54 protein-coding genes (1 of these 54 running past the window's edge) are annotated in these 57,671 nt (G+C 55.6%); 31 read left to right on the top strand and 23 right to left on the bottom strand.

Annotated features, from left to right (window positions below):
- Positions 1-142, bottom strand: partial view of an arsinothricin resistance N-acetyltransferase ArsN1 family A gene (locus J1N02_RS13405; RefSeq protein WP_019334872.1) — the 5' end (the start) only. 416 nt of this gene lie to the left of the window's left edge; the window shows 142 of its 558 coding nt (coding positions 1-142); its start codon is at positions 140-142; the stop codon falls past the left edge of the window.
- A gap of 53 nt (positions 143-195) precedes the next feature.
- Positions 196-693: a MarR family winged helix-turn-helix transcriptional regulator gene (locus tag J1N02_RS13400; RefSeq protein ID WP_032901576.1), complete on the bottom strand. Its 498-nt coding sequence runs from the start codon at positions 691-693 to the stop codon at positions 196-198.
- 379 nt (positions 694-1,072) lie between these two features.
- On the opposite strand from J1N02_RS13400, the gene J1N02_RS13395 reads away from it, so the two are divergent.
- From J1N02_RS13395 to J1N02_RS13330, 14 genes are all read left to right on the top strand, one after another.
- Entirely contained in the window at positions 1,073-1,495 is a 423-nt protein-coding gene (locus tag J1N02_RS13395; protein ID WP_080761505.1) for an arsenate reductase ArsC, read from the top strand.
- A complete protein-coding gene (locus J1N02_RS13390) occupies positions 1,492-1,848 on the top strand; it encodes a metalloregulator ArsR/SmtB family transcription factor (RefSeq protein ID WP_032901556.1) in 357 nt (118 codons plus the stop codon). Before J1N02_RS13395 ends, J1N02_RS13390 begins: the two co-directional genes overlap by 4 nt.
- A gap of 25 nt (positions 1,849-1,873) precedes the next feature.
- Positions 1,874-3,157: an arsenic transporter gene (locus J1N02_RS13385; RefSeq protein ID WP_032901557.1), complete on the top strand. Its 1,284-nt coding sequence runs from the start codon at positions 1,874-1,876 to the stop codon at positions 3,155-3,157.
- A gap of 16 nt (positions 3,158-3,173) precedes the next feature.
- Complete coding sequence (locus J1N02_RS13380; protein ID WP_032901558.1) at positions 3,174-3,644, top strand: arsenate reductase ArsC; 471 nt, start codon at positions 3,174-3,176, stop codon at positions 3,642-3,644.
- 46 nt (positions 3,645-3,690) lie between these two features.
- Positions 3,691-4,404, top strand: a complete 714-nt coding sequence (gene arsH, locus J1N02_RS13375) for an arsenical resistance protein ArsH (RefSeq protein ID WP_032901559.1) — start codon at positions 3,691-3,693, stop codon at positions 4,402-4,404.
- A gap of 25 nt (positions 4,405-4,429) precedes the next feature.
- Positions 4,430-4,852, top strand: coding sequence for an arsenate reductase (glutaredoxin) (gene arsC / locus J1N02_RS13370; protein WP_032901560.1), 423 nt, complete (start codon positions 4,430-4,432; stop codon positions 4,850-4,852).
- Positions 4,853-5,154: 302 nt separating this feature from the next.
- Positions 5,155-6,288 carry a nucleoid-associated protein gene (locus J1N02_RS13365; RefSeq protein ID WP_032901562.1) on the top strand — a complete coding sequence of 378 codons (1,134 nt, stop codon included), beginning with the start codon at positions 5,155-5,157 and terminating at the stop codon, positions 6,286-6,288.
- Between the two features lie 2 nt (positions 6,289-6,290).
- Positions 6,291-7,553, top strand: a complete 1,263-nt coding sequence (locus tag J1N02_RS13360) for a hypothetical protein (RefSeq protein ID WP_017341663.1) — start codon at positions 6,291-6,293, stop codon at positions 7,551-7,553.
- A gap of 317 nt (positions 7,554-7,870) precedes the next feature.
- A complete protein-coding gene (locus tag J1N02_RS13355; protein ID WP_033902856.1) occupies positions 7,871-8,203 on the top strand; it encodes a DUF2790 domain-containing protein in 333 nt (110 codons plus the stop codon).
- Positions 8,204-8,419: 216 nt separating this feature from the next.
- Positions 8,420-9,745 carry an OprD family porin gene (locus tag J1N02_RS13350; RefSeq protein WP_054898299.1) on the top strand — a complete coding sequence of 442 codons (1,326 nt, stop codon included), beginning with the start codon at positions 8,420-8,422 and terminating at the stop codon, positions 9,743-9,745.
- Positions 9,746-10,304: 559 nt separating this feature from the next.
- Entirely contained in the window at positions 10,305-11,597 is a 1,293-nt protein-coding gene (ltrA, locus tag J1N02_RS13345; protein ID WP_017341082.1) for a group II intron reverse transcriptase/maturase, read from the top strand.
- A gap of 272 nt (positions 11,598-11,869) precedes the next feature.
- Positions 11,870-12,145 (top strand): metal/formaldehyde-sensitive transcriptional repressor, encoded by a 276-nt coding sequence (locus J1N02_RS13340; RefSeq protein ID WP_034139899.1) that lies wholly within the window; start codon positions 11,870-11,872, stop codon positions 12,143-12,145.
- 11 nt (positions 12,146-12,156) lie between these two features.
- The gene (gene dmeF, locus J1N02_RS13335; protein ID WP_034139898.1) at positions 12,157-13,122 is read left to right on the top strand and encodes a CDF family Co(II)/Ni(II) efflux transporter DmeF; all 966 of its coding nucleotides are present in this window, start codon (positions 12,157-12,159) and stop codon (positions 13,120-13,122) included.
- Positions 13,123-13,165: 43 nt separating this feature from the next.
- Complete coding sequence (locus J1N02_RS13330) at positions 13,166-13,348, top strand: DUF1289 domain-containing protein (protein WP_017341650.1); 183 nt, start codon at positions 13,166-13,168, stop codon at positions 13,346-13,348.
- 325 nt (positions 13,349-13,673) lie between these two features.
- Here J1N02_RS13330 and J1N02_RS13325 read toward each other — a convergent pair whose 3' ends face one another.
- The 5 genes from J1N02_RS13325 to J1N02_RS13305 form a co-directional block, all read right to left on the bottom strand.
- Complete coding sequence (locus J1N02_RS13325) at positions 13,674-14,141, bottom strand: DUF411 domain-containing protein (RefSeq protein WP_019334904.1); 468 nt, start codon at positions 14,139-14,141, stop codon at positions 13,674-13,676.
- A gap of 162 nt (positions 14,142-14,303) precedes the next feature.
- Complete coding sequence (locus J1N02_RS13320) at positions 14,304-15,368, bottom strand: copper resistance protein B (RefSeq protein ID WP_019334905.1); 1,065 nt, start codon at positions 15,366-15,368, stop codon at positions 14,304-14,306.
- On the bottom strand, positions 15,340-15,585 hold the full coding sequence (locus J1N02_RS13315; RefSeq protein ID WP_140915309.1) for a hypothetical protein: 246 nt from the start codon (positions 15,583-15,585) through the stop codon (positions 15,340-15,342). The genes J1N02_RS13320 and J1N02_RS13315 overlap by 29 nt, the downstream gene beginning before the upstream one ends.
- A 12-nt stretch (positions 15,586-15,597) precedes the next feature.
- A complete protein-coding gene (locus tag J1N02_RS13310; RefSeq protein WP_034139897.1) occupies positions 15,598-17,526 on the bottom strand; it encodes a copper resistance system multicopper oxidase in 1,929 nt (642 codons plus the stop codon).
- A 178-nt stretch (positions 17,527-17,704) separates the two neighbouring features.
- Positions 17,705-17,911, bottom strand: coding sequence for a co-regulatory protein PtrA N-terminal domain-containing protein (locus J1N02_RS13305; protein ID WP_010565102.1), 207 nt, complete (start codon positions 17,909-17,911; stop codon positions 17,705-17,707).
- Positions 17,912-18,296: 385 nt separating this feature from the next.
- Here J1N02_RS13305 and flgB point away from each other — a divergent pair, with 385 nt between their 5' ends.
- Positions 18,297-18,710: a flagellar basal body rod protein FlgB gene (gene flgB, locus J1N02_RS13300; protein WP_080761504.1), complete on the top strand. Its 414-nt coding sequence runs from the start codon at positions 18,297-18,299 to the stop codon at positions 18,708-18,710.
- Positions 18,711-18,740: 30 nt separating this feature from the next.
- Here flgB and J1N02_RS13295 read toward each other — a convergent pair whose 3' ends face one another.
- From J1N02_RS13295 to J1N02_RS13275, 5 genes are all read right to left on the bottom strand, one after another.
- Complete coding sequence (locus J1N02_RS13295) at positions 18,741-18,941, bottom strand: heavy-metal-associated domain-containing protein (RefSeq protein WP_034139896.1); 201 nt, start codon at positions 18,939-18,941, stop codon at positions 18,741-18,743.
- Positions 18,942-19,052: 111 nt separating this feature from the next.
- The gene (locus J1N02_RS13290) at positions 19,053-21,410 is read right to left on the bottom strand and encodes a heavy metal translocating P-type ATPase (RefSeq protein WP_082423353.1); all 2,358 of its coding nucleotides are present in this window, start codon (positions 21,408-21,410) and stop codon (positions 19,053-19,055) included.
- A 2-nt stretch (positions 21,411-21,412) separates the two neighbouring features.
- Positions 21,413-21,658, bottom strand: a complete 246-nt coding sequence (locus tag J1N02_RS13285) for a DUF2933 domain-containing protein (RefSeq protein WP_082423352.1) — start codon at positions 21,656-21,658, stop codon at positions 21,413-21,415.
- 94 nt (positions 21,659-21,752) lie between these two features.
- The gene (locus tag J1N02_RS13280) at positions 21,753-22,289 is read right to left on the bottom strand and encodes a cupredoxin domain-containing protein (protein ID WP_054896109.1); all 537 of its coding nucleotides are present in this window, start codon (positions 22,287-22,289) and stop codon (positions 21,753-21,755) included.
- 166 nt (positions 22,290-22,455) lie between these two features.
- Positions 22,456-22,809, bottom strand: a complete 354-nt coding sequence (locus J1N02_RS13275) for a co-regulatory protein PtrA N-terminal domain-containing protein (RefSeq protein ID WP_054896108.1) — start codon at positions 22,807-22,809, stop codon at positions 22,456-22,458.
- 204 nt (positions 22,810-23,013) lie between these two features.
- On the opposite strand from J1N02_RS13275, the gene J1N02_RS13270 reads away from it, so the two are divergent.
- The 12 genes from J1N02_RS13270 to J1N02_RS13215 all read left to right on the top strand — a co-directional run bounded on the left by J1N02_RS13270 (position 23,014) and on the right by J1N02_RS13215 (position 38,192).
- A complete protein-coding gene (locus J1N02_RS13270; protein WP_008437429.1) occupies positions 23,014-23,709 on the top strand; it encodes a heavy metal response regulator transcription factor in 696 nt (231 codons plus the stop codon).
- Positions 23,706-25,094 carry a copper resistance membrane spanning protein CopS gene (copS, locus tag J1N02_RS13265; RefSeq protein WP_054896107.1) on the top strand — a complete coding sequence of 463 codons (1,389 nt, stop codon included), beginning with the start codon at positions 23,706-23,708 and terminating at the stop codon, positions 25,092-25,094. The genes J1N02_RS13270 and copS overlap by 4 nt, the downstream gene beginning before the upstream one ends.
- 359 nt (positions 25,095-25,453) lie before the next feature.
- The gene (gene copC, locus J1N02_RS13260) at positions 25,454-25,837 is read left to right on the top strand and encodes a copper homeostasis periplasmic binding protein CopC (RefSeq protein WP_008437424.1); all 384 of its coding nucleotides are present in this window, start codon (positions 25,454-25,456) and stop codon (positions 25,835-25,837) included.
- Positions 25,838-25,840: 3 nt separating this feature from the next.
- On the top strand, positions 25,841-26,779 hold the full coding sequence (gene copD / locus J1N02_RS13255; protein ID WP_054896106.1) for a copper homeostasis membrane protein CopD: 939 nt from the start codon (positions 25,841-25,843) through the stop codon (positions 26,777-26,779).
- 74 nt (positions 26,780-26,853) lie between these two features.
- Positions 26,854-27,195, top strand: a complete 342-nt coding sequence (locus J1N02_RS13250) for a hypothetical protein (RefSeq protein ID WP_080761501.1) — start codon at positions 26,854-26,856, stop codon at positions 27,193-27,195.
- Between the two features lie 99 nt (positions 27,196-27,294).
- Entirely contained in the window at positions 27,295-28,551 is a 1,257-nt protein-coding gene (locus J1N02_RS13245; RefSeq protein ID WP_187810071.1) for a TolC family protein, read from the top strand.
- Positions 28,548-30,032 carry an efflux RND transporter periplasmic adaptor subunit gene (locus J1N02_RS13240; protein ID WP_020302972.1) on the top strand — a complete coding sequence of 495 codons (1,485 nt, stop codon included), beginning with the start codon at positions 28,548-28,550 and terminating at the stop codon, positions 30,030-30,032. Before J1N02_RS13245 ends, J1N02_RS13240 begins: the two co-directional genes overlap by 4 nt.
- Positions 30,029-33,172 (top strand): efflux RND transporter permease subunit, encoded by a 3,144-nt coding sequence (locus tag J1N02_RS13235; protein WP_054896104.1) that lies wholly within the window; start codon positions 30,029-30,031, stop codon positions 33,170-33,172. Before J1N02_RS13240 ends, J1N02_RS13235 begins: the two co-directional genes overlap by 4 nt.
- Positions 33,173-33,527: 355 nt before the next feature.
- A complete protein-coding gene (locus tag J1N02_RS13230) occupies positions 33,528-34,694 on the top strand; it encodes an SAVED domain-containing protein (RefSeq protein WP_054896103.1) in 1,167 nt (388 codons plus the stop codon).
- The gene (locus J1N02_RS13225) at positions 34,695-35,945 is read left to right on the top strand and encodes a nucleotidyltransferase domain-containing protein (protein WP_019334920.1); all 1,251 of its coding nucleotides are present in this window, start codon (positions 34,695-34,697) and stop codon (positions 35,943-35,945) included.
- The gene (locus J1N02_RS13220) at positions 35,929-37,713 is read left to right on the top strand and encodes a HesA/MoeB/ThiF family protein (protein WP_054896102.1); all 1,785 of its coding nucleotides are present in this window, start codon (positions 35,929-35,931) and stop codon (positions 37,711-37,713) included. The genes J1N02_RS13225 and J1N02_RS13220 overlap by 17 nt, the downstream gene beginning before the upstream one ends.
- A complete protein-coding gene (locus tag J1N02_RS13215) occupies positions 37,710-38,192 on the top strand; it encodes a Mov34/MPN/PAD-1 family protein (RefSeq protein WP_054896101.1) in 483 nt (160 codons plus the stop codon). The genes J1N02_RS13220 and J1N02_RS13215 overlap by 4 nt, the downstream gene beginning before the upstream one ends.
- 28 nt (positions 38,193-38,220) lie before the next feature.
- Here the strand turns inward: J1N02_RS13215 and J1N02_RS13210 are convergent, their stop codons facing one another.
- Positions 38,221-38,769 (bottom strand): 3'-5' exonuclease, encoded by a 549-nt coding sequence (locus J1N02_RS13210; RefSeq protein ID WP_032901853.1) that lies wholly within the window; start codon positions 38,767-38,769, stop codon positions 38,221-38,223.
- Positions 38,770-38,997: 228 nt separating this feature from the next.
- On the opposite strand from J1N02_RS13210, the gene J1N02_RS13205 reads away from it, so the two are divergent.
- The 4 genes from J1N02_RS13205 (at position 38,998) to J1N02_RS13190 (ending at position 42,327) form a co-directional block, all read left to right on the top strand.
- Positions 38,998-39,636: an antitoxin Xre/MbcA/ParS toxin-binding domain-containing protein gene (locus J1N02_RS13205; RefSeq protein WP_229999393.1), complete on the top strand. Its 639-nt coding sequence runs from the start codon at positions 38,998-39,000 to the stop codon at positions 39,634-39,636.
- Positions 39,637-39,957: 321 nt separating this feature from the next.
- Positions 39,958-40,398: a DUF6957 family protein gene (locus tag J1N02_RS13200; protein ID WP_130205488.1), complete on the top strand. Its 441-nt coding sequence runs from the start codon at positions 39,958-39,960 to the stop codon at positions 40,396-40,398.
- A gap of 232 nt (positions 40,399-40,630) precedes the next feature.
- Entirely contained in the window at positions 40,631-40,993 is a 363-nt protein-coding gene (locus tag J1N02_RS13195) for a hypothetical protein (protein WP_092355982.1), read from the top strand.
- 131 nt (positions 40,994-41,124) lie between these two features.
- Positions 41,125-42,327, top strand: a complete 1,203-nt coding sequence (locus J1N02_RS13190; protein WP_256221397.1) for a Fic family protein — start codon at positions 41,125-41,127, stop codon at positions 42,325-42,327.
- 22 nt (positions 42,328-42,349) lie between these two features.
- Here J1N02_RS13190 and pbpC read toward each other — a convergent pair whose 3' ends face one another.
- The 10 genes from pbpC to J1N02_RS13140 form a co-directional block, all read right to left on the bottom strand.
- Positions 42,350-44,647, bottom strand: a complete 2,298-nt coding sequence (pbpC, locus tag J1N02_RS13185; RefSeq protein WP_421147404.1) for a penicillin-binding protein 1C — start codon at positions 44,645-44,647, stop codon at positions 42,350-42,352.
- Positions 44,628-50,432, bottom strand: a complete 5,805-nt coding sequence (locus tag J1N02_RS13180; RefSeq protein ID WP_421147403.1) for an alpha-2-macroglobulin — start codon at positions 50,430-50,432, stop codon at positions 44,628-44,630. Before J1N02_RS13180 ends, pbpC begins: the two co-directional genes overlap by 20 nt.
- Positions 50,433-50,525: 93 nt before the next feature.
- Entirely contained in the window at positions 50,526-51,113 is a 588-nt protein-coding gene (locus J1N02_RS13175) for a mobile mystery protein B (RefSeq protein WP_421147402.1), read from the bottom strand.
- On the bottom strand, positions 51,104-51,568 hold the full coding sequence (locus tag J1N02_RS13170; RefSeq protein WP_027608185.1) for a helix-turn-helix domain-containing protein: 465 nt from the start codon (positions 51,566-51,568) through the stop codon (positions 51,104-51,106). The genes J1N02_RS13175 and J1N02_RS13170 overlap by 10 nt, the downstream gene beginning before the upstream one ends.
- A gap of 162 nt (positions 51,569-51,730) precedes the next feature.
- Complete coding sequence (locus tag J1N02_RS13165; protein ID WP_017528659.1) at positions 51,731-52,663, bottom strand: phosphatidate cytidylyltransferase; 933 nt, start codon at positions 52,661-52,663, stop codon at positions 51,731-51,733.
- 1 nt (position 52,664) lies between these two features.
- On the bottom strand, positions 52,665-53,285 hold the full coding sequence (locus J1N02_RS13160; protein WP_027608186.1) for a lysophospholipid acyltransferase family protein: 621 nt from the start codon (positions 53,283-53,285) through the stop codon (positions 52,665-52,667).
- Between the two features lie 9 nt (positions 53,286-53,294).
- Positions 53,295-53,738 carry a hypothetical protein gene (locus tag J1N02_RS13155; RefSeq protein WP_027608187.1) on the bottom strand — a complete coding sequence of 148 codons (444 nt, stop codon included), beginning with the start codon at positions 53,736-53,738 and terminating at the stop codon, positions 53,295-53,297.
- Entirely contained in the window at positions 53,728-55,026 is a 1,299-nt protein-coding gene (locus tag J1N02_RS13150) for a phosphatase PAP2/dual specificity phosphatase family protein (RefSeq protein WP_027608188.1), read from the bottom strand. The genes J1N02_RS13155 and J1N02_RS13150 overlap by 11 nt, the downstream gene beginning before the upstream one ends.
- Before the next feature lie 2 nt (positions 55,027-55,028).
- On the bottom strand, positions 55,029-56,783 hold the full coding sequence (locus J1N02_RS13145) for a bifunctional alpha/beta hydrolase/class I SAM-dependent methyltransferase (RefSeq protein WP_421147401.1): 1,755 nt from the start codon (positions 56,781-56,783) through the stop codon (positions 55,029-55,031).
- Positions 56,784-56,793: 10 nt separating this feature from the next.
- Positions 56,794-57,417, bottom strand: a complete 624-nt coding sequence (locus J1N02_RS13140) for a CDP-alcohol phosphatidyltransferase family protein (protein ID WP_027608190.1) — start codon at positions 57,415-57,417, stop codon at positions 56,794-56,796.
- Positions 57,418-57,671 lie beyond the last annotated feature (254 nt).

Genomic DNA, 57,671 nt, shown 5'->3' with positions numbered 1-57,671 from the left:
GATCATGAGCCTCAAGTCGCTCTAGCATGTCATCAGGGTTACGCGGAGTGGTCTCGAACGTGGAACTTCGTTCCGCAATCCCTTGGTTATAAATAGTGGCTATCGAGGTTGCATCAACTGGCTCAGCAGGACGGATACGCATGATCGGGTTCCATTATGTTGGTAGTAACAACATTTGAATCAAAAAATGGAGATTCAATAGGCTTGCGTTGGATCTGAGCCACGCTCATTTGTGAGGCCGCAGCGTTTTTCGGTAGCTCGTGTAATCTGCCTGAGCAAGGTTAATGCTCCTTGCCTGGCTTCGGCTGAAAGGTTCTCGATCATTGTTATCTCTTCGGCAATGAGATCGCCCCTGATTTTTTCGTAGAGTTCCCTGCCCGCGTCCGTGGCCTGGATCTTCACGGCACGGCGGTCTTCGTTATCCTCAGCGCGTGACACATACCCCTTGCGTTCGAGCGCATCGATTACGCGGCTTGCCGTGCTTTTGTCTAAAAACATCTCTTCAGCCAAGACCTGAAGCCGCATGGCTCCTTTCTTGACCAGCGTTTCGACCGCGTAGCACTGGGTGACTGAAACGTCGTAGCAGCAAATCCGATCTCTATCTCGAAACTGGTAGACACGGACGAGCTGATTCAACGCCTCGTACAGATCCTCGGCATCCTGGGACAACTGGTCTTTTTTCCGCTTCGGCATAATCGTCACAAATTCGTTGTTAGCTGCAACAATAATCTTGGGGATGCTGACCGTCAACAAGCCTGCGCTGGTTGACGACAGGAAATCTGTCGCACTAGCATGTTGTGCCCAACAGCCAAAAAAGAATTCAGCAAGTGAGCTTTGTGGCCCAATCCTGGTACCTCTTAGTGTTGGAAAATTCGGCCCAATGCTGCTGTTGAACTTGCTGTACTGGTTACAGCTGATTTGCGTTGTGATCAGCTCGTCTTCCGACGAAAAGTCGTCCGACGATCTGACGAGCGCTGCCCTTACCCGCTGGTGACCGGCGACGCAAAAATATACGCTTTACCGAATATGCGATAAATCATATATTCGATTCAACGTATGTGTCGAGGTTGCCATGTCTGCCCCAATCAAAGTGCTTTTCATCTGCGTTGCCAACTCTGCCCGCTCCCATTTAGCAGAAGCATTGCTTCGGCACACAGATCCGCGTTTTGCCGCTTACAGTGCGGGCTTGGAGCCAACCAGCGTCGACCCGCGTACTGTAGCTGCTCTGGCCAATGTCGACGTAGATGCATCCGGACTGCATAGCAAATCCATTGATGAGCTTCGCGACGAAAAATTCGATTACGTCATCACGCTGTGTGACAAGTCCGCACGGGAATGTGCATGGATGCCCGTCGCTGGCGAAGTCATCACTTGGGATTTCGCAGATCCGGTCACCAGCGATCATCCCGACGCGTTTCGCCACACACTTCATGACATCCATGAGCGCATTAAGCTCTTCGTCTTGGTCAAGACAAAACACTTGGAGGATCTATGACAGAGCCCATGAATCCCACGGCACTATTCAAGTGCTTGGCAGATGACACTCGAACCAAAATCACACTGCTCATCGTGAGCGAAGGAGAGCTGTGCGTATGCGAGCTTACCGCTGCGCTCGACCAGAGCCAGCCCAAGATTTCTCGCCACTTGGCGCTGCTTCGTTCAGCGGGACTGCTGATGGATCGTCGTCAAGGCCAGTGGGTTTACTACCGCCTGAATCCCGGCCTTCCTAGTTGGGTGAGTGCAATTCTGAAGGACGTCGTGGATGCGAATCAGGATTGGCTAGATACCGAAGCCAAACGGCTAAGCGACATGAATGCTCGTCCTATCAACCAGCTCGTATGTGGCTGATCTGCTTCCAAATCGAGTGATTGAAATGTTGATTGCCGTACTGATCTTTATTGCCACCATCGTCCTGGTGATCTGGCAGCCCAAAGGGCTGGGTGTTGGCTGGAGTGCAACCTTTGGCGCTGTACTCGCGCTCTTGACTGGAGTGGTCACTCTTGGGGATATCCCCGAGGTGTGGCACATCGTTTGGAATGCCACCGCAACGTTCATCGCGGTGATTATCATCAGTCTTCTGCTCGATGAAGCCGGCTTTTTCGAATGGGCAGCATTGCATGTCGCACGCTGGGGCGGAGGCAGCACTCGTAAGCTATTTGCTTTCATCATCCTACTGGGTGCTGCGGTATCAGCATTATTTGCTAATGATGGTGCGGCATTGATTCTCACGCCCATCGTGATCGCAATGCTATTTGCATTGCGCTTTTCGCCCGCTGCCACCCTCGCATTCGTCATGGCGGCCGGTTTTATCGCTGATACCGCGAGTTTGCCTCTGGTAGTTTCGAATCTGGTCAACATTGTCTCTGCGGATTACTTCAAGATTGGGTTCAGCGAATACGCATCCGTCATGGTGCCGGTGAATCTGGTCAGCGTTGCGGCTACGCTGGTGATGCTGATGTGGTTCTTCCGCAAGGAATTGCCCAAGACTTACGAACTTGCTCAGTTGCATCATCCTAAAGAGGCGATACGTGATCGCCCGACGTTCATAGCAGGCTGGTGGGTTCTAGCTCTGCTGCTGGTCGGTTTCTTTGTCGTCGAGCCTCTGGGCGTGCCGATCAGTGCCATTGCGGCTGCCTGCGCATTCATTCTTTACGTCATCGCGGCCCGTGGACACGCCATCGACACCGGCAAGGTGCTCAAGGGCGCGCCATGGCAGGTGGTGATCTTTTCCCTGGGCATGTATCTGGTCGTCTACGGCCTCAAGAACGCCGGTTTGACCAACCATATCGCCCAGATCCTGAATGTATTTGCCGACTACGGTGTCTGGGGCGCGTCCTTGGGTACGGGGCTGCTCACAGCCTTTCTGTCTTCAATCATGAACAACATGCCCACCGTCCTGATCGGTGCCTTGTCCATTCATGCTGCCGAAGTCGATGGCGTCATCCATCAAGCAATGGTGTACGCCAACATCATTGGCTGCGACCTGGGGCCGAAAATCACCCCCATCGGTAGCCTGGCCACGCTCTTGTGGCTTCACGTGCTGGCCAAAAAGGACATCACGATCAGTTGGGGTTACTACTTCAAGACCGGGATCGTGCTGACCTTGCCCATCCTTATCGCCACCCTCTGTGCCTTGGCATTGCGCCTCAGCTTCTGAATCAAGGAATCTACTGATGAAAGTCTTGTTCATGTGTACCCACAACAGCTGCCGCAGCATCCTCTCCGAGGCACTGTTCAACGACCTAGCGCCAGAGGGTGTGGAAGCGATCAGCTCAGGAAGCTTTCCCAGCGGCCGCGTGAACCAACGGGCATTGCAAACGCTGGAGGCTGCGGGCATTTCCACGGCGGGCTTGAGCAGCAAAGCTTCGGATGCTTTCGAACGCTCTCCACCAGACATCGTGATAACCGTATGTGACCGGGCCGCGGGTGAGGCATGCCCCATCTTTTTCGGGCCAGCCTTGAAGGCCCATTGGGGTTTAGCCGATCCGTCGGAAGCCATCGGGTCGGAGATCGAGATCACAACAGCGTTTGAAGCCACTCTCGCCAAAATTCGCGAACGGGTGAGCGCGTTTCTTGCGCTGCCGCTGAAAACCATGAGCCCTGACCAACTCAAAGCAGAACTGAACCGTATCGGTTCGCTTTGAAGCGCAATGGAAGTTGTGCCTGCTTGGCGCATCCCTAGGAGTTTGTATGCAAGATACGCTGCCGAATGTCCAAGCCGAACTGCTTGACATTCCCACCCTGGAGCAACTGACGCCTCGCACGTCTTCACTCCATAAACCTCGAATCCTTCTTTTGTATGGATCGACACGAGAGCGATCCTTCAGCCGGTTGGTGACCCAGGAGGCCGCCCGTCTTCTGGAACGGTTTGGCGCTGAAACAAAGATATTCGACCCATCAGGCCTTCCGCTGCCGGATGATGCACCCGAGACGCACCCCAAAGTCGCGGAGCTTCGCAAGCTGATGCAATGGTCGGAAGGCCAGGTGTGGTGCTCTCCTGAGCGACACGGCTCCATGAGTGCGGTTTTCAAGGCTCAAATTGATTGGGTTCCACTGGCGATAGGTGCTGTACGACCTACACAAGGAAAGACCCTTGCGGTGATGCAAGTCTGCGGCGGCTCGCAGTCCTTCAACGTAGTTAATCAGTTGCGGGTACTGGGGCGTTGGATGCGGATGTTCACCATCCCAAATCAATCCTCAGTAGCTAAGGCATTCACCGAATTCGATGAGGCGGGCCGGATGAAGCCGTCCTCGTACTACGACCGCCTGGTCGACGTGATGGAAGAACTAATGAAGTTCACGCTGCTGTTGCGTGATCGCCAGGATTACCTGGTTGGTCGTTACTCCGAGCGTAAAGAGTCCGCTGAGGAGCTATCCACACGCGTCAACCAGCGATCCATTTGAGCCTCTCGACAGCGAGACATCCGATATGAGTCAGATCACGATTTATCACAACCCGGAATGTGGCACTTCCCGTAATACCTTGGCATTGATCCGCAACAGCGGTGAAGAGCCAACGGTAATTGAGTATCTGAAAACCCCACCTGATCGTACAACGCTAATCAGACTGATCAAGGATATGGGTATAGAGGTGCGGGCACTGCTCCGTATCAAAGGCACGCCGTACGAAGTGCTTGGGTTAGGTGATCTGTCACTTGCAGATGACCAGCTCATTGACGCCATGATGACTCATCCCATCCTGATCAATCGTCCCATCGTCGTTACACCCTTAGGGGCGCGCCTTTGTCGCCCGTCAGAGGCTGTCCTCGACCTGCTTTCACAAGAGCAGCGCGGCAGTTTCGTCAAAGAGGACGGACAGGTCGTAATTGATGATCTGGGCCGTAAAGTCTGAACCCACGCAAGCGATGCGCAGCAAACGTAGGGGGGATGGTGGTGAGTCAAAATCCGAAATTTGATGTCGTGGTTATTGGCGGCGGCCAATCCGCGCTTCAACCCTCCGCTCCTCGTGCTGATGAATGGCATAGATTATGATGCTGTATACATATACAGTTGTTGGGTTCGTGCAGCCTTACTGATCGGTAGGTATTGGAGCCCTTCGGTGATATCTGATATCGAGATAAGCCCTGAAGTTTGCTGGGTAAGGTGCTATTTTCAGTGATTCCATATTGATACTATCGGAACGGAATTCGACCTATGATTACGCTGAAAACTGCCATTATTCACAGCTTCAAGAAGCTGGCCAAGACCAGCTTTATCTCCGAGGTGGTCAAGAAGGATGTGGCGCTCGATACTGAAAATCCCGCGTTGCATTTTCTGGTCAATGGTATCCACGGCCTCATCGGCAAAGAAGGCAACAGCGTGGTCTACGGCCAGTTTGCCGATGATGACCGTCAGGGACCGTTTCCAGAGCGCTTCACCGCGTTCGTAGAAGTACAAGATGATGAAGCGCGATTTATCGACTTGACCCACTTGGCAATGGACCAGTTGGTGGAGCAAGCAGGTAATCAAGTCTTATCGACCGGTGGACACATCCTTTGCGCTCAGTACACCGCAGGTGCAACCGACTTTTTCCTGGTCGCCAGCATGAAGGAACGCGGCGGTATACAGCTGGACGAGAACTATGTGCCCAAGGAAATTCAAGAGGTCGATCTCAACAAGGTTCAGCAGGCCGCCAGGATCAATTTAGCGAGCTTCGTGGCCATAAAGGCTATGGCTGCCGCGGCCGCTGCTGCGCCTGAGCAGGATGAGGATGACGCGGAGGATGAAGTGGATTCAACCTACCTGTGCTTCATCAGCCGGGGCCGTGATAGTCAGGCATCCGACTATTTCATCTCTGCACTGGGATGCGCGAAAGGAGTAGCTTCCGGACGCGCTACCAAAAATGCCATTGATAACGTTGCACGGTTTTTTCGCGACAACAAAACGTTAAAAGGCTTTGGTTATAAGGCCAAAGAGGCGGTTATCAAGTATCTGGAGGAACAGTTGGCAGCAGGCAAGTCTGCGCGCTTGGACGCTATCTGCCACGTCGCTGTCGCACACGTACCCGCTGACTTAGTGGATGAAATTGTTGGACTGAAAGACTATTTGAATAGTGAGAAACATAAGGTGCCAGACGACTTTACGGTCAATGCGAAATCGCTGAAAGAGAAGACCCGTATCAAGGGGGACGCGGCTAACTGGTCGTTGCAATTCGAGCGTGGAGCGTTAGGTAAGGATCCGGCCGCAGACGTTTATTATGATGAGGGACGGAAAAATTTGACACTGTCCAATCTGACTGCCGAACTGGTTGGTGTGATCGAGAAAGAACTGCTGGCCAGGGTCGGCTAAGAATGTTTTCTAATGTGGTAGCTCTCTACCGCGCCATTGGAGCGCCCCCCATTGAGGACGGAGTCATCCGCTATGAGGGGATGCCAACGCCCGACATTATCGGTACGTTGCGAATGTGCGATGGCCTGCCCGCAGCCTATGGCAAGTTCGAGCATTGCTCTGAAGAAGCAGACTCTCTCGATATTGAGTTTCGCTTGCCATCGAACGAGTCTGGCCGTTTCTACGCGAACCTAGGCGAGTTTGTCGCTCGCAATGGCTCATTGGGCAAGGGCCAATTTCCGAGCAACGTGTACATTGTTGAGCTCTGTTGGGCAGATAGTGATGACACCGAACCTCCGACGATTAAGGCGCTCAGGCGCGTATGTCGGTTGATCGAGCTGCTTGCACTGCTAGCGATCGGTGTCGACAAAGACAGCAGCCAAGATGGTTTTAATCTTTTCTTTGCCTTGCCTCCTGATGGGGCTAAGCCGCCGAGAACATTTCTGTTGCCTACTCAGGTTGACGCCAAGGTACTTGACTATGAGCTCAATCACCTGAGCTTGTTGGAAGAAATACTCAATCGAAAAAACGAAAATAAGGCACACCTCTCCGAACGAAAATTAATGATTCGGATGGCGGTGGCTAGCGTCATAGAGAAGTTTGAGAGCGAGCCCAATCTGTTCTTGGTGATCGTGCGGGAGTGGCGGGAGGTCCTCGCCACATACCGCGCGAATCTGCAAACCTACGTCTATAGCTTCTCGTTTGAGCGGGCCCGGCGCGAGGTGGCCCAAGCTGAAATCGACTATGGCACCAAGCTTAGCGGTGTGCTGGGCGACATCGCCGGCAAGATGCTCGCCCTGCCGATATCGCTAGCGGGTTTGGTCGTGCTGGAGAAAACAACCTCAAGATTCGAAGGTTTTATCCTTGTCCTTGGGTTGGCAGTGGTTTCTGTGGTTCTGCTTGCAATCCTTCACAACCAAATGCTGCAAACGGAGCGCCTCCTACACAGCTTCAATGTCATTTTCGATGATTTCAAGGACAAGATAAAAACATATCCCCCTAAACTTCAGGGGCTGCTCAGGATCACCATCGATCAAGTCGACAAGCAAGGCCGAACCCTCACCAGGACCTTTCGGTTGCTGAAGGGGTTGTCCCTGCTTCCAATCGTCGGTGCTTTGCTGCTAGCCGCGATAAAATACTGGGACGATTTCTTATGGCTGTTAAAGGCTATCCTAGCGATGGTGTTTTCGGTACTCAACGTAGCCCCTAATATTCTCAGCCCATGAGGCTTTTTTAACACGTTCTTCGTCTCATCTTACTGCGCTCAAACGACTCATCCATCTGGAGCAGTCCAAGCAGCTGTCAATGATATAGAGGAAATGTATCTTTAATAAAAATCTTGGGTGCTTCATGAGGAGCTCGAGTTGGTCCCTAATGCCTTATCTGACGTATTCAGCCTACTCCGCCAATAAGTTAAATTTCTAATAGTCGAGCTCACGTGTACTGTGGAACACCTTACGCATATGTAATATTCGCGGCAGCTTTCTGAAAGGCATCACTGGTTATCCTCTAGTCAGAAGTAAGTGAACACTAGGAGAAAATCATGAAATCACTAAAAGTTTTTTTTGCCGTTACCATCTTGACCATGTCTTCTTTGGCCATGGCTGAAGGAGGTGGTGACCGCGTTTATGGTCGAATGATGCAAGAGAACCAGAAGGCGATGGAGCAGTACGCCTTAGAAAACGGAAAGACGACACCTGAAGTTGTTCATTATGAATATGGAATGAACCTCGATGTCCAAAAGGTAATCAGTACCACTCAAGCCAATAAAACCTGTGGCGTAGCCCCTTCGCGCATGACCTATGAAGATTCGGCGGGCAAGCTCAACACCCTGGAATACAAGGTTATGGGTACTAACTGCCCTCACGGAAGCTAGTTAGCGTTGGCCCTAACTGCGCAAGGTTGTTCGGTATTTTTTGAGCCTGCTTACTGTTCGCTGACATAGAAGTAATTTTCAGGTCACGCTGGAGTTATCTATTGTATGAAATTATGTCTGCCGGCACGTAGGATAAATCCTCACGTGCTGGTGGCTTTTTATAATTATAAAAAATTTCATAAAGAAACTATGCCAAGCTAAAGCCTGGAGTGTTAAATGAACAATAAAAGCATTTATGGTCTTTCTCTCATTGCCCTTAGCATGAGCATGGGGCAAGTTGCAGTGGCTGTTGAGCAAAGACCTGAAGGATTCATTGAGGGGAGCACCTTTAGTATTCTCAATCGGAATCTCTATCTCAATCGTGATTATCGAAAGGGCCAGTCAAGCCCCACGGGCAATGGTTACTCAGCCGAATGGGCTCATGGCATCATTGGCCGATTCGAATCAGGCTTTACTCAAGGTACAGTAGGCTTCGGCATTGATGCGTTTGCAATGGAAGGCCTCAAGCTCGATTCAGGTGATGGTCGCTCGGGAGCTCGTAGCTCAGTCGATGTCTTGCCGCACAATAGCAAAGGCCAACCTGAAGACTCCTACTCAAAAGTAGGCGGAGCCGCAAAAGTGCGTTTCCTGGATACAGTCGTCAAGGTAGGGGACGTATTTCCATCGACGCCTGTCGTGGCCTATGGGGATTCCCGACTCCTCCCTGAGAGTTTTCGTGGTGAAACGTTTACCAATACCAGCATCAAAGACCTTACCCTTCAGGGTGGTCGGCTGCATGCGATGAGCCAACCCAATTCCAGTGGCATGCGTGACGGCTTTTCGACTTTCTACGCTGGTGCGGTAGATGCTCCGTGGATCGCTTATCTAGGGGGCGATTACACAGTCAATGAGCACGTAGGTGTGAGTCTTTACACCAGCCAATTCAAGGATGTGTGGAACCAGTATTACGCAGGCACCACATTGAGCTATCCGCTCTCAGATAGCGTATCGCTAATCGGTGGTTTTAATTACTACCGAGCGGTGGATGAGGGTAAAAAACTTCTGGGAAGCTTCGATAACAACATCTGGAGCGGCAAGACCGGGGTCAAATTCGGAGCGCACGTCGTGACCGTTGGGTACCAGCGCAATAATGGTAACGACGACTTTGACTACCTTCGCCAATCCGACTCAATTTTCTTGGATAACTCTATTCAGTACAGCGATTTCAACTCACCGAAAGAGCAATCCTTGCAGCTGCGCTACGATCTAGATATGCAGGCCTTCGGCATCCCCGGTCTCAGCTTCATGACCCGCTACGCTAAGGGTTGGGATGCGGACTATTCCAACGCGAACAGCGTGTACATGCGTCGTGGAGCGGATGGCGCCCCATTGCAGAATCAAAAGCGTTGGGAACGAGACATCGAGGCTAAGTACGTCATCCAGTCAGGTTCTCTGAAGGACATGTCTTTACGTGTTCGCCAGGCAACGACACGAGCCACGGATTTCGAATCTGATTTGGACGAGGTCCGACTGATTGTCGAGTATCCACTGCAAATGCTTTAACGGACGCTGGCCGTAGGCATCAAGCGTCCGATTGCCAGATACACCCCGTCTCTTTTTTCTCCTTTGGTTTTGGAGACGGCTTAGGCGCCCTAGTGGCGCCTTTTTTTATGTGCGCCCAGCATGGGCGCAATCTTGTGGGTGAAAGTCCCGCCGTAAGCTGACCACAGCGAACGAAGTGAAGCGCAACTGCATGAGGGCGACCGAGTGTGGGGAGGAAGCGTGAATCGAAACCGCGAGCCGATGTACAAGAACCGGATACAAGGCGAAGCCGACCAGGGCGAGCGGGCATAAAACCGCGAAGCTCTTGTGGTCAAGGGTCAGGCAGCGTAAATCCGGCGGTTGTGCGGTGAAGGATTGCGTTCTTACCTGGGGAGATCTCGCCTTGTGCCTGAAAGGGCGACGGCGCGAGTCGGAGCGAGAAGTCAGCAGAGGCCGTAGTAGTCTTTTTTTTGACGAAGGGCCGAACGAGAGAAAGCGTCATAGGCCATGTTGATGCGAAAGACCGGAAGTCAGATGCCTGCCAAACGCGGGGCGGACGGAGATAACGAGCGGTGAAACCGTGAGAAATCCTGTCAGCGACGAGGTCAATCGCCCGCAAAATGAACCCGATAACGCAGGACAAGGGCTGCTGGAACGGGCCTTTGCGAGAGAAAACCTGAAACGGGCGTGGAAACGGGTCAAGGCCAACAAAGGTGCAGCGGGAGTCGACGGTCTGGATATTGATCAGACGGCCGAGTACCTGCTGACCCAATGGGCGGGGATTCGTGAACAGCTTCTTTCAGGAGTCTACCGGCCCAGTCCGGTACGGCGTGTGGTCATTCCCAAACCTGACGGCGGTCAACGCGAGTTGGGTATCCCAACGGTCACCGACCGTTTGATCCAACAAGCGTTGCTGCAAGCCTTGCAGCCATTACTCGATCCGACCTTCAGTGAACACAGCTACGGCTTCCGTCCGGGACGCTGTGCGCAGGACGCCGTTTTAGCGGCTCAGCGCTATGCCTCTTCAGGACGTAAAGTGGTGGTGGATGTTGATCTGGAGAAGTTCTTCGACCGGGTCGATCACGACATCTTGATGGATCGTTTGCGCAAACGGATTACGGATCAGGCGGTTATCCGGCTGATTCGCGCCTATCTGGATGCGGGAACGCTGATCAATGGCGTGGTCGAGAAAAGCCGCTGCGGGGCGCCGCAAGGCGGCCCACTGTCGCCGTTGTTGGCGAACGTGCTGCTGGACGAAGTGGATCGGGAGCTTGAACGCCGAGGCCATTGTTTCGTGCGCTATGCCGACGATGCGAACGTGTATGTGCGCAGTCAGAAGGCGGGGCAGCGGGTAATGGCCCTGCTGAGGCGGCTGTACGAAAAGCTGCACTTGAGCGTCAACGAGAGCAAGAGTGCAGTGACGAGCGCGTTTGGTCGCAAGTTTCTGGGCTATGAGTTGTGGTCAGCCCGAAGTGAAGTCAAGCGCGCGGTCTCTTATAAGGCGCAGAAACAGTTCAAGCAGCGTATCCGCTGGCTTACCCGGCGCTCCTGCGGGCGTAGCTTGCAACAGGTCGCAGATAATCTCCGGCCTTATCTTTTGGGCTGGAAAGCCTACTTCACGTTGTCGCAAACACCGGCAGTCTGGCGCAAGCTGGACGAATGGATACGACATCGACTGAGAGCGATCCAGCTCAGGCAGTGGAAGCGTGGCCCTACGATCTATCGAGAGCTGCGGACACTGGGGGCGAGCCAGCAGGTGGCGCAGAGGGTGGCCAGTAACTCTCATCGCTGGTGGCGTAATAGCCGTTTTGAGTTGAATCGTGTGCTGAATATTGCGTGGTTCGACAGGCTGGGATTGGCGCGCCTCTCATAACCTCAATCTCTCGAACCGCCCGGTGCGGACCCGCATGCCGGGTGGTGTGGCAGGGGAGCGGCCTATGAAGGCCGTCCCCTATGCCGATGGATATTGACATAACTATCGGTATATCCCCGGCCGTCATTCCAGTGCTGATGCTGCCCCTCATGAGCTCTCGCACAATCTATTGCGTACACAGGTTCTGCACGAGCAGGTGTATTTCCGTCCTGGGTTGTATGGCTAGGTGGAACGTGTGATTATACTTCAACTATAGGTAGGGGGGGTATGGTATGGGGCATATGAGATCGAGCAAAGACAATCTTCTTAAGCGCGTAAAGCGGATCGCTGGGCAAATCCAGGCGATTGAGCGAGCACTCGACTCTGATGATGACTGCTCGAAAACCTTGCTTTTGGTCGCTTCGACTCGTGGCGCGATCAATGGGCTCATGGATGAAATCATCGAAGACCACGCTCGTGAACACGTCGCGAATCCAACACTCAGCAACGAAGAAAGAGCGAAAGGCGTCGATGAGCTTCTCGAAGCCATTCGCCGCTATTCCAAATAGGATTTGCCCAGATGAGTAATTCGTACACCGACTATTCCCACGACCATATGTTCCTTGGGAAATCACATGAAGAAAACGCCAAGCGTACCTTGTGGGTGGTGGCCCTGACCGTCGTAATGATGGTTGCTGAAATCACCGCAGGTTATCTCACTGGCTCAATGGCGTTGCTTGCCGATGGTTTTCACATGGCAACGCATGCAGGTGCACTGGGCATAGCCGCAGCTGCTTACGGTTACGCGAAAAGACATGCCTCAAGTGCTCGCTACAGTTTTGGAACTGGCAAGGTGGGAGACTTGGGTGGCTTCGCTTCTGCTCTGATTTTGGGACTGGTTTCCTTGGGAATTGCTGGAGAGTCGCTGTTTCGTCTCTTTCAACCGACTCAAATGCAATTCGGGACAGCGACTCTAATCGCAATTGTCGGACTAGCAGTGAATGTGGTGAGCGCGCTTTTGCTGTCTGGCGGTCATGATCATCACCATGGGCATGACCACGGCCACGATGAGTCTCACCATGCGCATGGTCACGACAATAATTTGCGCTCTGCATACGTTCACGTCATTGCAGATGCACTGACTTCGGTTCTGGCCATCGCAGCCCTTCTTGCTGGTCGATACCTTGGTTGGGTATGGCTCGACCCTGCAATGGGGATTGTGGGTGCCGTTGTGATTGCACGCTGGGCTTGGTCGTTGATGCGGGTGACTTCGGGTGTATTGCTCGACCAGACAGATGATCATGTCGCTGAAGAGATTCGTGAACTGGTTGAGCGACCGGGAGATGCTTCGATCATTGATCTTCATGTCTGGCAGGTGGGGCCGCAAGCCCGCGCCGCGATTGTGAGTGTTCTGGGCAGCCCAGCAGTGAATGCAGAAAACATACGAGAACGGCTGGCGACGGTTCATGAGATCACTCATCTGACAGTTGAGTACCGCACGAAGTTGGGCGCTGACTCACCCGATCAGGTCGCCGTTCTGGCTTAGCAATGAACCCGTAGCACGCATAAGTTCGACGAGGAATTGAACAATGGCCAAGGACATCGAAAATCCCTGTATTTCTGTTTGCCAGCTGAACAGCGAACTATGCGTCAGCTGCGGTCGTACCAAGGAAGACATCAGAAAATGGAAACGAATGAAACGTCCAGAAAAAATGGCCGCTGTACAACGCGCCACCCTGCGTCTGAAAAGCCTGCAAAAAAAGAACTCTTAAACCACAGTCATTTACCTTTTCTACTTTTTCAGCCGAGACAGATGCCCTAATTCGAAAGGGCAAGCTGAGAGGCAACGCCGTTCCCAAACTTAGCACTATCCCGATCAGCAATCTGCTGCCCAATGCGTGGCAGTATACGGAGCATGGCGTCATCTCAAATTGTTATTGAGGACAGCAGTACGGGGTTATCAAATTCGGTGCAAGAGCGCCTTTACAATTGTTGCTGATGTCCTTAGCGAATGGTTTGAGAATGAAATCGACAGAGCATGTCCCGCTGCATGGCCATGAACGGTGACCATGCTGTGACGGGATGGACGGGGTGGGATTAGTTTTCGGGGTATTCAGCAATCACCTGATCTGTGCCAGCTTTGGTCAGGCCGATTATCTGGTAGGCCTCATGCACTCCGTCGACTTCCATTCCTGGAGAACCTGCTGGCATGCCAGGAGCAGCGATCCCGAGAAGGTCGTCACGCTTACTCATCGCAATTATTTGCTCAACTGGCACATGACCTTCAACAAACTTCCCGTTGATCATCGCAGTGTGACAAGACGAGAGTCGTGGAGCGACACCTAGATCTTGTTTGACAGCACTCATGTTGGTTTCTACATGATCAATGACGGTGAAGCCATTGGCCTCAAGATGCTGAATCCATTTTTTGCAACATCCGCAGTTTGCATCTCGATGCACATCGATGGTCAGGGTCTGCGCCGCTTGAGCCGTTGAGCCAATGAACAGCGCGGTGAATGTTGTGATACGCAGAAATCGACTTGAAAGTCGGAAGCTACCTGTCATGAATATTTCCTTTTCCCTTGGAGACGGCGAGATGTTCTACGAAGCAATAGAACCCCACTCAAGCGTTCATGCCGCTGCAAAGGTTACATTGAAGGATCTACTTTAGAGTCGGGGAGCCAACTCCCCGATCATTTGAATTCGTAGGGCTAGTGCTCAAATCGCTCAGAACCACATCCGAATACCAGCTACAAACCGGGCCTCGTTTGTCTTTTCCCCTTCATCGCTGGCCAGGTCAGCCGTCTTACCATATGAGCGATTCCAGCTAACACCAATGTAGGGTGCGAATTGACGAGTAATTTCGTAGCGCAACCGCAGGCCTAGTTCAGTGTTGGCCAATCCAGATCCTATGCCGCGCTGAGGATCATTTTTCCCGTACAAGTTTACTTCGGCGGTCGGCTGCAAGATCAGGCGATTGGTCAACAGGATGTCGTAATCGCCTTCAAACCGAGCTGCGGTTTGACCGTTCTCACCAATATAAGCAGTCGCTTCAGCTTCAAAGTTATAGAGGGCCATGCCCTGAATACCGAGCGCTCCCCATGTTTGAGGTGACCCAGGTTTGAAGTCTTGTCGAATGCCGGTGACGACATCCCACCAAGGACCGATGGCGTGTCCCCACAGAGCCTGAAGTTCAGCGTTCTCGGTTACGCCATTGGTACGTTCGCCTTCCGAACGCAACCATAGGCGATCGACGTCACCGCCGATCCACCCTTTTGCATCCCAAGCCAGCGCACTACCGTTGTCAGCGTCTTGGTACTCAAATTTATCCAGGAGGATGAACGAGTTAATTTTTTTATCGTGCACACCATGGCCTGGTAAGTCTGGAAAAGCGGCGGCCCGGTCAGCGTCGGTAAGTACGGGGATCGGGGTTCGGCTTGTGGTAGTCGCCCCTCCATCCATGCTTTCCATACCGTCCATTTGCCCGTTATCCATGCTCATCTTGCTGTGATCCATAGCCCTCATCTTGCTATGGTCCATGGATCCCATTGAGCCGTGGTCCATCTTGGAGTGATCCATCGCGGCATCTTTCGCTTTGGCTGGTTTGGATTTTTGTGCAGTTGAAGACTTTGCGTCCGCACTTGATGGCATCGCCATCGACGGATCCATCTCTTCAGCGGCTTGAGCCATGAAAAAGAATGCTGGACCGGTAGAGACTGCAAGTGCCATCAGCGTTGGGCGTAAAAACTTACTGGTCATGATCTCAATCTGCCTTTTTGGTTTTTTGGTCATGATCCATCGACTCATGGCTCATCTGGCTATGGTCCATTGACCCGTGATCTAGCTTCGGATCGTTTGCCGTTGCTGGCTTGTCCGTTGCTGTAGCAGGAACAGTGGTTGAATGGTCGCTGCCATTTTCCTCTGCCAGCACCGTGGACGAGAGTCCACTCAGCAGGACAGCAGCAAAGAGGCAACCCACGAGGGAATTACGATTTAGGTATGTGCTCACAGATCGTCTCCTTTACTCATCTACCCGTACTTCACGGAACATGCCCATTTCCATATGGAAAAGCAGGTGACAGTGATATGCCCAACGGCCTAAGGCATCAGCGGTGACTCGATAGCTGCGTTTGGTACCTGGTGGCATATCGATCGTATGCTTGCGCACCATGAACTTGCCGTTCTCATCCTCGAGGTCACTCCACATGCCGTGAAGGTGGATGGGGTGGGTCATCATGGTGTCGTTCACCAAGGTGATGCGCAGACGCTCGCCATACTTCAGGCGCAGCGGTTCGGCGTCAGAGAATTTGATGCCGTTGAACGACCACGAGAACTTCTCCATGTGACCGGTCAAATGAAGCTCGATGGTACGATTTGGCTCGCGGCCGTCAGGGTCTTGGAAAGTGCTTTTCAAGTCGGAGTAAGTGAGCACTCGACGACCATTGTTCCGCAAGCCTATGCCCGGATCGTTCAGCTTTGGCGTTGGACTCATGGCTTGCATGTCAACCAAGGGATTGTTGGTTTCAGAGGCTGGGTGAGTCTGCATTTCTCCACCCATACCGCTCATGCCAGCCATCCCTGACATATCACCACTGCCCATTCCTGCCATCTTGCTGTGGTCCATGCCAGCCATGTTGGACATGTCGCCTTTGCCCATGCCAGCCATCTTGCTGTGATCCATACCAGCCATGTTAGTCATGTCACCGCTGTCCATGCCGGTCATCCCAGTCATGTCACCTTGGTTCATCCCTGCCATCTTGCTGTGATCCATGCCGGCCATGTCGCCACCGCCCATTCCAGCCGAGCTGCCATGGTCCATACCAGCCATACCGCCCATCCCCATGTCATCCATAGTTACTATAGGACGTGGGTCAATTGCAGGTATCGGTGCCTTTAGGCCTTCACGCACTGCAAGTGTTCCGCTAGCGTAACCTGTACGATCCATAGACTGGGCGAAGATGGTATAAGCCTCTTCACTGGCAGGCTCTACGATCACGTCATACGTTTCAGCTACGGCGATGCGGAATTCGTCAACGCTCACTGGATTGACGTGTTGGCCGTCGGCGGCCACAACGGTCATTTTCAAACCAGGAATGCGGACGTCGAAATAGCTCATCGCCGAGCCGTTGATAAAGCGTAGTCGTAGCTTCTCACCCGGCTTGAAAATACCGGTCCAGTTACCGTTGGGCGCCTGGCCATTCATGAGATAGGTGTAAGTATCTGCGCTGACGTCTCCAAGGTCGGTTGGGCTCATGTTCATTTCAGCCCACATCTTCCTGTCAGCTACTGTTGCTGACCAACCTTGCTTACTGACATCGTCGATGAAATCACCAACGGTGCGTTTATGGTGGTTGTAGTAGCCCGACTGTTTCTTAAGCTTGGCCATGACGCGACTAGGATCTTCATCGGTCCAGTCAGTCAACATCACCACGTAGTCGCGGTTGTATTGAAAAGGTTCAGGCTCTTTCGAGTCGATAACGATTGGCCCGTAAACCCCTGCCTGCTCCTGTAAGCCCGAGTGGCTGTGGTACCAGTACGTACCATTCTGATGAACCTTGAACTTGTACTCGTACATGCCGTCGGGTGCGATGCCATGGAAACTCAAGCCAGGTACACCGTCCATATTGGCCGGCAGAATGATCCCGTGCCAATGGATTGAGGTGTCTTGGTCCAAGCGGTTTTTTACACGCAGGGTGACTGTCTCTCCTTCGCGCCAACGCAGCAAAGGCCCTGGCAATGATCCATTGATGGTCATGGCTGTTCGCGCCGAGCCGGTAATGTTTACAGGGGTTTCACCAATAAACAGATCAAATTCATTGCCAGTGAGTACGCTCGGCAGACCTGGACTTGTCACCGCCCATACAGGAGTGCGCCAAAGGCCAAAGCCGCCGAGAATGCCACCAGCGGCCAAGCCTTTTACGAATGTCCGTCTAGAGGTTTTGGAATGCATGCCGTTTATTTCCAATCAGTCAAAAGGGAAGCCGTGCGAAACAACCGATCATGAGTTGCCCGGATCAGCTTTGCCCACCGTCACAAAAGACAAACTCTTACGGCAAGCGAGCTCAGAAATTGCCACATTTAAACCACCGCAGTGATTACATTTCTGTCAGCTTGGAGGGCCCAGCTATTTAGCAATTTTTGTGATCCATCGCCTTGGCTTTGCTTTCAGCGACGGGAGGTTGGGCATTTTGCGTTTGAGCTACTCGGTACGATTCCATCGAATTATTCCTGGCCACTTCCATGCGTGCGAAAGTCCGGTCACCACCGCCTTCAGCCATAGCCAAAGAAGAGACGGTCAGAGCCGCGATGACGAACAAGGTTTTGATAGGGTTCATTTGGGGGTCCTCGGATGATTATTGGTAACCCCTGAATCCACATCAATCGTTGACTCTTGGGGGGTGAGCTTGAGGCTCAATAGGACTATAAGACTCATCCCCTGTCAGGAAGCTTAGGCCAATATTACAGTTGTGTCAGGTTGCGATATTTCTCTTGAGATACAGGGTGATTAGTCCGTAAGGTCTAAGCTATCCAACGACACATAACCGCCATCCACCATCTAAAATTTACCTGTGCGGTGTTGTAAGTTTCCGGTCACTGCACGATGGCGTGGCGTTTTTGAGGTTTCGCTGAAATCATACATCGGCTCGGACGCACTACGTTAAGCACTTGAGTGTTCGATAGGTGGGAATTAAATGGCAGCGTAACTAAAGGTGGCCACCGGTGAGTATTAATTTTGAAAAAGCGCTTGGCTCCGCAGAAAGAGCATTACTTTTTCGCAGCCAACGAGCTGAGGTACTTAGCAATAATATCGCTAATGCCGACACTCCTAACTTTAAGGCCAGAGACTTGGACTTTTCTGCTGTACTGGCTAGCCAAACAGAGGGAGGTTTGGCTACTCCGTTCTCTTTAAAAACAACAAACCCGAGACATATTGCCGTAAACGAATTAGCAAGTGATATTCACAGCGGTGCTTTGCTTTACAGTACGCCGAACCAACCTTCCATTGATCAAAATACTGTGGATCAACAGGTCGAGGTCGCAAAGTATACGGAAAATGAAATTCATTTCGAAACCGCCTTTACTAGATTAAATGGAGCATTTAAGGGGCTACTTAAAGCTCTGCGAGGTGAATAATAAACTTTACCCAGCTAGGGAATCAGCGCCTCAGGCGCTGATTTGGGAAGGGAACCCGAGTGCTTCGACAGTTTTACGGACCTGCTCTGGGTTTTCGCTACTTTCGACGCTCACTTTACCGGCAGCGCGATCTACGGAAACCGTAGCCTCGCTGTCCAGTGACTGGATCGCTTTGATGATTTTGCTGACGCAGCTACCGCAACCAATGCCTGATACGTTTAAGACGAACATGGTTATTCCTCTTGTGCTGGGCGGTCTCTTTTCACCGCAACAACAGCATCAACGTTGACACCACGGTAAGGTCAAGAGTTATATATTGCGGGCTGCGAGCATCGGTTACTCTCAATCTATTCGGGTATTCCTCAATCTCAAAGCATTGAAAACTACAGATGCAGAACTGACGCTCATGGCTAACGCAGCGATCATTGGCGACAGAAGGTGTCCCGTCAGTGGATAGAGCAGGCCTGCGGCGAGGGGAATACCCATTGAGTTGTAAAGGAAGGCGAAACCTAAGTTTTGCCGCATGTTTTTTACCGTTGCAACCGAAAGTGCCCGTGCCCGTAAAATCCCCATCAGGTCGCCTTTTACCAGCGTGAGCTGCGCGCTATTCATCGCGACGTCAGTCCCTGTCCCCATGGCAATGCCCACATCAGCTCGCGCCAAGGCCGGTGCGTCGTTGATACCGTCGCCGGCCATGGCAACCTTTCGACCGTATTGCTGGAGGTCGGCTACCAGACGCTCCTTGTCCTGAGGTTTCACTTCACCATGAACCTCTTCAATACCCATCTCCCTGGCGACAGCACGTGCGGTGGTGATCCCGTCTCCGGTGGCCATGATGATTTTTACGTTATCAGCCTTAAGCTTGGTGACTGCTTCTTTAGAGGTTGGTTTTATCGGGTCTGAGACCGCCAGTAACCCCGCCAAGACCCCGTCAACTGCTAGATAGATGATGCTGATGCCTTCAAGGCGCAACAACTCTGCACGGTCTTGTAAGACCTTAGTGCTCACGCCGGCAGCTTCCATAAGTGCAGTGTTGCCCAGCTGTACTTTCTTGCCACCAACGAGGCCACTGACTCCAATCCCTGATCCGGACTCAAACGATTCAGGCTTGGTGAGCGCAACATTTTCAGTTCGGGCGTGATCGACGATGGCATGAGCCAAAGGATGTTCGCTGCCTTGATCAAGGCTAGCGGCCAGTTGAAGCACATCGTGTGGGTTGAAATCTGGTGTGGCCTCCACACTGTGAAATACCGGCCGTCCCTCTGTCAGGGTCCCCGTTTTATCGACAATCAGTGTGTCGATCTTGCAGAGATTTTCGATGGCACTGGCATCCCTGAACAGCACACCCATACTGGCGGCTTTACCCGTCGAAACCATGATCGACATGGGCGTTGCCAGACCCAGTGCACAGGGGCAAGCGATGATAAGTACGGCGACAGCGTTGATCAGGCCGAAGACCCAGCTGGGTTCAGGGCCGAACAGTCCCCAGCCTAAGAGGGTCAGCAACGCAATCGCGATAACCGCCATCACAAAGTAGCCTGCGATTGAGTCGGCCATTCGTTGCATGGGCGCTTTGGAGCGTTGGGCTAGTGCGACCATTTGTACTATCTGCGACAGCATAGTGTCAGCGCCGACCTTTCGCGCCTCCATCACCAAGCTTCCATGAGTATTAAGCGTGGCACCGATCAGACTATCCCCTGCTCTTTTCATGACCGGCACAGGTTCACCAGTGAGCATGGATTCATCCACCGCACTTTCTCCCTCGAGTACAGAGCCATCAACTGGCACTTTTTCACCAGGTCTGACCCGCAAATGGTCTCCCAAGTGAACATGGGTAAGAGGAATGTCTTCCTCCTGACCATCAGCGTTGATCTTGCGTGCAGTTTTGGGAGACAGGCCTAGAAGGGACTTAATGGCGGCGGAGGTTTGTGACCGTGCTTTGAGCTCAAGAATTTGCCCAAGCAAGGTGAGCGAGATGATGACCGCAGCGGCTTCGAAGTAGACGCCGATGCGTCCATCTTGCATGAAGGTGGTGGGAAAACTTTGGGGAAATAGGGTTGCCGCGACGCTGTAAAGATAGGCTGCGGCAGTACCTAAACCAATCAGAGTCCACATGTTTGGACTGCGATTTCTAACAGATGCTATGCCTCTTACAAAAAAGGGCCAACCTGCCCATAAGGTGACCGGAGTGGCAAGAGCGAACTCGATCCAGTTTTGAACCGAACCATGGAAGAGTTGTAATGAGTGACCCGCCATGGCTAGAAGGGCCACCATCACGGTTAAAGGCAGCGACCACCAAAAGCGGCGCGTGAAATCACGGAGCTCGGTTTTGTCATCGTCATCAAGCGCGGGCATGACCGGCTCTAATGTCATGCCACATTTAGGGCAATTGCCGGGCCCTGGCTGTCTTATTTCCGGGTGCATAGGACAGGTAAACTCAGTGGCTACCTGTAGCGCGGGCTCTATAGCGGCGCTGCTGGGTTCAGCGCTGGGATGATTACCAATGTAGCGTTCTGGATCTGCCCGAAATTTCTCTTGGCATTTCTGGCTACAAAATTGATACGTCTGTCCTTGGTAAGACTCGCCAAATTTACTTGGAGGTGTAACCGCCATACCGCACACCGGGTCACGTAGATCACCGTCATGGGGCGAGGCAGCGTGGGCGGGACCGTGATCGTGGTGGCTCGGTGTAGTGGGCATAGCTATTTCTCTTCCTTGTTGGTTCCTGCCTGATCGCCATGGTCATGTCCGCCATGTCCATGCCCAAAAAAATGCATCAATGGACAGATCAACAGGATGAGATAGGGCAAATACGGATAAACGTGGGTGAAATGTTCCCGCACTCCGTAAAAGGCACCGATCGCAATGAGCATGATCAGTACAACGCCTGTTTTGCGCCTCCAAAATGGTGGGGAGGTGCTTCCAGCCGGATGCTGCTGGTTATCCATGATCTAGACCCAGTGTGTGAGCGTGTTGCTCTGATCTCTGCCTCAGAGCATAGCGAACTCTTGCGTCGACGCGGTTTTAGCGGTCGGTTCAGGCTTACTTCAAGTCAAACTGACCGACCATTCCAGACTGGTAATGACCTGGCACGTTGCAGGCAAATTGAAGTCCAGTTGTGTTGTTGAAGGTCCAGATCAACTCCTTGGTTGCTCCTGGCTCGATCAGCACGCTATTTGGGTCGTTGTGTTCCATTCCAACCATCTTCATGCCTCCCATGCTATGGCCCATGTTGCCCGACATTTTTCCAGTTCCGGTGGGTGTAAGCGTTCCATTCTGGAACATGCTCGCCATTTCTTTTTGGTGCGCCGCGTGAGCAGCGGCTTGGCCGATATTGAATTCGTGCAGCAGTGCGCCCTTATTGCGAAGGACAAAACGAATAGTCTCACCAGGCTTCACGTCGATGTTTTTAGGCATGAAGAAAATATCACCCATCTCCACCTCTACCGTACGGGTAACCGCAGAGGCCACGCCAGGCTGACCGATATCCTCTTTCCCATGACCTACGCTGGCCATCGCCGTAGCGCCGAGGAGTAGGGTGATTGCCGCAATAACTGGGGTAATGAGCTTAGTTTTCATGGTGACCTCGAGAGCAAGTGGAAAACACTAGCTATGCTAAAGGGATAGAGCTGCCCGTTAACTGACTTGAACACTACATTTCTGTCAGTTTTCCTGAGAAAACACGGCGCCCAGATGACGCCGTGTCTAGCAGGGCGGTTCAAAGAGCCCCGTGGGAGTTATTCGGTTACTGATGGTTCTCAGAAAGCATCAGTTTGTGCTCGCGCTGCATTTGGTTCAAAACGTCATCAACCATGGCGTCGTGTTTTTCCATCCAGGCGAGATGTTCCTGAGGTGACATTGATGCTTTTGGATGATCTAGATGAAGCTGGTCCATGATCTCGCCCAGTATTTTCATATGCTCGGCCATGTGCACATGGCGTTGCCCTTCAGGAGCTTTTTCAGCTTGTACCAAGGTCGCTTCGGCTTTGTCGCGCAGACTTCCCATGCGCTCCAGAATCCGATCTGCACCACCTTCAGCCAACGCAGACGCAGAGATGAGTATCGAACTAACAAAGAATAGGGCTTTTAAACGGTTCATGAGGCAGCTCCTTTTGATTTGTTCTCCGGCTCCTCTAGGTTTCATGCTGAAGAGTCGGTCGAGCACCAGGAAGTACTCATGCTCGAACCCTAGACAGCACTCGCTGACATCTACCTGAAGCCAATATTACTTTTCTGTCAGCTGCTGGTTGGCAGAGGCATTTCATTGCAGACTCAGCCTCACAATTATTCGAGAGCCATCCTCATGAGACTTCTGGTTGCGGAAGACGAACCCAAAATAGGTATTTATTTGCAGCAAGGACTCACTGAGGCGGGGTTCAATGTTGATCGCTTTACCAATGGCAAAGACGCGCTTCAGCACGCATTGAGCGAGGCGTATGACCTGCTGATTCTCGATGTGATGATGCCTGGGCTGGATGGCTGGGAAGTACTTCAAAAAGTGAGAGCATCCGGAAAAAATGTACCAGTGCTTTTCCTCACGGCGCGAGACCGCGTTGAGGATCGAGTAAAAGGACTTGAGCTGGGCGCAGACGATTACCTGATCAAACCCTTCGCATTTTCTGAACTGCTGGCTCGCGTCAGAACGCTGCTGCGTAGAGGCACCACTGCACCCTCCCAAACCCATATGAAATTGGCTGATCTGGAGGTGGACCTCCTCAAGCGCAGGGTTATCCGCGCAGGCAAACGTATAGATCTAACGGCCAAAGAGTTTGCGTTGCTCGAATTGCTGCTCCGTCGTCGAGGTGAGGTTCTGCCCAAGTCGCTTATTGCTTCCCAGGTCTGGGACATGAACTTTGACAGCGATACTAACGTCATCGAGGTTGCTGTCAGGAGGCTCAGAGCAAAGATTGATGATGATTTTGAGGTCAAGCTTATCCACACCTCTCGAGGCATGGGGTACATGCTGGACGCGCCGGATTCGGGGACGGGGTCGGAATGAAGCGAATGTCCCTGACTACGCGCATGAGCCTGATGTTCATGCTAGCTGTAACGGCTGTGCTCACCGTCGCTGGACTCAGTTTTAACAACCTCAGCCGACATCATTTCAAGATGCTGGATCAGCAGGCGCTGAACGAAAAGCTTCACTCGACGCAAAGAATTTTGACTGGGTTGAACAGCATTGATCAGTTCAGTGATGTTAAGCCTGAGCTGGAGGCACTGCTTGGTGCTCATCGTGATTTGACAGCCCTTATCATCGATGGTGACGGTAAGCTCCTGTTTGCTGACCCAGGTCCAATCGTGGTTCCTGAAGACTTCCGAACAATCACAAACAGCAATGTCTGGGAGTGGCGAGACCAGGAGCAGATATTTCGAGGCGTGACGGCGCAAGCCATTGTGACGGGGCAGGACAAACCATTGACAGTGATATTGATCTTTGATGTCACTCAACATATGGCCTTCTTCGAGACACTTGAACGATGGTTTTGGATAGGGCTGGTGATAAGCGCGCTGGTCAGTGCTGCACTGGGCTGGATGGTAGCGCGTAGTGGACTGCGACCTATTCGCCTCGTCACTCAGGTAGCAGCTTCAATGTCAGCTAAATCGCTCAAAGAGCGTATTCCATTAGGTCCCGTTCCCCAAGAGCTCCAGCAGATGGTGCTCTCGTTCAACGCAATGTTATCTAGACTGGACGATGCGTTTGTTCGTTTATCGAACTTCTCTGCGGACATTGCTCACGAATTACGGACACCCGTTAGCAATTTGATGACTCACACTGAAGTGGTTTTATCTAGAAAAAGAAATATTGAGGACTACGAGGACAATCTGTACTCAAATCTTGATGACTTGAAACGTATGGGACGTATGATTGATGACATGCTTTTTCTAGCGAAATCAGATAACGGTCTAATTACACATGAAAACAAACCGATAGACCTGGTAGCAGTAGTAGAGAAATTACTCGAGTACTACCGTTTGCTGGCTGATGAGCGAGGGATCGACCTCAAGGTTACAGGCAGGGGTAGCGTCCGAGGTGACGTACTTATGCTCGACAGGGCCATCTCTAATCTGCTCTCAAATGCGCTCCGGTACACCCCCGAAGGAAAGCGTATTACTGTCGATATCCGGCAGAAAGGAACTTCAATATCAGTGTCTGTGGAGAACCCGGGAGAGCCCATCGCGCCCGAGCATCTTGAAAAGCTGTTTGATCGATTTTATCGCGTGGACCCAGCTCGCAGAGAAGGAAGTCCAAGTAATGCAGGGCTAGGTTTATCGATTACTCGATCAATTATTGAAGCGCATGACGGAAAAATATGGTGTACGTCGTTAAACGGAAAAACAGCCTTTCATATTGAACTCCCATGTGCTGATGCAAGAAAGGCCTAAGACACCTTGTTCATATGTATGCAGGCAACATGTGGTTAGCTCAATAGGATCGTTTTTGGATGAAAGAAAACTCTTGGAGCGTTCCAAAGAGAGTCGCGTATTTGGCGCCGTATCCGGGCAGATCAGTGCCAAAAACCCGCCCCAAGCTGACTGAAATGTAATCGAACAGTTTGCGTTCATGTGGCATCGTGTACTCGCACTGTGACGTTGGAAATCTTGTGATTCCTCCCTGTCCAGCCGGCCCTAGGACACGGAATTTGCTAGGTATTCGTCAGTGGTTTTAACGAGCGTCAAAAAGTAAAAAACTAGATATTCCCTAAAAACCTAGAACCAACAGCTTTTGCTGTCAGGAGTCTTGCATGTCATTCCTTAAAACTACCACCGTAGCTGTTGCGCTGACTGCGGGTTTGCTTCTGAGTGCAGTTGCTCAGGCGCATCCAAAGCTGGTTTCTTCTACTCCCGCTGAAGGATCGGATGCGGCGGCTCCGTCTAAAATTGAACTGCACTTTTCTGAGAATCTAACGACTCAGTTCTCTGGTGCAAAACTGATCATGACCGATATGCCTGGTATGCCGAATTCACCTATGGGCGTAAAAGCTAACGTTGCAGGTGGCGGTGATCCGAAAACGATGGTTATTACACCCGCATCGCCATTGACCACGGGTACTTACAAAGTCGAATGGCGTGCCGTTTCCTCGGACACTCACCCGATTACCGGCAACTTTTCTTTTAAAGTGAAATGATTCATGAGCGACTCAATAAATATCGTTGTTCGCTTTGCTCTTTATTTCGACCTGATGCTGTTATTTGGACTGGCAATTTTTGGTCTTTATAGCCTCAGGGGAAAAGAAAGAATATCGGGAACAGTTTTGAATTTTGAGTCGCTTCTTTACATTACTTCTGCTGTAGGCGTAGCTCTGTCCCTTGCCGCGATGTTGTTGCTTGCGAAAGCAATGAGTGGCGTGTCGGGTTTCATGGAGCTACATCACCATATTTTTCAAATGGTTCTCATGGGGACTGACGTCGGTTTGACCTGGATGGTCCGAATAGGGGCGTTGGTGACGGCCATTATTGGCGTTTCCCTAAACAAGCGCTTTCCGACACTCAGTCTGTGGATTGTCACCGTGTGTGGCGCGATTGCGCTAGCAACCTTGGCATGGACAGGGCACGGAGCAATGGACGAGGGTAGCCGTCGCTACTGGCATTTTACTAGCGATATCTTCCATCTTTTGGCCGCAGGCGGTTGGTTGGGTGCGCTAGCGGCATTTGCCCTGCTTCTGCGTTTAAAATCACTAAAAGGCGATCAGGAAGCACGAATTCTTGCTCGGGTACTGACAGGGTTTGAATCGGCCGGCGCGGTGATTGTAGTGATCATCAGCATTACGGGAGTGGCGAACTACCTATTTATCGTTGGGCCAAACCTCGATGAGGTGATGCTCAGCACTTATGGCGAGTTGCTATTTTTAAAGGTCCTGTTATTTGCCGGGATGATCGTATTAGCGACGCTAAACCGGTTTCACCTAAGCCCGCTCTTGGAACGTTCTGTTCGAAATGGAGACTATGCTGTCGCGGTCAATGCCTTGCGCCGTAGCATGAAGCTCGAATTTTCGATGGCAGTCATCATTGTTTGTCTAGTCGCATGGTTAGGTACTTTAAGCCCGGTCATGGAAATGAGCGCGGCATAGCGGTTGGTGACAGCCGACAAAGGAGTCTCAAGGGTGAATTGTAAGGGCCATTTGCACCGTCTACACTCCAGCTCATGAAACGCTACCTGCGGTTTTGCCTAATTTTCCTGATTAGCTTGGCGCTTCCCCTCAGCGGGATGGCGGGTGTTCAGGCATCGACTGAACCATGCCCGATGAAAACCATGGGCATGGCGATGATGGATGGTATGGGGCAAGACTGCTGCCACGACATGAAAAGTCCCACCGAGCATGGCAAACCTTGTAAGCCGGGTCAGGAATGCAAAACTGGCGGCATGCTGCAAGTATCGATCATCAAGCCTCCTATCACCCTGTCCAGTCCTCTCGCTCTATCATTCTCCAGCCATCTCCCGCTCGTACAAACCTCTTCAGGGGTATGGCGACCCCCACGTACTTGATTCCTGTACCACACTGAGCCTCATTCCGCGTTAGCGGGATGGCATATCTGCGCGCATGTCTTATGAAGCGCGCGGTGGATCATCACAGGAATCGTGAACATGAACTCCAAGTGCTGTTGCACAGGTTGGTCCTTCCTGGCCGGCCTGGCGGCAAGCGTACTGGCATTGCCGAGCTTCGCTAGCGCATTGACATTCGATGAAGCGCTGCGGCTGGCCGAAAACAATGCACCATCGTTGACCGCACAAGACGCCAAAATTCAAGCAGCCACTAGCGCGGCCATTCCCGCCGGCGAACTACCCGATCCCAAGCTACTGCTGGGCGTGCAGAACTACCCCATTGGTGGTCCCGACAGATGGAGCATCGACCAAGATTTCATGACCATGCAAGTGGTCGGGATTAGGCAGGAGATGCCCAACAGCGACAAGCGCAAAGCACGTATTGAGGTCGCGGATGCGGCTGTTGATCGAGCGTCCGCCGAGCGTCGAGTGGCGCGTCTGAACGTCCGACAGTCCACGGCATTAGCCTGGATCAGAAGCTACTCGGTTGAGCGTAAAGATGCGTTGTTCCAGGACTTCTACAAAGAAAACCGTCTTCTGACCGATACCGTCAGAGCTCAGGTTGCGGGTGGCCGAGCCCAACCCGCCGATGCGGTCACACCTAAACAGGAAGCTGCTCAACTGGCTGAGCAGCAGGATGATTTAGTTCGCCAACGTGCACAGGCCCGGGCCGCCCTCAAGCGCTGGATTGGCCCTGCCGCCGATGACAAACCGGTAGGCAACTTGCCTGATTGGCCTATTGAGACCTCAGGTTACTCCCATAAGCTGCAACATCACCCCGAATTAGCGGCTTTTGTGCCGATGACCCGTGAAGCACAAGCCAAGATCCGTGAAGCTGAGGCGGAAAAGCAATCTGACTGGAGCTGGGAATTCGATTATCAGCATCGAGGCCAACAATTCGGTGACATGGTCAGCGTGCAGTTTTCATGGGATCTCCCGCTGTTCCCTAACTCTCGGCAAAACCCCAAGATTGCGGCCAAGCACGCCGAACTAAACCAGCTTGAGGCTGAGCGCGAAGCCCTGTCACGCGAGCATACCCAGCTATTGGAGGATGAGTTGGCTGACTACGAGCGCCTCAATCGTGCAGTCAACCGTAATCAGGAAAGCTTGTTGCCGTTGGCTAAAGAAAAGGTCGAACTCACGATGGCCAGCTACCGCTCCGGCAAGGGTGACTTGAACTCGGTTGTTGCCGCCCGACGCGAACTTATCGAAGCCCGTCTCAAGCAGGTTGACGTTGAAGAGCAACGTGCCCTGACCAGCGCTCGCCTGTATTTCTCTTACGGGGAGTTCGCTCAATGATTTTTAAATTATGGAAAGGGACTTTAATCATCGGCATCTCGATTGCCTTGGGAGTTGCCGGGGGTTACTGGTTAGCCCAACCGCGAATGAGCGGAGTAGCTGGTGTCGTACCGGATCATGAACCCAAAGCCTCTGCCGATCGAAAAGTTCTGTATTGGTATGACCCCATGTACCCACAACAGAAATTCGATAAACCGGGTAAGTCACCCTTCATGGACATGCAGATGATCCCTCAATACGCAGATACCAAGGGGGACAGCGCTGCCATTCGAATTGATCCAAGCCTGACTCAGAACCTTGGTGTGCGACTGGCTAGTGTCAGTCGAGGCGTATTTGCCTCGACACTGAACGTGGTAGGTGTGCTGGCCTTCAACGAACGGGACGTTGCAGTCATTCAGGCCCGTACGGCGGGTTTTGTCGAGCGTGTGTATGCCCATGCACCTGGTGATGTACTGAAAGCGAATGCCGCCTTGGCAGACATCTTGGTGCCGGAGTGGGCAGCTGCTCAGGAGGAATTTCTCGCCCTCAAGCGTAGTGGCGATGCTGGCTTGCTGACAGCGGCCCGGCAGCGATTGCGGCTAACCGGAATGCCACCTACGTTAATTGCTCAAGTTGAGCGCACTGGCAAAGTTCAATCGAACCTGACGCTGACCAGCCCTATTGGTGGTGTGCTTCAAGAGCTGAGTGTGCGTGAAGGTATGACGGTGGCCGCAGGCGAGACGTTGGCTCGTGTTAATGGTTTGAGCAGTGTCTGGCTGGCCGTGGCTGTACCAGAGGCGGAAGCTGGGTCAATCGTAGTAGGGCAAGCAGCTGAAGCGCGTTTATCCGCATTCCCTGGAGTTGTGCTCAAGGGCGTCGTCAGTGCGATTCTTCCGGAAACCAGTTCGGACAGTCGCACACTTCGCGTTCGAGTTGAGTTACCCAATCCAGATGGCCGACTCAGACCAGGTTTGACCGCACAGGTAAGCCTCAATCGTTCAACGGAGCAAAGTGTTCTGTGGGTGCCGAGCGAGGCCGTCATTCGTACCGGTCGACGTGCGTTGGTCATGCTCTCTGAAGACGCTGGTCGATATCGCCCGGTGGAGGTGCAGCTAGGCCAGGATAACGATGGCAAGACGGCGATATTGAAAGGCTTGGAAGAGGGGCAGAAAGTGGTGACCTCTGGCCAGTTCCTGCTCGACTCGGAGGCCAGTCTCAAGGGCGTTGTCGCAAGCTCACTGGACGTTTCGCCATCTACTATGCCCGTTGGCGCTTTGCATGAGGCCGATGGTCAGATCGTTGAGATCAACGACAAAGAAGTCACGCTCGCCCACGGTCCCTTCAAGACATTGGGTATGCCAGGCATGACGATGACTTTCCCTCTCGCCACTCCAGCTCTGATGAAAGGCCTAAAAACGGGCGACAAGGTTCGGATCGCTGTTAGCCAGACGGATGATGGTCTGCGTGTTGAACGTCTGGAACGCTCTGGGGGCCAGCCATGATTGCGGCCCTTATTCGCTGGTCGGTGGCCAACCGCTTTCTTGTGTTGCTGGCGACGCTGTTCGTCACGGCATGGGGGATCTGGGCGGTTAAAAATACGCCCATCGATGCATTGCCAGACCTGTCGGATGTTCAGGTAATTATCCGTACACCTTACCCAGGCCAAGCCCCACAGATCGTCGAGAACCAGGTGACCTATCCACTGGCAACCACCATGCTCTCAGTGCCTGGGGCCAAGACTGTGCGCGGTTATTCCTTCTTTGGCGACAGCTTCGTTTACGTGCTGTTCGAAGACGGAACTGACTTGTACTGGGCCCGCTCGCGGGTGTTGGAATACCTGAGCCAGATACAAAGCCGCCTACCAGCCAGTGCTAAGCCAGCCTTAGGACCTGATGCCACTGGCGTTGGCTGGATTTTCCAGTACGCGTTGGTTGATCGCAGCGGTGGGCACGATCTGTCGCAACTGCGAGCCCTACAGGACTGGTTTCTCAAATTCGAGCTCAAGACGCTGCCGAACGTTGCGGAAGTAGCCACCGTAGGTGGCATGGTCAAACAGTATCAGGTCCAGCTCGATCCGCTAAAGTTGACGAACTTGGGTATCACGCAGTCTGAGGTGACCGAGGCGATCGGCAAGGCCAATCAGGAAACCGGCGGGGCCGTGCTGGAAATGGCGGAGACAGAGTTCATCGTACGAGCTTCCGGCTACCTAAAGACGCTCAATGACTTTCGCGCTATCCCGCTCAAACTGGGCACGGGCAGTGTGCCGGTCACGTTGGGCGATGTTGCCACGATTCAGTTAGGGCCTGAGATGCGTCGAGGCATTACCGAACTCGACGGTGAAGGTGAGACCGTCGGCGGCGTGGTGATTCTGCGCAGCGGTAAGAATGCTCGTGAAACCATTGCGGCGGTCAAGACCAAACTCGACGAGCTGAAAAGCAGTCTGCCGGCGGGGGTAGAAATCGTCACCACTTACGACCGCAGCAAGTTGATTGATCGTGCCGTGGAAAACCTCAGCCACAAGCTGATCGAAGAGTTCATCGTCGTCGCGTTGGTCTGCGGAATCTTTCTCTGGCACCTGCGTTCATCTCTGGTGGCAATCATCTCCCTGCCGGTTGGGGTGCTGATCGCCTTCATCGTGATGCGCTATCAGGGTATCAACGCCAACATCATGTCCCTTGGCGGGATTGCCATCGCTATCGGTGCCATGGTCGACGCCGCAGTAGTGATGATCGAAAACGCCCACAAGAAGGTTGAGGCTTGGCACGTGGCCAATCCTGGGGAGGAACTGAAAGGTGAACGTCATTGGCACGTGATGACTGAAGCGGCTGCCGAGGTAGGACCTGCATTGTTCTTCTGTCTGCTGATCATCACCCTGTCGTTCATTCCGGTGTTCACGCTGGAGGCTCAGGAAGGACGTCTATTCGGTCCATTGGCGTTCACCAAAACCTACGCTATGGCCGCAGCGGCTGGACTGTCGGTAACTCTCGTACCGGTGTTGATGGGGTATTGGATTCGTGGACGAATTCCCAATGAGCAGCAGAATCCGCTAAATCGCTGGTTGATCCGGATCTACGAGCCCGCTCTGGACGCCGTATTACGTCGACCTAAAATAACGCTGCTGGTTGCGTTGCTAGTCTTTGTCAGCGCGTTGTGGCCGATCTCTCGTCTGGGTGGTGAGTTTCTTCCCCCGTTGGACGAAGGGGACCTGCTCTATATGCCATCAGCTCTGCCTGGATTATCGGCGCAGAAGGCCGCGCAACTGCTTCAACAGACTGACCGTCTGATAAAGACAGTTCCAGAGGTCGAACACGTTTTCGGAAAAGCCGGCCGCGCTGAAACCGCGACTGACCCCGCACCTTTGGAAATGTTCGAGACCACCATCCAATTCAAACCACACGAACAGTGGCGCCCAGGCATGACCCAAGAAAAGCTAGTGGAAGAGCTGGATCGAGTGGTGCGAGTTCCTGGGCTGACCAATATCTGGATACCACCGATTCGCAACCGAATCGACATGCTGGCTACGGGGATCAAGAGTCCTATTGGGGTGAAAGTTGCCGGCACCAACCTGACGGAGATCGATGCCGCGACTCAGGCGGTCGAGCGAGTGGCTAAGGGCGTACCCGGTGTCAGTTCGGCTCTGGCCGAGCGACTGACCGGTGGTCGCTATATCGATGTGGATATCGACCGCAAAGCCGCCGCCCGCTACGGACTGAATATCGCCGATGTGCAATCCATCGTGGCCGGTGCTATCGGCGGTGAGAACGTCGGGGAGACCATTGAAGGGCTCGCACGTTTCCCGATCAACGTGCGTTACCCTCGGGAGTGGCGTGACTCGCTCGGCGCCCTGGAGCAGTTGCCGATCTACACCCCGCTAGGGAGCCAGATCACCCTCGGCACTGTGGCGAAGGTCAAGGTCAGCGACGGCCCACCGATGCTCAAGAGCGAGAATGCACGGCCCTCCGGTTGGGTATACATCGACGTGCGTGGCCGGGACATTGCCTCGGTAGTCGCCGACCTGCGTCGGGTCGTCAGTGAACAGGTCAAGTTGCAGCCCGGCATGAGCCTGAGTTACTCAGGGCAGTTCGAGTTTCTCGAAAGGGCCAACGCACGACTCAAATTGGTGGTGCCTGCCACGCTGTTGATCATCTTCGTGCTGCTCTACCTGACTTTTGCCCGCTTCGATGAGGCCCTGCTGATCATGGCCACTCTGCCATTCGCCCTGACTGGCGGGGCATGGTTCCTCTATCTGTTGGGGTTCAACCTGTCGGTCGCCACCGGGGTCGGCTTCATCGCCTTGGCCGGTGTTTCTGCCGAATTTGGCGTGATCATGCTGCTCTACCTGAAAAATGCCTGGGCCGAGCGTCAAGACCTCGGTGACAACACAGAACGCGGGTTGATGGCCGCGATTCGTGAAGGCGCTGTGCAGCGCGTTCGACCCAAGGCCATGACCGTTGCGGTGGTTATCGCTGGTTTGTTACCAATACTTTTGGGAAGCGGTACCGGCAGCGAGGTGATGAGCCGCATTGCCGCCCCGATGATTGGAGGTATGGTTACGGCGCCCTTGCTATCGCTGTTTGTGATCCCGGCGGCCTATCACCTCATGCGTCGTCGACACTTGTCCGTTGAGTCTGGCAAGCACTGACGCGTAAAAATGCATACAAAAGGGGCTGCGCTTGCAGCCTCGTTTGAGCTGCACAGCCCGTTTTCATCGGTCCTACGCGCGGTATGTATCGAAATTAGCAAGTTTATGTCTTTTGCATAAACTCGCTAATTTCGATACATACGCTGTGGTCAGTGCCGTTACCCACCTGCACTTGCCAGAAAAACGAACGCTGCCGCCACTGCGTTTCGATGAGCCAAAAACCGCATCCTGCTCAAAGCCGACTCAGCATTCGTCACCCTCAGATCACTCTTGAAATCGAGGCGAATGACCTTAATATGATCTTATCTTGCCATCATCATTTTCAATCATGGATGTTTCTCTGGGGTAGGTCGGAATGGCAGAACAAGAAGACGCTAAACCCGCAAGCGGGCGTTTCAACACAAATGATGAGACGAAGCGGATCGTATGGACACAGACCGCTGGTCATTGTGAACTGTGCGGCACGGATCTGACGTTCGATTATCGTGCCGGCAAGCCAATGAAATGGGGCGAAGTGGCGCATATCCTGCCCGCCAGTCCCAAAGGCCCTCGGGGACGCGCGGATCATGATGCTGAGGCGCACACGAACGATACTGCTAACCTGATGCTCCTGTGCCCAGGCTGTCATGACAAAATTGATCGTGACGCAGACGGTTATCCTGAGAATGATTTGAGTGGTTTACACCAAGCATACCTAGAGCGCATCCGAATCGCCGCAACGACCCCTGATGGTGGCAGAGCGATTCCTCTCATTGTCCAGAGTCAGCATTTCCAGACGATCAACGATATTCCCGTTCGCGATCTGTTGACTGCGATGTCTGCGGAGGGATTAACCGCCTTCGATCAAGGCATCAAAATTGCCTTCCCTGCGCCCGGACCGCGCGGCAGGGACGCTGCCTATTGGCAGAACGTCAAAGACAGCATCCAGTATGAGCTGGAGCAGCAACTCAAGCGTCGCGGCGGCACCTATGGCGACTCGCCCGCGCTAGCAGTAGTAGGCTTGGCCGATATCCCTGCTTTGATGATGTTGGGCCAGAGCATCGGCGATCGTTCCAAACGCTTAATCTTCTCTTTTCACCGCGAGCATCTTTTGCGCTGGCCTGATCAGTCTGCTGAGCCGCCCAGTTTTCTGTTTACGCCTCCACCCAACGGCGATGGTCCACTGGCGTTGGTGCTCTCCATTTCTGCGCAAGTTCCAGTTCGCGACGTGACCGACGCTCTACCCGGTGCACGTATTGCAGAGCTGTCGATCCCAGAGCCAAGCTATGCGATGGTACAAAACCGTCGGGTGATTCATGCCTTTCGTGACGCACTTCAAATACGACTGAGCCAGCTTGAAGCTTCGACTCCTGACCCTATTCACGTCTTCGCCGCTATTCCTGCGGCATTGGCCATCGAGTTTGGCGCGTTGCTCACAACGCAGCATCAACATACGTACCTGATCTTCGATCGGGACAAAGAAAACCAAGATCGGTTTACGCAAACACTGCAATTGGGCTCGGTGGCCCAGGAGGCTAGGTAAATGCTGTTGAGCAACGAACAGACCAAGCGCAGCAGTTGGGAATATTTTCTGCTTCGCGCTGCGCGGGAAATCTCGCTGTCGGAAGCGCAGTACGAAAAAATTAATGACCGCTACTCCCAACTGGAAAAAATCCTCTCGGCTTCCGACAACCCGCTGCTCGCTGAGGCCCATATCTTTGTGCAAGGCTCGATGCGGCTGAAAACGACCATCAAGCCAATCCCCGGCGCGCCTGCGGATCTGGACACCATTGATGCGGACGCGATTATCTGGCTCCCTCACGCTCAAGGCGCTGGTGCGAAGGAAGTTCTAGAAGCGATTGAGCAGCGTTTTAGGGAAGGCTCCCGCGTTCAGGAAGAAGTTAAGCAATTACGTCGTGGCATCCGGATCGTTTATGCCGACGAAAATCCAGGTTTCCACATTGATGTCACGCCTGCCCGCGCGATCAACGGAAATGGCGAAGCAAACGGCGAGGGTAAGCTGGAGGTTCCGGATCGGGTCACAGGGTGGAAAGCAAGCAGCCCTATCCCTTACTCGAATTGGTTGCAGGTTGCTTCTGCCCAGGAAATCTCTTTGGAAAGCTTGGTGGTTGCCAAAAGCCAGCGGATGCTTGATGCCGCGACACAAGATCCTTTGCCGCATTATCAGGATTACATCGATCAAGATCCCCTGCGTGCGACCATTAAGCTGCTCAAGCGGCATCGCGATGAATGGGCCATCAAGACAAGGAGCGCTGATACTCGCCCAATATCTGCGGTCATCACCACCCTAGCTACGCACGCATACCTGGATGTCGTAAAGGAGTCGCAGTCGAAGCCTCTGGCACCGCTCGATGCAATTTTGGAAATCGTTCGCAGAATGCCGCAGCACATCGCGCATAGAGGTAGCGACTGCTATGTCTGCAACCCTGCCGATAACGGCGAAAACTTTGCAGAGAAGTGGAATCGACCGGGCGAGGGGCAAGGCTATCGTCAGGCATTCGCCAAGTGGCATGCGGACGCCAGTGCGTCGGTGTCATTAGGTTTGGAAAGTTTTGAATCCAATGATTCCTTTGCCGAGGCAGTGAAAAAGAATTTCGGTATAGCACCGGCATTCATCACGGCAGTGAACAATGAAATCCCTGCGAATTGGACGATGCCCGGCCGACCGGATGGCACTACTCGAAACTCTGCTTCGATGGGTTCGCTCTTCGGAGGGGCCAGCGGTGGCGGAACCTCTCAGTCGAGCGTAAAGCCAGTTGGACGCCTTGGCTGATCCTATTAAGACGCCATTGCAGCGCGGAATCGCCGCACTGCGAAACACCCTAGGTCAGGATGCTGCCGATGCATTGCTCCAGCCCGCACCCATGCGGGCTGACGAAGCGGCGTGCTTTCACTTCCCCTTGCCCATCGATTACACGGGGCAGGAGCGGCGACTGCGTATTGGTTTCCCCTCCAACTTTCCCCGTGGGCTCTTGCGCCTAAACGTCGAACCCTCTCCATGGCTGGTTTGGCCGCATGCCACCAAGTCGGGGCTTTGCCTTCATGGCTTTCAGGAACGCCCCATCATGGGCTCCCCGGAGGTCGTGGTAGAGGACAGCCTTGCTCGCTTGGCCCAGATCGTTTCGTTGTCCAAGATGGGATCAAGCCAGGCAACGCGCGATATCGAATTTCAGAATGAGATCACTACCTACTGGTCGTTTCAGCATGGTCAGTCATTTCAGAACCTCTTACTGTTGGATCGACCTCAGACTGCCTCGCAGTTGTTTGCGCTCAGCGATCCGCGCCGAGCTGTGCCATCCGGTCAGGAAACGGTTTGGTTAGCATCGAACGTAGCTGCTCTCAAAGGGCATTACCGACGGGTTGTCGGGCGCTCCGCTGTCATTCGCGCGGCCGAAACTCCCGGTTTTTACGTCAAGCTTCAGACTTATCCGGACATACGCACCCCGGATCCCGAAGATTTATTGCTGTGGCTCACGCCACACCTTCAACCAGACGATGCCGAGCAATTGCTGGCATGGTTTGAGCTGCCTGGAACGTTGCCGAGTCGATGGATTGTTCTGGAGCTTCCAGGAGGCGCAGATGCTCCAACATATTGCCTCAATGTGCGGTCGCTCGGCGTACAGCAGGAGCGGGGGGCAAGGTTTGGCTTGCGTACAGCGCGCCGTCGGCCAGCTATCGCAAATGCACATCCTCCGGCGCTCGTCCGAGCAACAGCCCTGGACGTGCTTGATAGAGCGTCCATTCTGTCCCGCGATATAAGTGGCACTGCTCAGCACCTTGAAAATGCTCGAGTCGTTTGTGTTGGCGTTGGCTCATTAGGCAGTGCGGTGGCAATACAATTGGCACGATCCGGTGTCGGCCACCTTACCCTCATCGATCCTGACACTTTGGTGTCAGCCAATTTGGGTAGGCACGTTCTGGGAGCGGATAGCCTAGGGAGACTGAAAGCCTCAGCGTTGAGGGACAAGATTCTGTTAGATCTTCCGACGACAGAATGTACCGCTTATGCGACTTTTGCCGAAGTGGTGATGAGTAGCAAACCAGAAGTGTTTGATAACGCAGATCTGGTGGTGATCACGACAGCAGACTGGCAGTCGGAGGTCACTGTATGGCGAGCCAAATCAAGCGGCGTTCCTTGGGGGCTCTTACAAGCCTGGAGCGAACCGTATACACAGGTAGGCCATGCTCTATTCGCACCAGCCGGCACCTTTGATGGCCGTCAGTTGTTCACGGACGTCGGCGATTTTCTGCATAGATTTACAGAGTGGCCGGGAGGCGGTGTTGTTCCACTGCCCGCGTGTGGCGAGAGCTTTATCCCAGGCGGCTCGCTGGGAATGACCAATATCGCCTCCATGGTGTCGCACACGGCCTTACGCGCATTGACCGGCAACATCGCCACTGCATCTTGGGTCAGCAGCATTTACAGACCTGAAGATGTGCTGAGCCTAGGAGGCCAATACCATGGGCCCAAGCTGCCAGAGGGGGCGCAGCAGATCCTACTCGAGCGCGGATGGCCGGAAGATAAGGACGAAACGATATGACGGATATCGCATGGCGATGGCGATGGCCGGAGGTGAATTCCGAGCTGTTGGTGTCCCAAGCTGTCGCGGACACCTTGGATAGCCATCGGCAGGGCCTTTTTGGCGTGGAGCGAGGGGGACAGTTATTCGTCAACCCGGTTGATCCGAAAGGGTTGCTGCTGGCCTTGGCCACGTTGCCTCATCGCGCCGATCGGTCAGGCTGGTCTTGGCTAGAGTTGGATGCGGAGCGGTGCCGTCAGGAGATCCAGGCTGCCAACGAACAAGGGTTACGTCTGGTGGGCTATTGGCATACGCACCCCCAATCCGTTCCGGTGATCTCTCCGGCAGACATCGGAAGCTTCTCCAAATTTGCTGCACGTTACACGCAGGATCTGCCGCACCCAATAGCCATTATTGTCGGCAAGTCCGAAAAACCAGAAGGTATCAAGGCGTGGTCGTTCAGGGACGGCAGATATGTTGAGGCAACCTGGGTCAGATGAGCTTCAAGTCCGTGCGGTGGAACGCAGGTCAGCGTTTACCTTTACCCGCTAGCATTAGTGCGAAGAGCTCTGCCTGAAAGCGGGCATCATCCAATGCGTTATGGTTCGGTTCGCTGAGTGGCTTCAGCGCAGCGGTCATCTTGGATGATTTTGTTTCCTGCCAGCTGCACCCTACAGCTCCCATGAAGTAGGCCTTCATGTCGATAGCTGTAAAACCAAAGGGGTTGGTTTCCAGGTATTTGTGGAAGTAGTAATTGACGAATGACCAGTCAAACGGTGCATTGAGTCCTACGAAAATGACTTTTTGCCCCGTTTGGCAGGACGATTTCAGCCACTGATCAAATGTCAGCATCGCCTGTTGCGGAGCGAGGCCCTCGCTCTCCAGCTTCTCCAGACTCAGCCCCGATACTGCCAGCGCTTCGGGGTCGTGTTTCGGACTGTCAGGCCGCAGTTCAAGATAGATGGACGTTTCAGGTTGGGCTACAAGACAAGCTCCAATGGAAAGCAGGCTGTATTCGCCGGGTATAGGCCCAGAAGTCTCGACGTCGACGGAAACATAAAGCTCATCAGGGTGCATGTCATATCCTTTTCGTGTAGTTACCTGATCACGCTCAGGCTCTTAACCATGTGAAGGTGGAAAGGCAGGTATAGCCATTGCCACATTTTTTGCTGTTTCACTCGCTAGCCGGCGTTCGAGCAGCGGCAGTGCCTGTCTACCAGCGGATTGCGCGTTCCTTTGGTCAGCTCTGGGCCCAAGCATAATGATGTGTGTCATTCTCTGATGGCGGATGAGGGCCGGACGATCATGAGTGAAACTGAGCGCTGGATAGTCAAATGCCAGAAAACTGAGGACGGTACTGGCGACATCATCATTGATCTGCCTCAAGAGTTGCTTGACCAAATGAGGTTAGGTGTTGGGGACGACCTGGAGCTAAAGGTATTGAATGGCACATTAGTCCTGACGCCCGTGCGCAACGCAACATCAGTGCGGCCCATGTTTGCAGGCGTCCTGCGTCAGGATGCCTATCATGCTTACCGCATGCGGCTGGAGACGCTTCTTCATATCGCTGTCAATGCTTCGGATCTGGACATTCACGACATGATAGTAGCTGGCTTCTCGGTCAGCCTGATCAAAATGCTTTGTGATGATGGAACCCTCAGCGACGAAGAACGCGACAGAATCATTCAACCCAAAACGCTCAAAACAAAACTGTCAGCCAATCAGCTTTTAACGTTGCATGAGAGCGATCGCCTGTTCCGGTTTGCACATATTACCGCCATGGCCGAGGTGATCTTCGGTGACAAAGGGAAGGCCAAACAATGGCTTTCCAAACCCAAAGCCCGTTTTTTGGGAGAAAGCCCATCGGCGATGGTCACTACAACCTTTGGCACACATCTAGTCGAAGAAATGCTGATTCAAGTGTCTGAGGGCATGTCATTTTGATTCAGTCGCAGCCAAACGGCTTCTACCGCTCCTTGAGTAACATGGATTTCATGCGCCTATACCGGCGTCGCCTTGCCGAATACGGCATGCACGGGCATCCATGAAGCACTAGGTTTCACCCACATTGGCACCTACCGCTAGGTAGGGATCACGCGCGGCAATGGCATAGCTGGGTACTGGCGCAAACCACTTTATCCGGTGACAGCTCGATAGAAATCATCCCGTTCAGTGAGATGAAGGGAGAAGACGGAACAGCCATGAGATCACCCTGCTGCTATCCGTCGGCATCGGAACCTGGTGATCCGCTGGGAGCTAAGCTGAATGATGCTTCTCGTTCGAATCGGTTTTTTTGATCGGCAGGAGTTACAAATGAATTTGGCAGATTATGTTTCAGTGCTTTCTGCAGGCGATAAAATAAACGGATGCCAACTCGCCCCCTCAGATGCAGTGTCCCTCGCCAGTCTGCATTTTCCTTCCCGTGCCTATTGTCTTGTTGCTGATTGGGCAATTTTGGATCTCGACATTACAACACGTCAGCGAAAAGCCATTACGGATAGACAGCTAATTCCTGCTCTCGTTTACGCTTTGACCGTTATCCAAGACAGTAAAGGCCGCTTCCCGCCTGGTGATTGGGTCCGAACAACGCTGGGTGTTTCCTTCACTCACGACTGCTTATTTCGAACAAAAAACACAGTTTATGTGCTGATGGGGTCCGGTCGAAGGTTGCGCACGGATTTAAACATCGCACTGAGCCTGTGCTGAAAAAACGCTATTTCCGCACAGGTGAGTGACCGGTCGCGCTCACATAATATTTCGGCCTGAATGAACGCTCTCGATGTAGTGTCAATCTATGTTGTTACCAATCGAGCCCCGTATTTGAAGTGCGACCCATCTGTGTCAATCTATGTTGTTGTTGCCTTTACCCCGAATCATCCTACAGACCCCGATTTACGGGAGGGGCTGTGTCAAACTATGTTGTTGATAACCACCTTCGATGAACACCCCCTCACAAATCCACGAGCGTTTGCACAACCGCCGATTCACCGTCGCCAATAACACCCACGGGCTATCCGGCGCGGGAACGGTGTTTCATTACCTTGTTGAGGGAGATGCCATTTCCAGTACCTACCAAGGCGGTCGCATCCGCCTGGGTACGCAGGTCGGCCGCGTCACAGGCCCAGACGTTATCGAGCTGCTGTATCAGTGCCTGACACTGGAAGGTGAGCTGCTGGCCGGCTGGTCGCGGGGCATCATCGGTGTCGATGCTGCCGGGCGTACCACGCTGAGTTTCGTGTGGGGTTGGTTGTCGGGGGCGACGGGAGGCGGGGAGTCGAACTACGTGGAGCTGGTTGTATAGGCCAAAAAGAATCAGAAAAAAAATCAGAAAAATGTTTAGCAGATAGTTGTATAAAATCTTGGATTTATCCCGTTATTATTGGACCTTAAAGGAAAACAGATTCGAAAAAAAATCGGAAAATGGTGAGGAAAATGACGCAGAAGTTCATGTCCGGTAATCACTGGTTGGAACCTGTCTGGCCATCGCCAGGTTTTCCTGCGTCGATTTTACGTACGGCAGAGACGCTATCGTTTCGTGCCGGAAAACTCACGGGTTTGCTCCCCGAGAACACCGCTATTCGCATCGGCGGCCTGATGCGGATCACCAATAGTTACTACAGCAACCTGATTGAAGGCCAATTCACCGAGCCTGCTACGTTATCTACACGAGTACCCAGGCGCGACTCCAAAGAACTGCGTGAGCTGGCCGAAAGTCACATCGGCGTTCAGGCGTTACTGGAGCGAACAGTACGTCGGCCGAAATCAATTGACGCGCCTTGGAGCGTGTTCTTTGCCCCTGAATTCATTTCTGTCATTCATCGCCGCCTTTTTACAGGTGCCAGCGACGACGACTTGCGGCTGAGTGATGGGCGCTTAATGGTGCCGGGTCAATTGCGTGATAGTGCACAACGCAATGTCTTGGTGGGTGATCATGCAGCGCCTGCCTGGGAATCCGTCGCCCCCATGCTCACCCGCCTTCAACAGGTATATGGGGGGCAACCTGATCTGACGTCGCGAATTCTCAGCGCTCTTGCTTATCACCATCGTCTTGCGTTTATTCACCCATTTGAAGATGGCAATGGCCGAGTCGTGCGCATGATTACGCACTTGCAGTTGATGCGCCTTGGGCTAGCGTCCCCGCTTTGGTCACTTTCTCGGGGGCTGGCACGAAAACAGGATGAGTACTATGGACGCTTGCGTGCAGCGGACCAGCCGCGTCGCGGTGATCTCGACGGTCGTGGTCAGCTGACTCAAAGTGGGTTGTTCGAATTTGTAGAGTTCATGCTGCAAGTCTGCATTGATCAGATGGAGTATGTAGAACAAGCGATGGGCCTGGTAAGTCTGCGTCAGCGGCTTGAGAGAGTGATTGGGCTTGAGGAGCGATTCATTGGGGCTGGAGTGAAGCCGGAAATGGCCAAGGCCATCCATATCCTGCTAACTCAAGGTGAGATTGCCCGAGCGGACTTCAAAATCTTTTCTGGGCTGCATGATCGCGTAGCAAGTGATCAGCTTAAAAAGTTAATTGATTTGGGCGTAGTTGAAGCGCCGTCTGCCAAGTCACGCTCGATTTTTCCCGGCCTACCCGTATGGTTCGCGCAGATGATATTCCCTGATCTTCATCGGCGCTTTTACTGAGCCAGGGGTCAGAGGCGGCTTATCACGGCACAAACTCCACCCTCAACCCCCGACTCGCACTGCGCCCCTGATCATCACTGACCCGCAGCCGATACTCCCCCGACTTAACCGGCCGCCAGTTCAATGTGGCTTGCGGCGGGCCCTGGCCGATCAAGGTTTGATCAGCAAACCAGTACAGCGTCGCCGCATCGCTGGCCGCATTCGCGTTCAGCGGGATGCTTTCCTGGGGTTGGGACAGGCGCAACTGATAGCTCACTTGAGTCAGCGGCGAGCGAATCTGCGGGGCTTCGCTCTGGTCGCTGATGCGGTTGGGCTGGCAGTTTTTCATCACGTTGGGTGGCGTGCGGCGGGGCAGGCCGGCGGCGCGATACAGGCGTTGTATGTCGCTGGGCCAGAATTCGAAGACTTCCTCGCGGGGGTATTGCGCCTCGAACGGCGGGCATGCGGCCTTGCCGGTACGGGTGTCGATCAGTACCGGGCGGTGCAGGTTGGACACGCGAATCGGTGACACGCCGGGGATGTACCAGGTCTTGCGGGTTTGCGGGCACCAGCGGTTGGGCAATTCGCCCGAGGCGGCGCAGACGTCGATGCGCACCAGGCCGGCGGGTGGTTTGTCGGCCTTGATCACGACGTTGGGCAAGGCCAGGGGCAGGGCGTCGGCGATACGGAAGAACAGCGGCGCGGCGGTCTTGGCACCGATAAACGCCGGGTTGGGGCGACCATCGAAGTTGCCCACCCACACCACCAGCACGTAGGGGCCGACCAGGCCTGCGCTCCACGCATCATGGAACCCCCAGGACGTGCCGGTTTTCCAGGCGGTGCGCCAGTGCCGCGCGGGCAGGCCATCCGGGCGTGGGTTACGGCGCAGCATGTCACGCACCATAAAGGCCGCCAGCGGGGTGAGGAGCTGCGGGCCGGTAGCCTGGGGCTGCTCCTGCAGATAGCGCAACGGCCGCAGATGGCCGTCGCCCGCCAGCATCACGTACAGCCTCGCCAGTTCCTCGGGGGTCATCTCACCGCCACCGAGGGCCAGGGCCAAGCCGTAATGGCTTTCACCGCGCAGGCCCTTGACCCCGGCGCGTTGCAGCAACCCATACAACGACGGCGACTTCACCTGGCTGGCCAGCCACACCGCCGGGATATTCCGGCTACGGATCAATGCATCCCGTGCGGTCAGCGGCCCGACAAAACTGCCGTCGAAATTTTCCGGCTGGAAGTAGCCGAAGTTACTGGGCAAATCCTTGAGGATACTCATGGGGTGGATCACCCCTTGATCCAGCGCCAGCCCGTAGAGAAACGGCTTGAGGGTCGACCCCGGCGAGCGGCGTGATAACACGCCGTTGACCTGGCCGTGGATGCCTGTGGATAAGTAATCCGCCGAGCCCACCAGCGCCTTGACGCTCTGGTCGCGGCTGTCGATCAGGATGGCCGTGGCATTTTCCACACCGGTGCTGCGCCGCTCGGCGATAAAGCCGCTGATCAGGCGTTCGAGCAGTTGCTGCAAGGGCAGGTTGAGGGTGCTGTTGAGTTCGTTGCCGGGCTGGGATGCCAACAGCTGCTCGCTCAGATGCGGCGCCAGGAAGGGGATCTGCTGGCGATTGCGGGCTTCCAGGGGCAGCTCGAGCAAACTGGCGTTACGCGGGTCTTGTGGATATGTTTCGCGCCAGTCATTCATCAAGCGCAGTCGCGCGTTTTGCAGTGACGGCCCGAAGCGTGCGCGCCGCCCCGGCTGCTGGGGAATCACCGCCAGCGCCAAGGCTTCGGACAACGACAACTGCGCCGCTGCCTTGCCGAAGTAGATGCGACTGGCCGCTTCGGCGCCTTCGATATTGCCGCCCATGGGCGCCAGGTTCAGGTACGCCTCGAGGATGTCGTGCTTGCTGTAGCGCGCCTCCAGCCACAGGGCCAAGGCCATCTGCTGCAATTTGCCGGGTACCTGGCGGGTGTTGAGATCCCACAGGCGCCGCGCCAATTGCATGCTCAAGGTCGAGCCGCCCTGGCGTTGGCCGCCGCTGTAGGTGGCCAGGGCTGCGCGCAGCAACGCCGGGGGATTGATCCCCGGGTGCCAATGGAAATTGCGGTCTTCCTTGAGCAGCAAGGCCTCCACCAGTGACGGCGAGATGCGCTCCAGCGGCAGCCATAAGCGGTATTGGCCGTCATCCGCCAGGGTCATGCGCAGCAGCGAACCGTCATCGGCCAGCACCACCCGTGACGACGTCACAGCCTGTTCCAGCGGAGCGTGGGGCCATAGCCGCAGCCCCGCCAGCACCAGCGCCGCTGCCAGCAGCGGCGCCAGGTGTTTAAGGCTTGGTAATTTCAAGCTGGCCTACTTTGCCGCGCCCTTGCAGGGTGGGTTCGTACATGCCTTCGGCGTAGGCCGGTGGCGTATTGAACGTGCCGGCGTTGGTGGCGCGCACGCGATAGACGAAGGTGCCTACGTCGCGCAGTGCCGTGCCGTACAACACCACCCGATCATCACGCACATCCACGTAGTCCGGCTGCCAGTTGCTCAGCTCGGTTTCGCCGATGGGCGCTTGCCAGGCATCGGCTTCTTGTTCGCTTTCTTCTACGTATTCGGACGCTTCGCCTTCACTTTCCTCGCTGCTGGCGGCTTCCGGCTCCGGCGGCAAGTTATACACAGGCTCGACGCCACCGGGCAGCAGGTCGACCACCGCCACTTGCTGCACCTGGTCACGGTCGGTGGCACGCAGGCGCAAGCGCACCAGGAACTCATCGCCCACCGCCACTGTGCTCACCGGGTCGCCTTTGAGGTCGAGGTATTCGTGGATGATCTCCAGCCCGTTGTTGATCGGCTTGAGCTTGGCACCCTTGTCGAAACCGGCTTCGCTGAGCATATAGAACGCCGCCGGGCCGTCGGATTTTTCCATCAGCAGTTTTTGCGTGGCGCCCGGTACCGCCGCGCGCGGTGGCTGGCCGACCATTTCCAGCAGTTGTTGCTGCTTGTCGCCCAGCCAGGCAGTGGCCTTGAGGGTCATATCGCTTTGCGCGCGCTGGCCGTAGTTGTCCAAGGCCCGCAGTAACAGCGCCGCCGACAGCGAGTTGTAGCGCTGTTCGTTGAGGCGCTTGCCGAGTTTATCCAGCAGGGCGGTAGGAACATCGTCCAGCAACTCGGGGAAATGGCGAGCGAGCAGATGCAGGTGCTCGGCATCGTGGACCAGCGGGTCGTAATACAGGCCGTCGCTGTCCCACTTATCCACAAGCGAACGCCAAGGGATCTTGCGGAACACGGTGTCGGCCTGGCGATCCTGCTTGAGCAGTTTGTAGCTGGCCGCCAGGTAGGCGGCGCCCAGGTCGTTCTGCCAGCTGTCCTTGAAGTAGCTTTCGTAGCGTTCGCGGATATCGCTCAATGCGCCGCTCACCAGAATCCCCTGACGACTCAACAGGTAACTGGCGTAGGCACGGTTGCGCAATTCAGACAGGCCTTCGCTCGGGCCGTTGGCCAGGTCGGTCAGATAGCTGTTGGCGCGCACCAGCAGGTCTTCCGGCACCGGCAGCCCGCGTTCCTTGGCTTCGATCAGGAAATCGGTGGCGTACAGGCTGGCATAGGGCGCCACATCCGGGTTGGCGGCCCACAAACCAAAGCCGCCGGCCTGGTTCTGGCGCTGGCGCAACATGCGCACCGCGCTGCTGAAGGCCTGTTCTGCCTCGGGTGCGGTACCGCCCCAGATCAACGCCGGCATGGCCTTGGACACCAGTTGCTCGGTGCAGGCATAGCCGTAGTCATCCAGGTAATGCTTGAGGCCGTTGGCCCATACCAGCGGCGAGGCGGCCACACCCAGTTGTACGTCGCGCAACTGGCTGAACAGTTCACGGGTGGGCTTGAGCTCTTTGCTGGCGCTGTCGAAACGGCCCAGGCTCAGGGCCACGCGATGCTCGCTCAGGGGACGGATCGAGGTGGTTTCCGCCACCTGGATCCGCTTGCCATCCGGCAACACGGCGACAAAGCGCAAATCCGCCGAACCGAGGGTTTCGCCGACCTTGATCTTGAACTCGGTGGTGCCCTCCTTGCGCGGTTGCAGGGACAAGGTGCTGGCTTTGTCGCCCTGCACCACCAGGCCGTCGCTGGTCTGCACTTCAAACTTCACGTCTGCTGCCGCCTCGAGGTTGCTGAATACCCCGGCGCTGACGTTGAACACATCACCCGGCGCCACGAAAGCCGGCACGTTCGGCGTGATGACAATCGGGCCACGGACCTCGGTATTGGCCTCGCTGACGCCCACGCTGTCGGCGTCCACAGCCACCGCGAACAGGTGCAGCTTGCCGTTGAAGCTGTCCGGTACCTGGTAATGCAGCACGGTTTCACCGGCGGGCAAGTCCACCAACCCGGACCACCAGGCCACTGGCGGCTGGTGTTTACGCTTGAACGGGTTGAGGTGGTTGGCCAGGGCGCCTTCCGTATCGCCACCGGGCGCCGCCCCACTGAGCAGGCGGCTGAATTCCGGCAGGATCAGGTCAAGGATCTGACTGGTGCCGACTTCCAGCGCACGTTTCTGGAAGAAGAAGCCCAGCGGGTCCGGCGTCTGGTAGCGCGCTACCTGCAAGATGCCTTCGTCCACTGCATACACCACAGCACGGCCGGGGCGGTCGGCGTTGACCTTGATGTCCAGCGTCTGCCCCGGCTCGATTTTCGCCGGGCCCTCGACCTTCAACGCCATGCGCCGTGCATCCAGGTTGATGCTGAACGGCACCACCCCGTAGGACAGCGGGCTCATGTAGACCTCGGACGAGCCGATGTCGCGCACAAACTGCACGTTGACGTAGGCATTGCCCTCAAGCCCCGCAGGCACGCGGATATGTTGCACGCTGTTGGTACTGTCGGCCTTGAACCACTGCTGGGTGTAGACCTTGTCCCGCTCGATGGTGATCAGGCCCGCACCGGTGTAAGGCGCGCGGATGCTGATCGCGATCTCATCGCCGGTGGCGTAGCTGCGTTTATCCAGGCGCAGTTGCAGCTCGGCGTTGCGTTCCAGGGAGCGCGAGGTATTCCCGCGTCCGGCCACGCTGTAGTCGATCTGGTTGAGCAGGTTGCCGTTGGCGTCCTTCACTTGCAGGGTGAAATCCCCTGGGGTGGCGGTGTTCAGGGCCTGCCTGGCGCCGTCCTTGGTCATCACCAGCGGCGAGGCCGGTTGGCTGATGTTCTTGATACGCGACTCGTACTTGTAGGTGCCGTTGGACTGTTTCACCAGTACCGACACGTAGCGGTGCTCGACCACTTCGCTGGTCAGGCCATCCACCGCCAGCGGGGTGAGGTCTGGCGCGACGGCCAGCCAGTGCACCTGGCGCGGGGCGTCCTTGGCGACGTACGACAGCGAGTCCTGACTTTTCACACCCACAAGGTAGGGCGCGGACGACACCAGCAAGGCACTTTGCGCCGCCACGTTACGGCCCCCTTCGGCCTCGAACACCTGGGTCATCACCTGCAAGCGATAGGTGCTGTTGGCGAAGCGTTGCAGGTTGAGGTCGAGTACGGCCTGGCCGTTGTCGTCGACGGTGGTTTCGGCCAGGTCTTCGGTGCTGGCCTCTTCCAGGGAATCGTTGAGGCGGAAACGGTAGTCGGGGTAACGCTCGAATGCCGCGAGCGTCGGGCTCAGGGACATCTTCGCGGTGACGCGACGGCCGGCCGCCGGGGCGCCGAACAGGTGCATCGCGGTGACCTTGGCCATAACCTGGTCCGGTGGAATCCAGCCCTGTACCGGGGTGTCGTGCAGGCTCAGGCTGACCTTCATGCGGTCCGGTTCGAAATCGCGGACCTTGAAGCTGACACTGCCGAGGTCGGTGCGGGTCTGTTTCTGGCCAATCAACTGCAAGGTCGCGGTGTAGTCACCGGCGGGGGCGACTTCGCTGCTGGGGAAATCAAAGGTTTCAAAACCGCTGGCAGACAGCTTCAGCGGCTGGCGAATCACTTCCAGGCCGCGCGGGTCGGTGATCTGCAGCTCCACGGGCAGGCCTTGCAGGGCACCTTTCCAGTTGCCGCTGCGCACGATCATGCCCAGGTGCGCGGTCTCGCCAGGGCGGTAGAGGCCACGGTCGGTGAACAGGTAGGCACTGAGGCGATCAATCGCGCCGTCTTCTTCCAAACCGCCTACGTCGAAGCGCGACAAATCCAGCTGCTGGGATTGACGGGCGATCGGCAGGAACGACTGGTCATTGCCGCGGGTGACCACATACATCAGCGGCGTTTTCTCACGGCGCAGTTCATCCAGCTTGGCGAAATGCACGTGGCCTTCACCGTCGGTGTGGCCGCTGCTTACCGGCAGACCGTTGCGGCCAATGATGTCGACCTGGGCGTCGGACACCGGCGAACCGTTGCCGATGGACTGCACATACACGTCATGGCTGCCATCGCTGGAGCGCTTGGCGATGATGCCGAGGTCGGTGACCACGATAAAGCGCAGGTCAGAGGTGGTGCTGCGCGAATAGTCGAACGTGCGCTCCGCCGGCTCATCCTGAGGGCTGAGCTTGAGCACGAAAATGCCGCGACGGCCTCCGTTGGCGGTGAGGTAGTGGCTCAGATCGACGTTGTCATACACGGTTTTCGCCGGGTCCGAGGACGACAGTGCAATATCCAGGGACTGGCGTTCAACCATGCGGTCGAAATACTCGTTGCCGAAATTGGGCCGGGCAAAGCTGCCGCTGCTCTGGTCCACCAGGTGCTGCAATTGGTTGGGCAGCAAGCGCGCGATTTCCACATGGGCGCCAGGTACACCACGGGCCATGAAACCCAGGCGTTTTTCGCCATTGAGGCTGAGCAACGCGCCGTCGGAGAGGAACTGCAAGGTGCGCGGATAAGCCGGCATGCTGATCAGCGAGGCTGTCGGGTTTTTCGCCAGGTAGCCACCGATGGCTTCCAGGTTGGCGGGCACGCGCACATACAGCGCACGGCCGGCCGGGGCCTTGAACTTGAAGGCGTGCAGGGTGTTCAGCGGTTCGACGCTGGGCACGTGGGTCAGCGTGACCTTGGTACTGCGGGCCAGCAGGGCATCGTCGATGTCGTTGCTGTTATAGGGACGGGTGTCGTCCTGGGCTTTTTCCGGCAACAGCCAGGCCTGGACCTTACCGGCAATGGTGTCATCGGCCACGGCACTGGAGCTGCTGAACATCAGCACCGGCTCAGGCTCGCCGCGTTCGTTATCCACAAAGCTCACTTCGGCGCCGGTAAAGGTCAGGCGATAGCGGCCGGGCACGGTGACTTCCGCGACCAGCGGCGCGGTGCTGGCGTTGCCGCCGTCGCGGGCCTTGATGCCTTCATCCAACTTGGCGCTGACCGGCGTGCTTTCCAGCGGTGTGGCCAGGGCGGCGGAGCGCACGTAGGCGTTCAGCCTAGTCTCGTCGAAGCTGATGTCCGGGCGGTTGGGCAACTGGGCGTCGCGGTAGGCCAGGCCTTTGCCGAGAGTGACCGAAACGCGCTTGCGCAGGCTGTCTTCATCGACCGGGTGGGAAAAATGGAAGGTCGCCACCAGTTGTTTCAGCGTCGGGTTCGACGGGTCTTGATACAACTCGTTGTGTGCCAGGGTGGCGCGGAACGGCTGGGTGGAGAACTGGCTGCTGTACTGGCTGAGCAGTACGCCATCGGCCAGCAAACCTTTCCTGGCCAGATCAAGGGTGTAACCCGCTTCGATGGGCCAGTCTTTCTCCGGCACGAACAGCAGCGTGCGGTCATCGGACCAACGCCAGCTCCCGGCCACATTGGGTTTGAGGGTGATGCCTTCGGTGACCGGCTTGCCAATGGCGGCCAGCGGGGCCACCGATTCGGCAAAACGCACTTGCAAGTTATCCACAACCGGCGGTTGCTGGGTGTAGTCCGTCAGGTTGGGTTTGTGCAGCGAATAGCCCACGGTGTGGGGTTGCGGCAGGTTGGAGTACCAGTGCCAGCCATAGAAGCCAGCGGCCGCCAGCAGCACCAGGCCCAATATGCCGGCACCGGCCTGGCGCGGATAAGCGCGGGCTTTGTTACCCAGGTTCGCCAGGCCACGGCCGATGGCGCGCAGCCACAGCGGCGGATGCCATTGGCCGAAAACGGCCCCCACCACAGTCAGAAACACACCGACAACACGACGGCTGATGGCTTTGAGCGAATCGAACATGGTGAGCATCCCGGGCTAAGTGCGGCGTATCTTACAGGGTCTTTGATACAAAAGATGACGCCGATACGCCGCACGGCGGGGATGTTTACCGAGTCAGCTGCGCACGAATGCCGACAGCAGCGCGTAATCATTGGCGTCGGCAGCGCGAAGCGACTGGATGTAGCGGTGGCGAACTTCGTTCACGATTACCAGGTTACCGCGCCCCCAGGAGAAGGGAGCAAGACCACATTGCCTCAGCAGGCAATCGGTCATGAGGCGAGCATGTCTACCGTTGCCATTGGGGAAAGCGTGTAGCCACACAAGTCGATGATGAAAGCGCACGGCAATCTCTTCTGGCGGGAATACGTTGTGCTCCAGCCAGTAAGCCACGTTGTCGAGCAATTGACGCAATTTGACGGCAATCTGCGTCCAGTCACAGCCAATGTTTTTATCGGATTTGCGGAAAGTGCCAGCCCACTTCCAAGTGTCGTCGAACATTTTCACGTGCAGTTCGCGGCAGAAATGATCATTCAGCACATCCAGCTTTTTTTGCCGAGCTACCCAACGCGAGGCTTTGAGGATGTTTTGCGCCTCCCATTCATCCAGTTCGCCTTGGGTGGCGATGTGTCTCGGTTTCAGCCCAGCGACTTCGTCCGGATCGAGCGGGGTTTGACCGGGTTTAAGTTCCAGTTCTATTGCCATAGGCGTGTCCATGGACCGTCGAGCAATTCTTTGCGACGTTCATCAATCTGACGTTCGATGAAGGCATCAGAAGGACGTTGATCTTCGAGGCTCATGGAATGAGCGACGCCTAGGATTTCTTGCTTGGCCATGAGTTCGGCGCGGTCTTGGATGACTTCATGCAGGGGCTTTTTGGGGACAAGGCCGTACACGAGTTCACAGTCCAGTGCTGCCGCGAGCTTTCTTAGCTGTGCAAGCGAAATGCGATCCTCAGCTTCGGAACGCTCGGACTTGGTCAACGTCACTGAAGACACGCCCGCCATTTCGGCCTGGGCTCTTAATGAGCGACCCAACGATTCTCTGATAGAACGCAACCATCCGCCTGGCGGAACGGGTGCGCCTTTAACGGTGTTAAAGGGTTCAATAGCGCGTTCTACTTGAGAAAGGCGCAGCTTGTAGAGGTTGGAAGTACCCATGGTGAAAGACCTTTGTAAGCCTATAGGCTATCAATATTGAAATAAATATTAGCCTATAGGTATACATTAATCACAAAAAATAAGCCTATAAGCTAACAAAATACAGGATTCTGTTTGCCTATAGGCTTACAAAGCAATTCAATTTGTTAGCTTTCAAGAAGTTCAGGTCCACCAGTAGCGCACGAGGTGGAAGAAAATCGGCGCCGCAAAACATACCGAATCCAGCCGATCCAGCATCCCGCCGTGGCCTTCGATCATATGCCCCCAATCCTTCACCCCCCGGTCGCGCTTGATCGCCGACATCACGATGCCGCCGGCGAAGCCGAGCAGGTTGATCAGCAAGGCGATCAGGAACGACTGCCACGGGTTGAACGGCGTGGTCCACCACAGCGCCGCACCGATCAGGGAGGACAACAGAATCCCGCCGACAAAGCCTTCCACGGTTTTGGATGGCGACAGGTTGGGCGCGATCTTGTGTTTGCCGAACAGCTTGCCGCACACGTACTGCAGCACGTCCGAGAGTTGCACCACGATCACCAGGTAGGCGATCAGCAGCAGGTTGCGGCCTTCGTAGCCGGGGATGTCGAGGGTCAGCAGGGCGGGCACGAACGACACGCAGAACACTGCGATCATCAGCCCCCATTGCACTTTGGAGGCGCGTTCCAGGAAGTGCGTGCTGTCGCCGCCGAGGGAGGCCAGGATCGGCAGCAGCAGGAACACGTACACCGGGATAAAGATCGAGAACAGCCCGTACCAGTCCGAGTAGATCAGCAGGTATTGCAACGGCAATGCCAGGTAGAACGCGGCCACCAGGGCCGGGTAGTCGCTGCGCCGGGTCGGCGTGAGGGTGAGGAATTCGCGCAGGGCGTAGAACGACACTGCATAGAACAGCAGGATCACCGCACCGGTACCGAGCCAGAAGGCGATACCGATGACCACCACCATCACCCACCAGGCGTTGATGCGGGCGTTGAGGTTGTCGATCACCGCATTGGGCGTGCCACGGGTGCGCAGTTTGAGGATCAGGCCGATCAGCGAGGCGAGCACCAGGATCGCGCCGATGCCGCCGAATAACATCAGGGTTTGGCTATCCATCTCAGGAATGCTCCGGGGCGAGGGCGAGCAGGGCGTCGCGGGTTCGGGCAAGGAACGCGGCTTTGTCTTCGCCTTCTTCCAATTGCAAGGGGGCGCCGAAGCTGGTGGTGCACAGCAAAGGCAGCGGCAGCACGCGGCCCTTGGGCATGACCCGGTTGAGGTTGGCGATCCACACCGGGATCAACTCGGCCTGTGGGTAACTTTTGGCCAGATGGTAGATGCCGCTTTTGAACGGCAGCAAGCCGTCCTCCAGATTGCGTGTGCCTTCGGGAAAGATGATCAGCGAGTCGCCGCCTTCCAGCGCGGCGAGCATGGGCTGCAGGGGGTTATCCACAGGGTCCTTGCGCTCGCGGTCGATCAGCACGCCATTGAACACGCGGTTGATGATGTAGCGGCGTAGGGCGCTTTTGTTCCAGTAATCGCTGCCGGCCACCGGGCGCGTGAATTTGCGCAGGTTCTGCGGCAGCGAGGCCCACAGCAGCACGAAGTCGCCGTGGCTGCTGTGGTTGGCGAAATAGATACGTTGCACCGGCACTGGCGCGCAACCCAGCCACAGGCTGCGGGCGCCGGTGACGGTGCGGGCCATGGAGGTAATCAGCGTGGCGACCACGGGTTCGAACATGGGGATTCCTTATGCGGCGAAAGGCAGCCAGGGGCTGGCGAGGATCACGGCGAGGGTCAGCAGCGCTTGCGCGCCCAGCAGCCAGGCTTGTTTGCGCAGCAATTTGAGGGCGCCGCGACGGCGCTCGGTCCAGGGCCGGCCGGCCCGCTTGGGCGATTGCAGGCCAAGGGTCTGCAGGGCTTGATCGAGGTCCGCCGTGCGCTCGATGTCGCGGGCCAGCAGGGCGAACAGGTCGGCGTCAAAGGCCACCCGCAGCGCCCAGTACTTTTGCAGCAGCCCCAGGATAATCATCCACAGGCTGAGCAGCAGGCAGATGGTTGAAACACTCGCCATCAGCAACTGGGCCAGGCCGAATAACACCCCGGCCACGGTCAGGCCTGTGGATAACTGATCCAGCGAACGGCCACGGCGCAGCAGGCTGGCGACCACCTGGAGTTCCATATCAGCGGGCATGGGGCAAACCCTCCAATGCTTGACGATGAGCAGGATGCAGGACCACATGGGCCCGCGCTGTACGAATAATAGCCAGCGCTTGGTCCACCGTGGCAGCGCGCCCACTGTGCAGCAGCCAGGCGGCGATGGCGGTGGCGCTGCGTGAGTAGCCAAGGGCGCAGCACACCAGCACCGGGCCGCTTGCACGCAGGCGCTCGATGGCCTCGGCGGCTTGCTGGCAGTCGGCGGGTGTCGGGGCGATCAGGTCCAGCACCGGGATGCTTTGATACGCACGGCCTTGTGGATTAATCGGCAATTCGGCACAGAGGTCGACGATGGCGCTGAATGAATTTTGCTCTTTCGCACTGGGAATTCGCCCCAGCCAGACGTTATCCACAATCAGGTCCGGCTGTGGGTGTTTGCGTGTCCACAGGCGCGAGTTTATCCACGCCGCAGCCAGGTAGGGTGCGTACAGCCAACGCGCAGCAGGTGTAAGCCGGCCATCGCTGCGTTTTTGAAAGCCCGCAGCGCCGAGCACCAGGTAATTCGCCTTGATCAGGCCCAGGGACACCGCGGGCCAGAGCAGCCATAACCAGCCGCCGCCCAGGGAAAACGCCAGAATCGCCAGTGCCAAGGCTCCCAGGCCATAGCGCAGGCCCACGCGCCAGCGCTTCGAATCCCGGGTCAGCCGTGCATTCAGCAAGGGGCTGGGGTGTTCCACCGGCCACAGCCACACGCATAGCCAGCCGGCGAGGGCGCCTGTGGGTAAGTCGATAAAGTGATGTTGATAAGTGGTCAGCACCGAAATACCGATCAAAGCGAACCAGCCGTGCACCAGCCAGCGCCATAACCCTTGGGTGTGGCGCTGATACATGACCCAAAGGATCACCAGCAGCGCGATATGCAGTGAGGGCGCCTGGTTGAAGGGTTTGTCGAACCCCGCCAATACGGCAAACAGCCAGCCGAACACGCCATCCAGTTCCGGCCGCTCGAAGGTGAAGCGCAGCGGCCAGATCAGGAAGCAACTTACGGCGATGACCTGCGCGCTGAGCAGGCGCAGCGCGTGTTGCTTCAGCTCATGGCGGCTGTTGGGCAGCAGCAGGGAGAACCCGTAAAGCAGGTCGATGGACCAATAGGGCACTATGGTCCAGGCCCAGAACGGCATATGGGTTTCCCAGCCGAACACCAGGGTGCCGACATCACTGCGCTGGCTGGTGACCCAGGTGGCGAAGCCGTAGGTGCTGAAAAACAGCGGCGCCAACAGCAGCAGCCACAGCACCGCTGGTTTCAATAGACCGGGTTCGCGCATGGTCAGATCTTCTGGGCCAGGGACACGGTAAAGATGCCCCACTCATCCACACGCTGGGTGATCTTGCGAAAGCCCGCGGCTTCTACCAACTGGTCCATTTCCGCCTGGCTGCGACGGCGCATCACCCAGGCCTGGCCCTGGCGATGGCTGGTCAGTGCGCGGGCGATCAGTTCCAGTTGCGGGTGCCATGGCTGGCCGGTGTAGACCAGGTAACCGCCGGGCTCCACGGCTTCAGCCAGGCCGGCCAACGAACCACCGACCATGGCGTTATCGGCAAACAATTCATACAACCCGGACACCACCGCCAGCGTCGGCTTGGGTTGCAGTGCCGCCAAATCCAAGCGGTCAAACGCATCGCCTTTGACGAACTGCGCGATGTCTCCCAGGCCCTTCTCACGAATCAGCGCGCCACCGTCGCGCACGTTGATGTCGCTGTAGTCGCGCAGCAGGATCGATTCCGGCAGCGGCGACACGCCCTGCAAGGCTTCAAGAATGTAGCGCCCGTGGCCGGCGGCGATGTCGACGATGCGCACTTCGCGCTGTTCATCCCTCAGCTTGGCCATGGCCAGGCGCAGCAGTTCCTCGACGTTCAACTTGCGCTGGCGAATACCGCGCCAGCCGATGGAGTTGAGGTAGTTGGTGTCGATCATGCGGCCCAGCCCGCCTTTGCCGGTGGGCGTGTTGCGGTACACGTAGTCCAGGGTGCTGCCGGAGTCGAAGCCGGTGTCGAAGCCCAGCTTGACGCCGTCCGACAGGTTCTTGCCCAGGCCCATGCTGGCGCGGGTCAGGCGCCAGTACAGGTCGCGCAGGGAATTGCGCGGCAAGGGCGCTGCGAGGGATTCGGATTCGGCGCAGGTGGCGCCCAGTTTGTCGGCGTCCAGCAGGGACGCACGGTCCAGCGGGTGTGCGAAGTTCTGCAGGATAAAGCGCCTGGCGCTGCTCACGGCCACCGCGCGGTCACGCTCGCCGAGGGTGTCGTGGAAAAAACCGGGGAGGATATGCAGTTCTTTTTTCAGGCTGCCAAGGCGGTCGAAAAATTGCTGCTGGGGTTTGCGGTGCACCACAAAGTCGGCGCCCGAGACCAGCAATTGGGTCGGCACCTGGATCGCCTGGGCATCGGCGACAACCCGGTCGGCGGCTTCGTACAGGCCCAGCAGCACGTTCACCGAGATGGCCTTGGTGATCAACGGGTCGCTGTCGTAGGACGCCACGCGCTCCGGGTCATGGCTGAGAAACTTGGCCTTGACGTAACTGTTGACGAAGAAGTTGCCGCGAAACCTGCGCATGAGCGCCAGGCCCGGCCGGGCAAAGGGCACGTACAGCTTGACCTTGAACGCCGGGGACGCGAGCACCAGGGCGCGGATTTTCGGCGCGTAGTCATGCACCCAGGTGGCTGCGATCACCGCGCCGACACTTTGGGCAATCACGGCACAGTCTTCTTCCTCGATGCCATAGGTGGCGCCGATATGGTCGCGGAAAGTTTGCACATCACGGGCGCTGGTGGCGAAGCTCGGGCTGTCGCCGCGTTCGCCAGGCGATTGGCCGTGACCCCGTGCGTCCCAGGCGAAGAAGTCGAACTGCGGCAAGTCCAGTTCATCCACCAGGTGCGCGATACGCCCCGAGTGCTCATGGCCGCGATGGAACAGCAGGATCGCCTTGCGCGGCTCGCCGTCCGCCGGCGCGCTGGCCGGCCAATGACGGTAGAAAAGCTCGACGCCGTCATGGGTACTGAAGGTGTGCTCTTGCTGTTCGCGCATTGCAAAATCCTTATGCAGAAGGGGAGATAGGTTGTTCTTCTTTCAAACCCTGGCGCACCCGGTTGACCAGGGTGTAGGCGAGCAGGGCGGCGACCAGCCACATCACCGTGTCGACCCAGCCAGCGCCGAGCCAGCCCAGCGCTACACCGGTGGCCAGCACGCCGAGGACAAACGCGCGGTCACTCTTGCCCATCGGCCCGTCATAGCGCCGTGACGCGCCGACCATCGGCCCCAGCACCCCGGCGTATTCGCTGAACACCGCCAGCAGCGCCACCAGCAGCACCGGCACCAGGCTCACGCCGGGGATCAGCGCGAAGGGCAGGATCAACGCACTGTCGGCAATCACGTCGCACAATTCATTGAGGTAGGCGCCCAGGCGCGACTGCTGGCCGAATTCCCGGGCGAGCATGCCGTCGATGGCGTTGAGGGCCATGCGCAGGATCATCCACAGCGGGATCAGCGCAAACAGCCACAGGTGCTGGGCGAAGCTGGCGATCAACAGGCCGACCAGCAGGGAAATGACCCCGGCGAGCACGGTGATCTGGTTGGCCGTGGTGCCATTGTCATAGAGGCGCTGCACGAGGGGACGCAGCAGGTTCTGAAACCGCGGTTTGAGCTGATAGATCGAAATCATGGGGGTGACGCTTCCTTGTCCGAGAGCCCGCGAAAAACTGCCTGGAGTGTGCCGATTATTCATGGCCTATACCAGTGATGGCGCGTGTTTATGGGGGTTTAGTCACGATCTGGAAAGCACTGAAGGACAAATGTGGGAGGGGGCTTGCCCCGGTACAAACCGGGGACATCGTTTACATTTCTAACCGGGGACATGGTTTACAGGCTAATACGCATGATCAGGAGGTAACTGATCATGCCCTGGAACCAAGAGTC

It is taken from the genome of Pseudomonas sp. NFX5 (assembly GCF_049132125.1).
In the GTDB taxonomy this organism is placed as follows: Bacteria; Pseudomonadota; Gammaproteobacteria; order Pseudomonadales; family Pseudomonadaceae; genus Aquipseudomonas; species Aquipseudomonas marginalis.
Note: the sequence above shows the minus strand (reverse complement) of the source record. Positions and strands in the feature narration are given on the sequence as shown.

Coding starts and splice junctions, on each gene's coding strand:
- J1N02_RS13360 (WP_017341663.1), top strand. CDS start 6,291: ATGTTTTCTAATGTGGTAGCTCTCTACCGCGCCATTGGAGCGCCCCCC.
- J1N02_RS13305 (WP_010565102.1), bottom strand. CDS start 17,911: ATGAACCCTATCAAAACCTTGTTCGTCATCGCGGCTCTGACCGTCTCT.
- J1N02_RS13380 (WP_032901558.1), top strand. CDS start 3,174: ATGAAAGTCTTGTTCATGTGTACCCACAACAGCTGCCGCAGCATCCTC.
- J1N02_RS13400 (WP_032901576.1), bottom strand. CDS start 693: ATGCCGAAGCGGAAAAAAGACCAGTTGTCCCAGGATGCCGAGGATCTG.
- J1N02_RS13355 (WP_033902856.1), top strand. CDS start 7,871: ATGAAATCACTAAAAGTTTTTTTTGCCGTTACCATCTTGACCATGTCT.
- J1N02_RS13235 (WP_054896104.1), top strand. CDS start 30,029: ATGATTGCGGCCCTTATTCGCTGGTCGGTGGCCAACCGCTTTCTTGTG.
- arsH (WP_032901559.1), top strand. CDS start 3,691: ATGCAAGATACGCTGCCGAATGTCCAAGCCGAACTGCTTGACATTCCC.
- J1N02_RS13180 (WP_421147403.1), bottom strand. CDS start 50,432: ATGTTCGATTCGCTCAAAGCCATCAGCCGTCGTGTTGTCGGTGTGTTT.
- J1N02_RS13325 (WP_019334904.1), bottom strand. CDS start 14,141: ATGACAGGTAGCTTCCGACTTTCAAGTCGATTTCTGCGTATCACAACA.
- J1N02_RS13290 (WP_082423353.1), bottom strand. CDS start 21,410: ATGCCCACTACACCGAGCCACCACGATCACGGTCCCGCCCACGCTGCC.
- J1N02_RS13230 (WP_054896103.1), top strand. CDS start 33,528: ATGGCAGAACAAGAAGACGCTAAACCCGCAAGCGGGCGTTTCAACACA.
- J1N02_RS13190 (WP_256221397.1), top strand. CDS start 41,125: ATGACGCAGAAGTTCATGTCCGGTAATCACTGGTTGGAACCTGTCTGG.
- J1N02_RS13310 (WP_034139897.1), bottom strand. CDS start 17,526: ATGCATTCCAAAACCTCTAGACGGACATTCGTAAAAGGCTTGGCCGCT.
- J1N02_RS13165 (WP_017528659.1), bottom strand. CDS start 52,663: ATGGATAGCCAAACCCTGATGTTATTCGGCGGCATCGGCGCGATCCTG.
- dmeF (WP_034139898.1), top strand. CDS start 12,157: ATGAGTAATTCGTACACCGACTATTCCCACGACCATATGTTCCTTGGG.
- J1N02_RS13225 (WP_019334920.1), top strand. CDS start 34,695: ATGCTGTTGAGCAACGAACAGACCAAGCGCAGCAGTTGGGAATATTTT.
- copD (WP_054896106.1), top strand. CDS start 25,841: ATGAGCGACTCAATAAATATCGTTGTTCGCTTTGCTCTTTATTTCGAC.
- copS (WP_054896107.1), top strand. CDS start 23,706: ATGAAGCGAATGTCCCTGACTACGCGCATGAGCCTGATGTTCATGCTA.
- arsC (WP_032901560.1), top strand. CDS start 4,430: ATGAGTCAGATCACGATTTATCACAACCCGGAATGTGGCACTTCCCGT.
- J1N02_RS13390 (WP_032901556.1), top strand. CDS start 1,492: ATGACAGAGCCCATGAATCCCACGGCACTATTCAAGTGCTTGGCAGAT.
- copC (WP_008437424.1), top strand. CDS start 25,454: ATGTCATTCCTTAAAACTACCACCGTAGCTGTTGCGCTGACTGCGGGT.
- J1N02_RS13330 (WP_017341650.1), top strand. CDS start 13,166: ATGGCCAAGGACATCGAAAATCCCTGTATTTCTGTTTGCCAGCTGAAC.
- J1N02_RS13250 (WP_080761501.1), top strand. CDS start 26,854: ATGAAACGCTACCTGCGGTTTTGCCTAATTTTCCTGATTAGCTTGGCG.
- J1N02_RS13140 (WP_027608190.1), bottom strand. CDS start 57,417: ATGATTTCGATCTATCAGCTCAAACCGCGGTTTCAGAACCTGCTGCGT.
- J1N02_RS13280 (WP_054896109.1), bottom strand. CDS start 22,289: ATGAAAACTAAGCTCATTACCCCAGTTATTGCGGCAATCACCCTACTC.
- J1N02_RS13275 (WP_054896108.1), bottom strand. CDS start 22,809: ATGAACCGTTTAAAAGCCCTATTCTTTGTTAGTTCGATACTCATCTCT.
- J1N02_RS13145 (WP_421147401.1), bottom strand. CDS start 56,783: ATGCGCGAACAGCAAGAGCACACCTTCAGTACCCATGACGGCGTCGAG.
- J1N02_RS13240 (WP_020302972.1), top strand. CDS start 28,548: ATGATTTTTAAATTATGGAAAGGGACTTTAATCATCGGCATCTCGATT.
- J1N02_RS13160 (WP_027608186.1), bottom strand. CDS start 53,285: ATGTTCGAACCCGTGGTCGCCACGCTGATTACCTCCATGGCCCGCACC.
- J1N02_RS13200 (WP_130205488.1), top strand. CDS start 39,958: ATGATGCTTCTCGTTCGAATCGGTTTTTTTGATCGGCAGGAGTTACAA.
- J1N02_RS13195 (WP_092355982.1), top strand. CDS start 40,631: ATGAACACCCCCTCACAAATCCACGAGCGTTTGCACAACCGCCGATTC.
- J1N02_RS13285 (WP_082423352.1), bottom strand. CDS start 21,658: ATGGATAACCAGCAGCATCCGGCTGGAAGCACCTCCCCACCATTTTGG.
- J1N02_RS13395 (WP_080761505.1), top strand. CDS start 1,073: ATGTCTGCCCCAATCAAAGTGCTTTTCATCTGCGTTGCCAACTCTGCC.
- J1N02_RS13210 (WP_032901853.1), bottom strand. CDS start 38,769: ATGCACCCTGATGAGCTTTATGTTTCCGTCGACGTCGAGACTTCTGGG.
- J1N02_RS13385 (WP_032901557.1), top strand. CDS start 1,874: ATGTTGATTGCCGTACTGATCTTTATTGCCACCATCGTCCTGGTGATC.
- J1N02_RS13170 (WP_027608185.1), bottom strand. CDS start 51,568: ATGGGTACTTCCAACCTCTACAAGCTGCGCCTTTCTCAAGTAGAACGC.
- J1N02_RS13320 (WP_019334905.1), bottom strand. CDS start 15,368: ATGACCAAAAAACCAAAAAGGCAGATTGAGATCATGACCAGTAAGTTT.
- J1N02_RS13245 (WP_187810071.1), top strand. CDS start 27,295: ATGAACTCCAAGTGCTGTTGCACAGGTTGGTCCTTCCTGGCCGGCCTG.
- J1N02_RS13365 (WP_032901562.1), top strand. CDS start 5,155: ATGATTACGCTGAAAACTGCCATTATTCACAGCTTCAAGAAGCTGGCC.
- J1N02_RS13155 (WP_027608187.1), bottom strand. CDS start 53,738: ATGCCCGCTGATATGGAACTCCAGGTGGTCGCCAGCCTGCTGCGCCGT.
- J1N02_RS13150 (WP_027608188.1), bottom strand. CDS start 55,026: ATGCGCGAACCCGGTCTATTGAAACCAGCGGTGCTGTGGCTGCTGCTG.
- J1N02_RS13205 (WP_229999393.1), top strand. CDS start 38,998: ATGAGTGAAACTGAGCGCTGGATAGTCAAATGCCAGAAAACTGAGGAC.
- J1N02_RS13270 (WP_008437429.1), top strand. CDS start 23,014: ATGAGACTTCTGGTTGCGGAAGACGAACCCAAAATAGGTATTTATTTG.
- J1N02_RS13350 (WP_054898299.1), top strand. CDS start 8,420: ATGAACAATAAAAGCATTTATGGTCTTTCTCTCATTGCCCTTAGCATG.
- J1N02_RS13340 (WP_034139899.1), top strand. CDS start 11,870: ATGGGGCATATGAGATCGAGCAAAGACAATCTTCTTAAGCGCGTAAAG.
- J1N02_RS13175 (WP_421147402.1), bottom strand. CDS start 51,113: ATGGCAATAGAACTGGAACTTAAACCCGGTCAAACCCCGCTCGATCCG.
- J1N02_RS13295 (WP_034139896.1), bottom strand. CDS start 18,941: ATGTTCGTCTTAAACGTATCAGGCATTGGTTGCGGTAGCTGCGTCAGC.
- J1N02_RS13215 (WP_054896101.1), top strand. CDS start 37,710: ATGACGGATATCGCATGGCGATGGCGATGGCCGGAGGTGAATTCCGAG.